The 57,671-nt window shown below is 43.1% G+C and carries 49 protein-coding genes (1 of these 49 running past the window's edge); 43 read left to right on the top strand and 6 right to left on the bottom strand.

Going from position 1 to position 57,671, the window contains the following annotated elements:
- From AC1DOV_RS29005 to AC1DOV_RS28970, 8 genes are all read left to right on the top strand, one after another.
- Positions 1–1,047, top strand: partial view of a 2-isopropylmalate synthase gene (locus tag AC1DOV_RS29005; protein ID WP_441877373.1) — the 3' portion only. It extends 519 nt beyond the left edge of the window; 1,047 of the gene's 1,566 nt are visible here — the last part of the coding sequence; the start codon falls outside the window, past its left edge; its stop codon occupies positions 1,045–1,047.
- A 104-nt stretch (positions 1,048–1,151) separates the two neighbouring features.
- Positions 1,152–1,964, top strand: a complete 813-nt coding sequence (locus AC1DOV_RS29000) for a methyltransferase domain-containing protein (protein WP_477551687.1) — start codon at positions 1,152–1,154, stop codon at positions 1,962–1,964.
- Positions 1,965–2,499: 535 nt separating this feature from the next.
- Positions 2,500–3,243 carry an ABC transporter ATP-binding protein gene (locus AC1DOV_RS28995; RefSeq protein WP_076269663.1) on the top strand — a complete coding sequence of 248 codons (744 nt, stop codon included), beginning with the start codon at positions 2,500–2,502 and terminating at the stop codon, positions 3,241–3,243.
- A gap of 63 nt (positions 3,244–3,306) precedes the next feature.
- Positions 3,307–3,534, top strand: a complete 228-nt coding sequence (locus AC1DOV_RS28990) for a hypothetical protein (protein WP_441877367.1) — start codon at positions 3,307–3,309, stop codon at positions 3,532–3,534.
- Between the two features lie 48 nt (positions 3,535–3,582).
- On the top strand, positions 3,583–4,512 hold the full coding sequence (locus tag AC1DOV_RS28985; protein WP_477510322.1) for a polyprenyl synthetase family protein: 930 nt from the start codon (positions 3,583–3,585) through the stop codon (positions 4,510–4,512).
- Between the two features lie 129 nt (positions 4,513–4,641).
- Positions 4,642–4,812: a competence pheromone ComX gene (locus AC1DOV_RS28980; RefSeq protein ID WP_339207229.1), complete on the top strand. Its 171-nt coding sequence runs from the start codon at positions 4,642–4,644 to the stop codon at positions 4,810–4,812.
- 32 nt (positions 4,813–4,844) lie between these two features.
- On the top strand, positions 4,845–7,241 hold the full coding sequence (locus tag AC1DOV_RS28975; RefSeq protein WP_477510321.1) for an ATP-binding protein: 2,397 nt from the start codon (positions 4,845–4,847) through the stop codon (positions 7,239–7,241).
- The gene (locus tag AC1DOV_RS28970) at positions 7,219–7,869 is read left to right on the top strand and encodes a response regulator transcription factor (RefSeq protein ID WP_076269667.1); all 651 of its coding nucleotides are present in this window, start codon (positions 7,219–7,221) and stop codon (positions 7,867–7,869) included. The genes AC1DOV_RS28975 and AC1DOV_RS28970 overlap by 23 nt, the downstream gene beginning before the upstream one ends.
- Before the next feature lie 124 nt (positions 7,870–7,993).
- Here the strand turns inward: AC1DOV_RS28970 and AC1DOV_RS28965 are convergent, their stop codons facing one another.
- The gene (locus AC1DOV_RS28965; RefSeq protein ID WP_339207234.1) at positions 7,994–9,928 is read right to left on the bottom strand and encodes an ABC-F family ATP-binding cassette domain-containing protein; all 1,935 of its coding nucleotides are present in this window, start codon (positions 9,926–9,928) and stop codon (positions 7,994–7,996) included.
- Positions 9,929–10,082: 154 nt separating this feature from the next.
- Between AC1DOV_RS28965 and AC1DOV_RS28960 the strand changes: the two genes are divergently transcribed.
- The 14 genes from AC1DOV_RS28960 (at position 10,083) to AC1DOV_RS28895 (ending at position 23,697) form a co-directional block, all read left to right on the top strand.
- Positions 10,083–10,682 (top strand): 5-formyltetrahydrofolate cyclo-ligase, encoded by a 600-nt coding sequence (locus tag AC1DOV_RS28960; protein ID WP_477551686.1) that lies wholly within the window; start codon positions 10,083–10,085, stop codon positions 10,680–10,682.
- Between the two features lie 82 nt (positions 10,683–10,764).
- Positions 10,765–11,244 (top strand): cyclic pyranopterin monophosphate synthase MoaC, encoded by a 480-nt coding sequence (gene moaC, locus AC1DOV_RS28955; protein ID WP_339207238.1) that lies wholly within the window; start codon positions 10,765–10,767, stop codon positions 11,242–11,244.
- Positions 11,245–11,271: 27 nt separating this feature from the next.
- Positions 11,272–11,766: a MogA/MoaB family molybdenum cofactor biosynthesis protein gene (locus tag AC1DOV_RS28950; protein WP_054026672.1), complete on the top strand. Its 495-nt coding sequence runs from the start codon at positions 11,272–11,274 to the stop codon at positions 11,764–11,766.
- The gene (locus AC1DOV_RS28945; RefSeq protein WP_477551685.1) at positions 11,763–12,818 is read left to right on the top strand and encodes a molybdopterin-binding protein; all 1,056 of its coding nucleotides are present in this window, start codon (positions 11,763–11,765) and stop codon (positions 12,816–12,818) included. Before AC1DOV_RS28950 ends, AC1DOV_RS28945 begins: the two co-directional genes overlap by 4 nt.
- A 54-nt stretch (positions 12,819–12,872) precedes the next feature.
- Positions 12,873–13,118 carry a twin-arginine translocase TatA/TatE family subunit gene (gene tatA / locus AC1DOV_RS28940; RefSeq protein WP_076269672.1) on the top strand — a complete coding sequence of 82 codons (246 nt, stop codon included), beginning with the start codon at positions 12,873–12,875 and terminating at the stop codon, positions 13,116–13,118.
- A 129-nt stretch (positions 13,119–13,247) separates the two neighbouring features.
- Positions 13,248–14,000: a twin-arginine translocase subunit TatC gene (gene tatC / locus AC1DOV_RS28935; RefSeq protein ID WP_076269790.1), complete on the top strand. Its 753-nt coding sequence runs from the start codon at positions 13,248–13,250 to the stop codon at positions 13,998–14,000.
- Between the two features lie 203 nt (positions 14,001–14,203).
- Positions 14,204–15,370 (top strand): YhgE/Pip domain-containing protein, encoded by a 1,167-nt coding sequence (locus AC1DOV_RS28930; RefSeq protein ID WP_477551684.1) that lies wholly within the window; start codon positions 14,204–14,206, stop codon positions 15,368–15,370.
- Positions 15,371–15,440: 70 nt separating this feature from the next.
- Positions 15,441–16,034 (top strand): TetR/AcrR family transcriptional regulator, encoded by a 594-nt coding sequence (locus AC1DOV_RS28925; RefSeq protein WP_441877343.1) that lies wholly within the window; start codon positions 15,441–15,443, stop codon positions 16,032–16,034.
- Between the two features lie 186 nt (positions 16,035–16,220).
- Positions 16,221–18,059, top strand: a complete 1,839-nt coding sequence (locus tag AC1DOV_RS28920; protein ID WP_477551683.1) for a hypothetical protein — start codon at positions 16,221–16,223, stop codon at positions 18,057–18,059.
- A gap of 33 nt (positions 18,060–18,092) precedes the next feature.
- Positions 18,093–19,223: a glycoside hydrolase family 88 protein gene (locus tag AC1DOV_RS28915; protein WP_477551682.1), complete on the top strand. Its 1,131-nt coding sequence runs from the start codon at positions 18,093–18,095 to the stop codon at positions 19,221–19,223.
- 16 nt (positions 19,224–19,239) lie between these two features.
- Complete coding sequence (locus tag AC1DOV_RS28910; RefSeq protein WP_477551681.1) at positions 19,240–20,457, top strand: DUF2264 domain-containing protein; 1,218 nt, start codon at positions 19,240–19,242, stop codon at positions 20,455–20,457.
- Positions 20,458–20,770: 313 nt separating this feature from the next.
- Positions 20,771–21,052 carry a co-chaperone GroES gene (gene groES / locus AC1DOV_RS28905; protein ID WP_054026679.1) on the top strand — a complete coding sequence of 94 codons (282 nt, stop codon included), beginning with the start codon at positions 20,771–20,773 and terminating at the stop codon, positions 21,050–21,052.
- A gap of 78 nt (positions 21,053–21,130) precedes the next feature.
- Positions 21,131–22,765 carry a chaperonin GroEL gene (gene groL / locus AC1DOV_RS28900; RefSeq protein ID WP_076269676.1) on the top strand — a complete coding sequence of 545 codons (1,635 nt, stop codon included), beginning with the start codon at positions 21,131–21,133 and terminating at the stop codon, positions 22,763–22,765.
- Positions 22,766–23,082: 317 nt separating this feature from the next.
- On the top strand, positions 23,083–23,697 hold the full coding sequence (locus tag AC1DOV_RS28895) for an undecaprenyl-diphosphatase (protein WP_477510294.1): 615 nt from the start codon (positions 23,083–23,085) through the stop codon (positions 23,695–23,697).
- A 124-nt stretch (positions 23,698–23,821) separates the two neighbouring features.
- Here the strand turns inward: AC1DOV_RS28895 and AC1DOV_RS28890 are convergent, their stop codons facing one another.
- Positions 23,822–24,538, bottom strand: coding sequence for a FadR/GntR family transcriptional regulator (locus AC1DOV_RS28890; RefSeq protein WP_477510293.1), 717 nt, complete (start codon positions 24,536–24,538; stop codon positions 23,822–23,824).
- A gap of 116 nt (positions 24,539–24,654) precedes the next feature.
- Here AC1DOV_RS28890 and AC1DOV_RS28885 point away from each other — a divergent pair, with 116 nt between their 5' ends.
- From AC1DOV_RS28885 to AC1DOV_RS28825, 13 genes are all read left to right on the top strand, one after another.
- Positions 24,655–26,070, top strand: coding sequence for an FAD-binding oxidoreductase (locus AC1DOV_RS28885; RefSeq protein WP_477510292.1), 1,416 nt, complete (start codon positions 24,655–24,657; stop codon positions 26,068–26,070).
- A complete protein-coding gene (locus tag AC1DOV_RS28880; protein ID WP_477551680.1) occupies positions 26,063–27,424 on the top strand; it encodes a (Fe-S)-binding protein in 1,362 nt (453 codons plus the stop codon). Before AC1DOV_RS28885 ends, AC1DOV_RS28880 begins: the two co-directional genes overlap by 8 nt.
- A gap of 108 nt (positions 27,425–27,532) precedes the next feature.
- On the top strand, positions 27,533–28,396 hold the full coding sequence (locus AC1DOV_RS28875; protein ID WP_441877315.1) for a MurR/RpiR family transcriptional regulator: 864 nt from the start codon (positions 27,533–27,535) through the stop codon (positions 28,394–28,396).
- 570 nt (positions 28,397–28,966) lie between these two features.
- Positions 28,967–29,872, top strand: coding sequence for an N-acetylmuramic acid 6-phosphate etherase (gene murQ, locus AC1DOV_RS28870; RefSeq protein WP_477551679.1), 906 nt, complete (start codon positions 28,967–28,969; stop codon positions 29,870–29,872).
- Between the two features lie 59 nt (positions 29,873–29,931).
- A complete protein-coding gene (locus AC1DOV_RS28865) occupies positions 29,932–31,386 on the top strand; it encodes an ABC transporter substrate-binding protein (protein ID WP_477551678.1) in 1,455 nt (484 codons plus the stop codon).
- A gap of 105 nt (positions 31,387–31,491) precedes the next feature.
- Positions 31,492–32,394, top strand: coding sequence for a carbohydrate ABC transporter permease (locus AC1DOV_RS28860; RefSeq protein WP_441877306.1), 903 nt, complete (start codon positions 31,492–31,494; stop codon positions 32,392–32,394).
- A 17-nt stretch (positions 32,395–32,411) separates the two neighbouring features.
- Positions 32,412–33,272: a carbohydrate ABC transporter permease gene (locus AC1DOV_RS28855; RefSeq protein WP_441910654.1), complete on the top strand. Its 861-nt coding sequence runs from the start codon at positions 32,412–32,414 to the stop codon at positions 33,270–33,272.
- The gene (locus AC1DOV_RS28850; protein ID WP_477551677.1) at positions 33,272–34,492 is read left to right on the top strand and encodes an anhydro-N-acetylmuramic acid kinase; all 1,221 of its coding nucleotides are present in this window, start codon (positions 33,272–33,274) and stop codon (positions 34,490–34,492) included. Before AC1DOV_RS28855 ends, AC1DOV_RS28850 begins: the two co-directional genes overlap by 1 nt.
- Complete coding sequence (locus tag AC1DOV_RS28845; RefSeq protein WP_477551676.1) at positions 34,493–35,464, top strand: GNAT family N-acetyltransferase; 972 nt, start codon at positions 34,493–34,495, stop codon at positions 35,462–35,464.
- Positions 35,465–35,466: 2 nt separating this feature from the next.
- Complete coding sequence (locus tag AC1DOV_RS28840; protein ID WP_477551675.1) at positions 35,467–36,171, top strand: PIG-L deacetylase family protein; 705 nt, start codon at positions 35,467–35,469, stop codon at positions 36,169–36,171.
- A gap of 25 nt (positions 36,172–36,196) precedes the next feature.
- Complete coding sequence (locus AC1DOV_RS28835; protein WP_441877291.1) at positions 36,197–37,339, top strand: exo-beta-N-acetylmuramidase NamZ family protein; 1,143 nt, start codon at positions 36,197–36,199, stop codon at positions 37,337–37,339.
- A 17-nt stretch (positions 37,340–37,356) separates the two neighbouring features.
- A complete protein-coding gene (locus AC1DOV_RS28830; RefSeq protein ID WP_477551674.1) occupies positions 37,357–38,919 on the top strand; it encodes a glycoside hydrolase family 3 protein in 1,563 nt (520 codons plus the stop codon).
- A 12-nt stretch (positions 38,920–38,931) separates the two neighbouring features.
- Positions 38,932–39,849 carry an N-acetylglucosamine kinase gene (locus AC1DOV_RS28825; protein ID WP_477551673.1) on the top strand — a complete coding sequence of 306 codons (918 nt, stop codon included), beginning with the start codon at positions 38,932–38,934 and terminating at the stop codon, positions 39,847–39,849.
- Positions 39,850–39,958: 109 nt separating this feature from the next.
- Here the strand turns inward: AC1DOV_RS28825 and AC1DOV_RS28820 are convergent, their stop codons facing one another.
- Both AC1DOV_RS28820 and AC1DOV_RS28815 read right to left on the bottom strand, forming a co-directional pair.
- Positions 39,959–41,167 carry a GNAT family N-acetyltransferase gene (locus AC1DOV_RS28820; RefSeq protein ID WP_477551672.1) on the bottom strand — a complete coding sequence of 403 codons (1,209 nt, stop codon included), beginning with the start codon at positions 41,165–41,167 and terminating at the stop codon, positions 39,959–39,961.
- Between the two features lie 262 nt (positions 41,168–41,429).
- Positions 41,430–42,407: a tRNA dihydrouridine synthase gene (locus AC1DOV_RS28815; protein WP_477551671.1), complete on the bottom strand. Its 978-nt coding sequence runs from the start codon at positions 42,405–42,407 to the stop codon at positions 41,430–41,432.
- A gap of 532 nt (positions 42,408–42,939) precedes the next feature.
- Here AC1DOV_RS28815 and AC1DOV_RS28810 point away from each other — a divergent pair.
- From AC1DOV_RS28810 to AC1DOV_RS28785, 6 genes are all read left to right on the top strand, one after another.
- Complete coding sequence (locus tag AC1DOV_RS28810) at positions 42,940–43,260, top strand: ArsR/SmtB family transcription factor (RefSeq protein ID WP_076269793.1); 321 nt, start codon at positions 42,940–42,942, stop codon at positions 43,258–43,260.
- A complete protein-coding gene (locus tag AC1DOV_RS28805; RefSeq protein WP_076269679.1) occupies positions 43,253–43,696 on the top strand; it encodes an SRPBCC family protein in 444 nt (147 codons plus the stop codon). Before AC1DOV_RS28810 ends, AC1DOV_RS28805 begins: the two co-directional genes overlap by 8 nt.
- 49 nt (positions 43,697–43,745) lie before the next feature.
- Positions 43,746–44,192 (top strand): cupin domain-containing protein, encoded by a 447-nt coding sequence (locus tag AC1DOV_RS28800; RefSeq protein ID WP_144376824.1) that lies wholly within the window; start codon positions 43,746–43,748, stop codon positions 44,190–44,192.
- A 491-nt stretch (positions 44,193–44,683) separates the two neighbouring features.
- Positions 44,684–44,881: a hypothetical protein gene (locus tag AC1DOV_RS28795; RefSeq protein ID WP_076269681.1), complete on the top strand. Its 198-nt coding sequence runs from the start codon at positions 44,684–44,686 to the stop codon at positions 44,879–44,881.
- A complete protein-coding gene (locus AC1DOV_RS28790) occupies positions 44,878–46,071 on the top strand; it encodes a winged helix-turn-helix domain-containing protein (protein WP_477551670.1) in 1,194 nt (397 codons plus the stop codon). The genes AC1DOV_RS28795 and AC1DOV_RS28790 overlap by 4 nt, the downstream gene beginning before the upstream one ends.
- 1,271 nt (positions 46,072–47,342) lie before the next feature.
- Entirely contained in the window at positions 47,343–53,864 is a 6,522-nt protein-coding gene (locus tag AC1DOV_RS28785; protein ID WP_477551669.1) for an endo-1,4-beta-xylanase, read from the top strand.
- Between the two features lie 481 nt (positions 53,865–54,345).
- On the opposite strand, the gene AC1DOV_RS28780 is transcribed toward AC1DOV_RS28785, so the two are convergent.
- The gene (locus AC1DOV_RS28780; protein WP_477510277.1) at positions 54,346–54,864 is read right to left on the bottom strand and encodes a hypothetical protein; all 519 of its coding nucleotides are present in this window, start codon (positions 54,862–54,864) and stop codon (positions 54,346–54,348) included.
- A gap of 234 nt (positions 54,865–55,098) precedes the next feature.
- Between AC1DOV_RS28780 and AC1DOV_RS28775 the strand changes: the two genes are divergently transcribed.
- On the top strand, positions 55,099–56,097 hold the full coding sequence (locus AC1DOV_RS28775) for a glycoside hydrolase family 53 protein (protein WP_477551731.1): 999 nt from the start codon (positions 55,099–55,101) through the stop codon (positions 56,095–56,097).
- A 329-nt stretch (positions 56,098–56,426) separates the two neighbouring features.
- The gene (gene rsgA, locus AC1DOV_RS28770) at positions 56,427–57,512 is read left to right on the top strand and encodes a ribosome small subunit-dependent GTPase A (RefSeq protein WP_477551668.1); all 1,086 of its coding nucleotides are present in this window, start codon (positions 56,427–56,429) and stop codon (positions 57,510–57,512) included.
- A gap of 50 nt (positions 57,513–57,562) precedes the next feature.
- On the opposite strand, the gene AC1DOV_RS28765 is transcribed toward rsgA, so the two are convergent.
- Complete coding sequence (locus AC1DOV_RS28765; RefSeq protein WP_441878496.1) at positions 57,563–57,658, bottom strand: IS3 family transposase; 96 nt, start codon at positions 57,656–57,658, stop codon at positions 57,563–57,565.
- Positions 57,659–57,671 lie beyond the last annotated feature (13 nt).

Here is a 57,671-nt window from a genome sequence, read left to right as displayed (position 1 = left end):
ACGCTTGGTTATGCTATGCCAGAGGAAATGAGCGAGCTGTTCCGCGCGGTGCGCAAGCAAGCCAGAGGCGGAGAAACGGTGAGATATAGTGCCCATTGTCATAATGACCTAGGCCTTGCTGTAGCTAACAGTATTTCTGCTATTAATGCAGGTGCCACACAAATTGAAGTGACTGTAAACGGGATTGGCGAACGCGCGGGCAACTGCTCTCTAGAAGAGCTGGTTATGGCAATAGAAACGCGCAAGGATGCTATTCAAGCAGAAACAAACATTAAAATTAGCGAAATTTATGAAACCTCTCGTTTGGTTAGTCGCGCTATGCATTTCCCGATTGCTTACAATAAGCCAATCGTTGGCCGCAATGCATTCCAGCATGAATCGGGCATCCATCAAGACGGTTTGCTGAAAAACCGTAACACGTATGAAATTATGGATCCGGAAGCGATGGGCATTTCGCGGAACATGATTATATTAGGCAAACATTCCGGCCGCCATGCGATTAAACATCGCCTTGCTGAGTATGGCATCGATATGACAGAAGTGCAGCTGCAGGATGTGTACGATAAATTCAAGGAAGTCGCTGATGCTCAAAAAATCGTGACAGATGATGAATTGATTCGTATCGCAGGTGAGCTGACACAGACGCAGCCAGATCCATATGTACTGGTTGATCTGCATGTTCACGCGGGTACGCAGCCTTCACGTACAGCGACGGTTACCATCCGTGAGAATGAGTTTGGTGTAGAACAATCTTATATCGCAATGGGAGGCGGCCCTATTGAGGCAGTGATCCATGCCATTCAACAAGCGATTCCAGTAGCAGCGGAGTTCGAGGATTTGGAGCTTCATTCGCTATCAACTGGCGAGGATGCTCACGGTGAAGCGGTCGTCAGCATTATTCATCAACAGAAACGATTCCGCGGTACATCCATTCATAGTGATATTGTGCTTGCAGCCGCTCAAGCCTATGTTTCAGCGTGCAATCAAGCAGTTATGACGACAGGCAGCAGAGTAGTAGAAGTAATCCAAACTAAAGCTGCCAACTAATTTCTCATAAGGCCAACGGATTGCTTTTCCCATAGTAGAGTGAGTTCTTTCTATTATGGGAATAAGCGCTGCTGTGGGCATAAAACCTCAAGGAGGTATATGTGATGAGTAAAATTATTCAATATTATAATCAGTTTGATGAATGGGGGCGTCTCGATAGAGCGCCCCTTGAGTTTATCGTCAACTGGCATTTTATTCGAAATTACTTGCCTGCGAGTGGACATATTTTGGATAATGGCGCCGGTCCTGGAAAATATGCGATGGAACTAGCTGATAGCGGCTATGATGTCACGTTAACAGATTTGACCCCAAGGCTGGTACAATTAGCCGCTGAGAAGGCAGAGGAGTTTGGGTTGGCAGATCGTTTTAAAGGTTTCCACGTTGCAGATGCTAGAAGCTTGAGCTCGTTTGCAGACGAGACTTTTGATGCTTCATTGATGATGGGGCCGCTCTATCATTTACAGAAGGAAGAGGATCGTGAACAGGCGGTTAAGGAGCTATATCGTGTAACACGGAGTGGGGGGTATGTGTTTATCGCCTTTATGACACGTATTAGGCATTTGCTAAATGCTCTTGCTTATCCGCAAAGCTGGAAGCCTCTCGATTCAATGGATGAGATTCAGCAGTTTATGGATTCGGGCGTTTTTAATCATAAAGATGAAGGCAGATTCACGGGAGCCTATTACTATGATATCGATACGATTACGCCGTTTATGGAAGTGCAAGGATTTGAAACGGTCAAGTTGATTGGTTCCTCCAGCGTTGCAGGAGCCCTTACATCGGAGCAGTTCGATTATTGGAGGTCTCAGGGAAACAAACAATTCTCCGATTTCATGCAAATGATTTATGATTCTGCTGAAAATATTCATTTATTAGGTTCAGCTTCACATTTACTTTATATCGGTATTAGAAAATAGCCATAAAAATTACCAAAATTAGTGTTGTGCACAAAGTTATCCACAAAGAGGCTTCATTTTGTGGATAAAAGAGTGAAATGCCCGAAAACACTGGATTTACGAAAGATCAATATTGTGAACGGAAAGGGGATATTATTTGCGGTGTTTAACTGTGGATAATGTGTATAACGTGGATAAAATAAATAAATGTAAGAAATTGTACCTATAAAACGACGGATTCCGCTAAAATGCTACTCTTATACGTAGGTACTATCGACAGAATTAACTAACAATTTATACAGAACTGTTGATATCTCTGTGGATAATGGTGATTGGTTGTTTATAGCAACTTTTGGAATCATTAGTAAGCTTCCTTTTGTTTTGCGCTAGCATTGCGGTCACGCAAAAAAATTGCGTGAATTACTAGACAGGTTTTCGGTGAAAAAGTTAACGGTATGCGTTATCTTGAAACTATGACGCATACCAAAACATAAATCTCACCTTATAGCTTTTAGTGATAGGCAATGCTTAAGTGTGAATGGAGGTTAACCAAGGAATGGATAAGCAAACGATCATTCAGGTAAGCTCGGTCAGCAAGTACTATGGTGCGAATAAGGCAGTAGATCAGGTTTCCTTCAAAGTAAACGAAGGTGAAATATTCGGTATTATCGGTACGCACGGCGCGGGAAAAACGACGTTGCTAGAGATGCTAATGGGGATTCGTATGCCCGACCAAGGCAGTATACGGATCTATGGACATGATGTGGTGCTGGATGCAGAAAAATTGAAGGAAGACATCGGAATTCATCTGCAAAGCACAACTTTAGTAGATAAAATGAATGTTCGAGAGGCAATGGAGCTTTTCCAAGGTTTTTATAAACGGAAAAATAATTTGGATCACATCATTGAACAGTTTGGGCTTAGTCCATATTCGGATAAACTAGTTAAACGTTTATCAGGCGGTTGGAGACAACGTACGGCACTAGCTATCGCATTGGTGAACGATCCAAAAATCATATTTTTGGATGAACCCACAACAGGACTGGATCCGCAAGCCAAACGTGATTATTGGTCACTGCTGCAGATTCTTAGACAACAAGGGAAAACAATTATTGTCGCTTCTCATGATATGGAGGAAATTCAGCGCAATTGCGATCGCGTATGCGTGATGCGCAAGGGAGAATTCATTACTTGCGATAACCCGTCTACACTTATTGCACAGCTGCCTGGTGGCGGCATGACAATGGAAGCCGTTTATATGCATCACGCAGTTGAGATGAATGGGAGTGTCAGCATATAAGAAAAACAAAAACTAAGAGTATGTTTATTGCACATGTATTCCTCAAGGAGGGCTTTTTAGTAAATGGATCATCGAGATCGCATCGAAAGTCCGTCAGTCGAGCGCAGAAAACTATTGGAGAAGAGAATGGAGATGATTACAAACTTAATCAGTCAAATGAATGAGGGGGAGAGTCAGAAGCAAGAAGATCAAAAGCAAAAAAAACAAAAGCGCAGAGGCGACTGCAACGGCATAAGGACACTACATCGGATAGGACGATTCGTAACTGTATTTCAGCGTATGTTTATGTAACGATTTAGTAGTATAATATAATGATCTTGATTTGGCGGAGGATCGATTGTGAACGATTGTATTCCACTCATTGGTCAACACATGCGATTATTGGTTCAGCGTTTCTTTACAGCTGAGCCTCTTGCACGTTATGCAGAGCAGTTTATTGCGGACAAGCTTGAAGAGACGATTCGATTTGGTCAACTAACGGTTATTCATTACCGCATGTTTGGCGGAAAAGGCGAAGACCCCATAAAAGCAGCTGCTGCAGTCGAATTATTTATTTTGGCGTCGGATATATTGGATGATTTGCAGGATCAGGATGTTCCAAGCAAGCCTTGGATGAAAGTCCCAATGCCTATAGCCATTCATGTAGCCTCCTCTCTACTAACTTTGTCGCAGCAAGCAATGTTAAGCAGCACATCTAATCATGAGATTCGATTGGCACTCACAGAAATGATGAATGCGCAGCTTTTGAAGGCCGCAAATGGTCAAATGCTTGATATTATGAATGAAATGAACGACGAGGAATCCTATTTGGATGTCGTAAAACAAAAGTCTGCTACGCTTCTTCAACTAGCGTGTATGGCCGGCGTAATGTTGGCTGGTCGCCATTGGAATGATACCGTTGCAGAATATGCGCTAGAAATAGGTGTTTCAGCTCAAATTCAGAATGACCTCCGAGATTTGCTGCGATGGGATGAAAAAAGTGATTTTCTTCAACGTAAATGCACCTTGCTTACTCTATATTTAATAGAAGGAGAAGCAGAAGAGGATCGCTGGATTAAAGAGTATTTTGAGGGTCGGTTAACTTCCGAAGAAATTGCGATGAAAAGAGAGCTTTTTCTTGAAACCTGTGAAAGAACAGGAACTATATTATATGGCTCTGTCATGAGTCGGATGCACTATAATCGCTTTGAGGAATTAGTAGACTCCATACAGGAAATAAGTCCTTGGAAAGCGGAATTTTTGCACATAATAAACTCTAAAAATGCATAACAACAAACCACGCAAAACGTCTTTCGGTAAATACGAATCACTTTTGCGTTTCCTGTCGTATCTATTCCTGTTATAGTAGAGAAGAAGAAAAGATTACTAATATAGTAGTAGAGAAGCGGAGGAGTTAATATGTTAAAAGAAGCTATTCGTCAGTTGGTAAGCAACACTGAAAAAATGTCTATGGCTATGGGTGGACAAATGCAAGTAGCAGGTGTTTCAGTTGCTGAACAACGCGCTCTTCTTGGCGAACTAAAGAACAAAAACGAAAAAAATAGCGGCTACGCATACATGTGGAATTAGCATACTGATTTGTAGGGAAGGAAGAGGAGTGCATGAGACCTAACTTATTTAACCGAATTGTTGCAATCCTCTTCCTGTTTGTCTTGTTAGGTTCTGTTTTATATTTAACCTCGGTAATCGTAAGAATTCCTTCAATCGGTGCTGTACTAGTGGAGGAGCCAGGTAATCGTTATTTTGTTAAGTCGATAGAACCAGCCGGACAAGCGGATGTAAAAGGTATTGAAATAGGCGATCAGATTTTAGAAATAAACGGTGATTCAGTACAGGATTTTGAGTATGTAAAGAAATATAATTCAATTGAATCCGCAGATTACGTTCTTGTTTTACATAAGGATAAAGTTACACAGAAAATTGAGTTTCCCAAGGGGTGGACAGGCGACCATTCGTTATGGGAGCTGCTGATTCAGTTGTATATCCCTGGTGTTTCACTCATTATTTTTTGTGCGTTTTCAGGATTTTTGTATGCAAAACGAAGGAATGATAAGGCTGTAATCATTCTTATTTTGTTTTTTATTTCGATTGGCTTAAGTTACTATAGTTCTGCAGCATCAAGTCGAAGCGATTCTGTTGGGCTTACTATTATTTATTTGGTTCTACCCAACATACCATTGCTGTTTATGAGCTTCATGAACATTTATTTAAAGCGATTCGATGTTCATTTTATTAGTAAATCAATATTGAACACTCTATATGGGATTGTGGGTTTTGTAGGGATCATAAGCTTAATTTATATCTGGACAGATTTAGCGTCAAATAACATCTATACCTATATTCAAATAGCCTATAGCAGTTCTGTGCTGATAGGTAATTTTGTATGCGTTTATATGCTTGTGCGAAAGTTTATAAAGCATCGGCGTACAAAGCTGCATTCTCTGTTCACCATTACGTTGATCTCGCATCTAGTTGCTTTTACTCCGTTTGCATTAATGAACTTGCTGCCTCAAATTATTGGCAAGGACCAAGTTTTTCCAGCCGCTTTTACTGCGCTATTCCTATTCTTATTACCTATCGTTTATTTCTATCTGTCTACCTCAAATCAATTATTTGATATTGACTTTATTCTAACTAGATTTAAATATTATACGGCGCTAGCCTTTATTCCAGCTGTCATTGTGGCGGCACTTGTAGCGTTCGTATTACTAGGAGAGAACAATCCGTCATGGTCCGCGTGGTTTGGCGTATTTTTTGTCATTTACATCGGAATGACGTTGTTTTTATATGGGAAGGAACAAATTGATCAAAGGTTCAGACCTAAGCTCTTTAAGGCGATGTATAGTTATCAGGATAGTCTGGATCGTTTCTCGCGAAAAATCGCTAGAGTAATGAAGCAAAGCGATTTGGAAGCTGTGCTCAAACAAGAGATTAGTGATCTGCTGCCAGTTAGTCGGATTACTTTTTTACTTATTGAGCAATCGGAGAATACCGTATACCCGATGGGCGATCATCCTGAGGAACTTATTACTGCTGAGTTTTTGCTCGGAACTGTAAATTCCTTACAGGTGGGCGAGTTAATCGAGCTGCCTTATGGACTCGGTCTTGTAATCGGCAGACAACGGTCTAGGTATCATATTTTGTGGATCGGCATGAAAACCAATCATACGCGCTTTAATTCGGACGAGCTTCGTTGGCTTAAGACGATGTCCAATTATTCCAGCATCGTATTTGAGAATCTATATTTAATTGAAGGTTTAATTGAGGATTTAGAGTCGGAGGTTCGCAAAGAGCATTCAACTTCACCATGGGTGCTGCGCCTTCTATTCTGTTTGTCTGAGAACGAGAGAAGAAAACTTGCTGCTGACTTGCATGACTCAGCGCTGCAAGATCAGCTGCTTTGGTACCGGAAGCTTGAAGCCATTATGATGGACTATCCGATTTCGAATAGTTTGGGACGCGAGCTGGAGGATATTAAAGAAGGATTACTCGATGTTATCCATCAAATTCGTGAAACTTGTAATGAACTGCGTCCACCGCTTTTGAAGGAGATGGGAGTAGTCGAGGCTGTTGAATCGATTATCGAGCATACTCAAATGCGTGTTAACTTTGCAGTGGATTTTCGTGCAAAATCATTTAATCGTCCGCTTAACGAGGAACAAATTACGGCGATTTACCGGATCGTACAGGAATTGCTGCGTAATGCGGACAAACATTCTCAAGCTAAATTAGTTGTTCTTGAGCTTGAGCTGCGCAAAGGAACGATATATTTCCGATATCAAGATGATGGTGTCGGTATGGATGTAAATCAAATGAGTGTTTCTTTTGAACATATGGGCTTGTCAGGCATTAAAGAGCGGGTGACTGGTCTGGAAGGTGACATATCATTTTATTCGGAAAGCGGTAACGGCTTAGAGGTTGTCATCTTGCTGCCAGAGATCATGACAGCCGGTAGATCGGAGAGGGGTATATCGCGTGATTCGTATCTTATTAGTTGATGACCATCCTTCTGTCGGAGAAGGAACCAAAACAATGATTGAGCAAGACAGCGAGATGTCGGTATCGGTCGTTTTGTCCGCCATTGAAGCGCTCGATATTGTACAAATCCAGCAATTTGATCTCATTTTATGTGATTTGAATATGCCAGGCATTAGTGGATTGGAATTAACGAAACGTCTTATTCAACAGGATCCGGAGCGCAAGGTTATTATTTACTCGGGCTATGAGATTGGCTCACATTTTAACTTGCTGATTGAATCAGGCGTCTCTGGTTTTATTTCCAAGACAGTATCAAGAGAACAGCTTCATAATGCGATTCGATGTGCCATGAGAGGGGACACGGTTATTCCGATCACCTTGTTAAAGCAGCTTAGAAGGCATGAAGTAACGATCGGACGGACAGAAGTAGCTGTTGAAGATGTGTCGATTAATGAGAAAGAACAGACCATATTACATGAAGTAGCCACTGGAATTAGCAATAAAGAATTGGCAGCTATGCTTCATGTTAGCCAGCGGAATGTCGAATATCAGCTGTCGCGTATATTTGATAAACTCAACGTGCGGTCCCGTTCGGAAGCAATTAAGGAAGCACAGCGTTTAGGCTTGATCAGCTTAGAACAATACTAGAATTAGGTTAGATAACTCTAGTTTGTTTAGGTGGTTAAGTAGGATAGGAATGAATAAAACCGGCAGCTAAAGGATTATCCTTAAGCTGCCGGTTTTAATTGATTTACGAATTGATTTACGAAACTTACATGTATTGTTCCCATTCCTCATATGCGGTCGATAGTGAGGTTTTAACAGCTTCAATGGCAGCTTGAATTTCTTGTATACGGATGTAATCATTAAAAATCGCAGGATCAGTAAGCTGTAATTCCAAATCGGTTATTTGCTGCTCCAGCGTAGCGATTTCCAGTTCTAATTGTTCAACTTTACGCTGACGTGTACGTTCTTCACGTTTTGCTTGCTTGTCCGCCTCATAAGAGTTGGCAGGTGAAATGTCGGATACGGCTGTTGTTTTTGAGTTTGAAGCCTGTTTTGACAGTGCTTCGAGCCGTGCTTCTTCGATTTCACTTTTTTTCTCTATCATTTCGTCATAATTTCCTAGGAAATGATCAGTACCTGACGACTTTAGTTCGACAATTCGTTCAGCCATCTTGTTTAGGAAGTAACGATCATGCGAAATGAAGAGCAAGGTTCCTTCATAGTCAAGCAATGCAGCTTCAAGAACTTCTTTGCTAAATAGATCGAGATGGTTGGTAGGCTCATCCAAAATAAGGACATTGGCCTCTGCAAGCATAAGCTTCGCTAGAGATACACGTGCCTTCTCACCGCCGCTAAGGGAAGAAATTCGCTTGAGTACGTCTTCGCCACTAAATAAGAAGTTGCCGAGCACCGTACGAATACGTGCCTCCTCCATATGGGAGTAGCTGCCCCAGACCTCTTCAAGAACAGTATTTTGGCCGTTCAGCCTCGTTTGTTCTTGGTCATAGTAGCCGAGTTTGACGTGAGTTCCAAACTTAATTGTACCTGTTGTTGGTTCATTTTGACCGACAATAACCTTTAGCAGTGTTGATTTCCCAATCCCGTTCGGACCAATTAATGCAACGGTTTCACCACGAGTGAGCTGGAAGGATACATTTTTAAAGATAGGTGTGTCCTTACCCGGGAAAACAACGGAAACCTCATTAACAGCAAGTACGTCTTTGCCTGTCGAACGCTCAATTTCAAAAGTGAAATGAGCTTTTTTCAAATCACCTTGCGGCTTGTCCAGGCGATCCATTTTGTCCAAAGCTTTCCGTCTGCTTTGTGCACGTTTGGTCGTTGAAGCTCGAACAATATTTCGTTGAACAAATTGCTCCATACGCGAAATTTCGTCCTGCTGTTTTTCGAATTGACGCATATTGATTTCGTATTCGGCAGCTTTCAGCTCCATATAGCGGCTGTAATTTCCAGTATACCGCTTGGAGGTATGACGCTCGATTTCGATAATGGTTTGAGCAAGAGCATCTAGGAAGTAACGGTCATGGGATACAACTAAGATGGCACCCGAATATCCGCGCAAATAGGACTCTAGCCACGTTAAAGTCTCAATGTCGAGATAGTTGGTAGGCTCATCAAGCATGAGCAGATCTGGTGCTTGAAGCAATATGCGAGCGAGTGCGAGCCGTGTTTTCTGGCCGCCACTTAATGTTGATATTAAAGTGTCAGCTGGAAATGTTCCGAAACCCATACCGTGAAGAACACTGTTAATGCGCGTGTTGACCTCGAAACCGCCTTGCTCGCGGTACCAATCTGAACGCTTGGCATAACGATCGAGTATGGCTGTATAACGTTTCTCATCCTGATGAAGTTCGGGATCTGCAATTTTCACTTCAAGATCACGAAGCTCTTGCTCTGCTTCAATTAAATGTGAGAAAACGGCAAGCATTTCTTCACCGATCGTTCGATTGGATTGCAATCCGCTATTCTGAGCGAGATAACCAATTTTAGTTTCTTTGGCTTTATGAATAGCGCCAGAATCTGCGGACATTTCGCCTGCAATGATTTTGAGCAGTGTAGACTTGCCTGCACCGTTCACACCTACGAGACCAATACGTTCTCGTTCCAGCACTTGCATCGAAATATTGGATAATACGACATTTACGCCGTAGCTTTTTGTTACGTTAGAAACCTGCAGCAGCATTTTGAAACCTCCAACAAATAAATGGTAAAGAACGAATGCTCATACTACATATTAGTGTACCATAAACGAGCGCTAGCATTGGCGAAAGTTGCACAACAATGTTAAACTACAATTAATGAAAGAAAATGATGGGAACTAGAATAGGTGAATGCTTTTGGTTGAACCAAATCAACGGGGCGATAAGGCTTACATACGAAGTCAGATAACGATAAAACGAAATAAATTACCAGTCGAGCAGCGGCGATTATGGTCAGAAGCAGCTTGCACGAAAGCGATGGCTTTTATTGAAAGCCATTCGGTTGCCGCGTTTATGGTGTACGTTTCTTTTCGGAGCGAGCTTGATTTGTCGGGTCTCATTGAATGGGGCTGGCGAACAGGGCGAGAAGTCATTGCGCCAAGATGCATCGCAGCAGATCGTTCCATGGAGCTCTATACTTTGCGGAGCTGGGATGATCTGATACCTGGTGCATATGGGATTATGGAGCCGAATCCGAATACGGCGCAGCCATTTAAGGACAATTGCGAACTGGGTGTTGTGTTTGTGCCGGGACTAGCCTTTGACCTTCAAGGGGGCCGCCTTGGTTATGGAGGCGGTTATTATGACCGATTTGCTGAATCAGTTCAAAACAATGCTTCTAAGCCGTACTGGCTTGGAATAGCGTTCGAGGCGCAGCTCATCGATGAGGTGCCTCTCGAGGGGCATGATTTGAAAATGGATGGCTTGATTACTGAAAAAAACATGTATTTAGTTTAGAGGAAATACAGCTGAATGATTGCCAAGCGAGCTATGAACGTTAAAGGCGAACCGTTCATTATCGCTAGAAGGAGCGTTTGAGGTGGAGTTGACACATTTTAACGAGCAGGGCCGGGCGCGAATGGTAGACATCTCTGACAAGGAAGTCACTTCCCGCACGGCAGTCGCTCAAACTAGGATAACGATGAACCGAGATACATTAGAACAAATTAAGGCTGGCAAGATTGGGAAGGGCGATGTACTGGCTGTGGCTCAGGTTGCTGCAGTTATGGCTGCCAAAAAAACGTCAGATTGGATTCCAATGTGCCATCCGCTACCGCTCACAGGCATCAATGTGGTTTTCAGCGATAACGGAACGGATGAGCTTTACATAGAAGGTACAGTAAAGACAACAGGAAAAACCGGCGTGGAAATGGAAGCACTGACAGCCGTGTCTGCCGCAGCTCTAACGGTCTACGACATGTGCAAAGCGCTGCAAAAGGATATGGTTATCGGTCCTACGCAGCTGGTTTCAAAAACGGGCGGAAAAAGCGGCGATTATCGAATTTCGTCAAACCCATGAGCGAAATAGGAATGGGAGGAATGGTAAATGCGGTGGAAAGTAGCAATTTTAACAGCAAGCGATAAAGGATCACGTGGAGAACGTGAGGATACGAGTGCCCAGGTTATCCGTGAATTGGTTGAGGAAGAGCTGGGTGGAGAAATTATTGATTATCGGATTGTACCGGATGAGCAGGATGAGATAATGGCAGCCATTATTGAAATGACAGAGTACTTCCATGCGGATCTTGTGCTTACGACGGGCGGTACAGGTCTTGCAGAGCGCGATGTTACGCCCGAGGCAACGCTCAAGGTTATTGACCGTGCTGTTCCGGGTATTGCGGAAGCGATGCGTATGGGCGCTCTCCAAAAAACAAGAAGAGCAATGCTCTCAAGAGGCGTCTGCGGCATTAGAGGCAGCTCATTAATCGTTAACCTGCCTGGGAGCCCAAAGGGCGTACACGAGAGCTTAATGGCGATCATGGATCAATTGCCGCATGCTCTGGGCATTTTATCCGGAGAACTGGGGGAACATAGCGTATGAGTCAGCAGCAGCATCATGCTAAGAACGGAACAGAACAACATGGATCGACTACGCTAAGAGAAGTTTCCGTATATGATGCGATCGGGCTGCGACTGGCTCATGATTTAACGCGAATTATTCCAGGTCAGTTTAAGGGTCGATTGTTCAAAAAAGGTCATGTTGTGGTAGAAGCAGACATTCCTAATCTGCTTGATATTGGCAAGGAGCATATCTATATTATGGAGCTTGGAGAAAACGAGCTTCATGAGGATGATGCAGCCATTCGAATGGCTGAAGCGTTATATGACGAGAAACTCATTCTTTCAGAGCCGCATGAGGGCAAGGTAAGCATTAAAGCAAACCAGCTAGGCCTTGCGGAGATTGATAAGGCATTAGTTGATGCCATTAATGAGCTGGGTGAAATTGCATTAGCGACGATTAAGGCAAAAACAGTCGTTAAGCCGGGTCAAGCGCTGGCTGCAACAAGAGCCATTCCGCTTGTTGTACCCAAATCGAAGGTGGAGACGGTGGAGAGGCTTGCAGCCGAATACCGTGAAGCGAATGGCGGAGCTTCACCGCTGCGGGTTCGCCCTTTCCGTAAATTTCGCGTCGGTTTGTTGACGACGGGAGGCGAAGTTTTTAACGGAAGAATTGAAGATAAATTTGGTCCGGCAGTAAGAAGCAAGCTCGAGGAGCTTGGATCAGAAGTTGCAGAGCAGCGATTTGCACCCGATGATCGACAAACAATTGTCAAGGAAATACACTATTTGCTTGCACAACGTTATGATATGATACTAGTGACTGGCGGAATGTCGGTAGATCCCGACGATCGCACTCCTGGAGCCATTAAGGAAACAGGTGCGGATATCGTAAGTTATGGAACTCCGATGCTGCCAGGCTCAATGCTGCTTATTGGTTATTTAAACGGAGTGCCGATAATGGGGCTTCCAGGATGCGTCATGCATGATCCATATACATCATTCGATGTGCTGCTGCCGCGGATTTTAGCGGGAGATACGATTGTTCGTGAAGATATTGTCAGCATGGGATATGGCGGCTTAAACAGCTGTTAAGTATGAGCTGCTTAATAATGATGCTGCTACATAAAATTACGAGGAGGTTGGCAAATGTCAGGAATTGGTGCAACAGGTGTTATACTGCTCGTGTTGGTTGCTTTGCTACTATTTGGACCAAACAAGCTTCCAGAACTTGGACGTGCATTCGGACGGACATTGCGTGAGTTTAAATCCGGAGCAAGAGAGATCATGGATGATGATGATCGTGACCGTGATCGCAAGGACAAAGATTCGAGCCGTGTTGAAGTGAGTCGCTCGGAAAATAGTGATAAAGACAATAAGCGGCTGCCGGATTAATCAGGCCCGCTTTTTTCTTGAAAAAAAGGTTTACCGCTAGGCGAAGGAGGTATCGTGCAGGTGGGATCGGAAGGAAACAGCAAATCGGAGCATAAATCACGTAAAGCGCTTCTTCGAGAAGAAGGGTTGATGCCGCTTTTGGAGCATCTTGGCGAGCTACGCAAGCGTATCATTTACGTGCTTATTATTTTAACGTTAGGCTTAGTCGTCGGACTTATATTTGCACAGCCTACCTATAACTTTCTAATGAGCCAGAAGCCTGCTAATACAATTTCGTTACATACGTTTTCCCTTTGGGATGGCATTGGCATGTATATGAAATTTGCATTTGTCATCGCTTTAATTATTTCTTTGCCTGTTATTGCATATCAGCTTTGGGCATTCGTAAAGCCGGCTTTGCGCAAGAACGAGCAGCGTTCCACGCTTAAATATGTTCCATTTGCACTAATCATGTTTTTAATTGGATTGGCGTTTTCTTATTTTGTCGTCTTTCCACTCGCTTTTAATTTCACAAGAACAGTATCACAACATTTAAACCTTGAGGAAACATATGGTATCGCGCAGTATTTTACGTTTATGTTTAATCTGCTCATTCCGATATCGCTGTTATTCGAACTGCCGCTAGTCATCATGTTTTTGACAGCTATTCGTTTAGTGAATCCACAGCGGCTTCGCAAAATGCGCCGTCTAGCGTATTTCATCATGGTGCTTATTGGAGTTATGATTACGCCGCCGGATTTCATATCGGATATATTAGTGGCAATCCCATTACTCGTTCTATATGAGATTAGTGTGTTTTTATCAGGTTCGGTACACAAAAAGCAGCTAGCTGCAGATGCAAAATGGGAAGCGGAATATGGAGAGTCAATGTCTGAAGCATAGGAAGAAGAAGGGGAATGTCCTCTTCTTCTTTTTTTTTATTTAAGAAGCTTATAAAAGGCTAATATTTCTCCGTCAAAGCTTCATCAGCATCTAGAGGACGCCGAAGGCGAGTTTGCGTGGTTGACAAAAACATCATTTCCGCATAATATTTAAACAGTTGTTTAAAACAATTGTTTAAATAGAGAAAACGGGAGTGGATCATATTGAAAAATGCACTAATTGCTTTTATGAAACGTCCAACGACTATCGTTGGTATATTTACGGCAATCATGTTCCAAGTTATTTTTTCGGTCATTTGGATGACAGGTTATAACGGTGTTACGGACCGCGTACAAAATTTGCATATTGCTATTGTGAATGAAGATGCACAGATGGGACAGAAGATTGCTGGCAACCTTGTTCAGAACTTGCCTTTTAACATGAGTGAAATCAGCAGCATTGACGAGGCGAAGCAGCAGCTGAATGAGCGTGAACTGCAGATGGTCGTATGGATACCGGCGGATTTCTCTCAGAAGGCTTCAGCAGCCGATGGTACAGCCTCCATTCAATATGTAATTAACGAATCAAATCCAGCTCTGATTAAAAGTATTATGAGTGGTGCAGCCGGACAAATAACAGCAGAAGTAAATAAACAAGCCGTAACGGGCGGCATTCAAACGGTACTTGGCAACATGCAGCTGCCAGCAGAGCAAGCTGGAGCAGCGGCACAAGGATTGTCAGAGCGTGTTAAATCTGAAATTCAGACAACGAACGTGATACAAGGAATGAACAATCAAATGGTTCCGATGATGCTGGTGCTTGCTTCTTATGTCGGCGCGATGATCATGGGTATGAACTTTGAGCAATCTTCCCTTTCACTAGGAGCAACAACAAGCAGATGGAAACGTTTTGGCGCAAGAAGCGTAATTAATGTAGGAGCAGGTGTCATTGTTTCGTTAGTAGGTTCTTCCTTGCTTGCTGCATTTGGCGGTCAGATGGAACAAGGATTCCTTCATATTTGGCTGTTCCAGCTGATGTTCGTATTAACATTTATATTCGTCTCGCAAATGTTTATTTACCTGTTTGGTTTAAGCGGCATGCTGTTCAATATTATTTTATTGTCGGCACAGCTTGTTACCTCTGGTGCGATCGTACCGCGTGAATTGTTATCCGACTTTTACGTCAAGCTTGGTGATATTCTTCCAGCGACGTATGCAGTTGAAGGTACGATGAATATTTTGTTCGGCGGCCCAGCGGCTACAGCTGACTCTTTGTCACTGAGCGTTATTGCGGTCGTTGCCTTTGCGGTTAGCGTCGTTGCGGTGGCGCTGAAGCGCCAAGCCGCTCCTGTAGTGCAGCCTACAGCAATAATTGCAGGGCAAAAAAGATAATTCAACTGCAGTTTGCTGTTGGTTTAGAAGTGGTTCAAAATAAAAGATATTGTTTTTATGGGGGCCCGTCATGACAACAGGAGATGCGGATATTAAAATTAGAATATTGTCAGCTGCCAAAAAGCTGTTTGCGGAAAACGGCTTCGATAAAACGACCGTTAGGCAAATATGCGAAGAGGCTGGAGCTAATGTTGCGCTCGTCTCGTATCATTTTGGCGGGAAAGAAAATATGTTCTATGCTTTATTTGATTATTATTTTCCAAACAATCAAATTGCCGAGCTAGACCCAATGCAGATAGATCCGGTAGAGGGTGTTAGACTTATTGTTCGTGAGGTAACTAATTTCCGCTACAGCGACTATCAATTAATTAACATTATTCAGCAAGAAGTTATCATGAACACGGATCGAATTGAGAAGATACGCAAGCATGTGATGCCGATGTGGGGGAAGCTCCGCTACTGGCTCAAAGAGGGTCAGGAGCAAGGTTTATTTCAATTCAACTCCTTAGATAACACCTTGTTTTCCATTATCGGTACGTTGCTCTTTCATCGGAATAGCCAATATTGGGCTATCTTGCATGAAGAAGAACGTTCATCACAGGAAGCGATCGTCGAGGATTTAACCCTATTTATTTTGGGTGGATTGTACTATAGAGGCGAATAGCTGAAAACCATGAAATACCGTGCGCGAGAAATCGCCGTACGGTATTTTTTTGTTACAGCCTTCTGCTATTCATAAACTACTGGTACAATTTAGGTGCAATGATTATGAAAGTATGGAGTTTCGCATAATGCCCGTTTAGTATAAAGCCAGCAGCTGCGCAGGCAGAATAGGAGCGAGATTATACAAATGAAACGTGACCGGATACAGGAGATTTTGGAGCAGCATAGGAAAAAAGGGCTGACGCTTCTAGCCTCAGGCGGTGAAATCCAGAAGCCCAGTTCGCAACTGTGGAATCAGTCCATTAATGAACAGCTCCTTGAAGAGATTAAAAGGGATGCCGATCGCTTCATGCTTACCCCTGATCCCGAGCTCACTTACTCTCTATTTCGTGTTTATGGAGATACGGGAGAGCGCTTAGCTTATGAAAGAGTATATTTTGAGAGGCGAAAAAGATTGAATTCGTATGTCATTATGGCGCTGCAGGAGCCGGAAAATGTAGATTACGAAGTTGCCGCTCTTAATATGATCTGGTCGGTTTGCAATGAGTTTATATGGTGTTTGCCTGCTCATTTTAATGAAGGATCAGACAGGCTGGACATCGATTTATTTTCGGCGGAGACGGGGTTTGCACTGAGTGAGGTAAAGTTGTTATTAGGTGACCGCTTGCCGGACTTGCTGCGAAGGCGTATAGAGGCTGAGGTAGAGAATCGCCTATTCCGTCCTTTTTTGGAGCAAGGCCCATATGGGTGGGAGACAGCGGATCACAATTGGGCGGCTGTATGCGCGGGTTCGGTTGGGGCAGCAGCGTTGTATCTTATTGAGGATTCGCATAGGCTGTCGCAAGTGCTGGAACGTGTGCTTCATTCGCTTGATTGTTATTTGAGTGGATTTGGCGATGACGGTGCGTGTGCGGAAGGTTATTTATATTGGCAGTATGGTTTCGGATATTATGTATATTTTGCTCAGATGTTAAAAGCGGCAACAGATGGGGAAATCAACTTATTTGCATCGAATAAGGTGAAGGAGATTGCACTTTTTCAGCAGAAATGTTTTACAGGAAGCAGCACGGTCGTTAACTTTAGTGATTCGCGTCCTGAAAGCGGTATATTTATGGGGCTCAGCTGCTGTCTGCATCAGGAGTTTGCAGAGGTCATTGTACCGGATGCGAGCCTTAGAGCGGAGTATTCTGCTGATCATTGCGGACGCTGGGCGCCGGCGATTCGTAATTTGCTGTGGGTGAAAGAAGAATGGATGGTGGCGACTGAAAGTAAAACGATCTGGCCTGCCGAGTCCTATTATTTATCTGATGTGCAGTGGCTTCTGTCTAGACATGCAAGTGAGAACGGTGGCAACTACAGCTTTGCGGCAAAAGGGGGCCATAATGAGGAGCCTCATAACCACAATGATGTGGGCCATTTCATCATACATGCGGATGGACAAGCTTATTTAGCGGATTTGGGCAGCGGAAAATATACGGCGAAATATTTTGGCCCGGAACGGTATTCGATTTGGTGCAATGGCTCTCAGGGTCATTCGGTTCCTATTATAGACGGCTCTCATCAGCAAAATGGGGCTGCTTTTCGAGCAGCAGTTATGGAAGCGTCAACAAATGCGAATATGGATAAGTTTGCGCTGGAAATCAGCTCGGCGTATGGCCATTCCAAGCTGGAGCGAATGGAGCGCCGATTCCTATGGGAAAAGGAAAAGCTGCCGCGCCTGACGCTGTCGAATACGATTTGGATGATACCAAATGGAGAAGAAGCTGATGCTGAACGGCAAGTTACAGAGCGGTTCATTACGTTTCTTGTTCCTGAGCTGGCAGAGGAAGGTCGAGTAGTTTTAACAGGACAACGCCAATTGTTCATTAATTATGATCATCAGGTTTGGAAGCCGGTCGTTACCGCAAGGAGCGATATCGATCATTATGGCGTTGAGCGATTCTGGTATACGCTTGATTTTGAATGGAAAGCAGCAGTAGTTGAAGTGCCGTTGATTGCAAATTTTATTTTTCAATTTGAATCATAACTACAATATTCGATGCGAGGAGCGAGTAAGGATATGGAGCAGATCAATTGGGCAAATGAAGCTTGGGCAAATGTACATGAGAAGGTTACGAGAACGAGCAATCGGATTGGTGCAAGATTTCCGCATGCAAGCGTCGATGGAACGTATGTGCTGGAGGCGCCTCAGTGGTGGACAGCCGGTTTCTGGCCGGGCTTGTTATGGCTGCTGTACCGTGATTCAGAGTCGAAGGATGATCGATATAAAGATATTGCCGAAGCATGCGAGCAGCAATTGGATGAAGTATTGTTCGGATATGATCGCTTGGATCACGACATCGGCTTCATGTGGTCGCTAACGAGTGTAGCCCGCTATAAGCTGCTTGGTGAAGAGCAATCCCGTAGACGAGCGTTGTTAGCGGCTAGTGTACTCAGCGGAAGATTTAATGTAAAAGGAAACTATATTAGAGCTTGGAACCCATGGGGTGAGGGGGATCGCAATGAGGGCTGGGCGATTATCGACTGCATGATGAACCTGCCTTTGCTCTACTGGGCGAGCGAGACAACGGGCGACCCAAGATTTAAGCATTTGGCGATGGAGCATGCAGATACGGTGCTGGAGCATTTTATACGGACGGACGGTTCGGTTAATCATATTGTAGTCTTTGACCCGCATACGGGTGAATTTGTAAGTGTGAACGGCGGACAAGGCTTTGCACCAAACTCAGCGTGGTCGCGCGGAGCATCGTGGGCAATTTACGGGATGGCGCTCAGCTATCGTTATACGGGCGAGGCTCGGTATTTGGAGGCGGCGAAGCGGGTTGCCCATTTCTTCCTTGCGAACTTGCCTGAGGATTCGGTGCCGCATTGGGATTTCCGTCTGCCTTCAGGTGTAGAACGTTATCTCGACACGTCAGCTGGCGCTTGTGCTGCCTGCGGTCTGCTCGAAATCGCAAGCTCAGTTCCTGGGGAAGAATCGGAGCTATATCAAGCGGCTGGCGAGCGAATATTGCGTTCACTGTACGAGAATTACGGCGCTTGGGATGATGAGGCGGAGGAAGGCTTGATTTTGCATGGGACAAGCCACTACCCAGAGCGGAGAAACATTGACGTGCCGCTTATTTATGGCGACTATTTCTTCGTAGAAGGTTTAGCACGATTAAGAGGGGATTCCTCGACGTTCTGGTAGAGGAGAGGTAACGAACATGCAAATCGAAAGTGGATCACAGATAAACGAAATGCTACCTGTGCGCAAATACTGGCTGGAGCAGATGCTCGCTATTGGCGAACCTGTGCTTAGCGCCCTTGCGGAGCGCCGTCTTAAAGAGAAGATGCCTATAGAAATCGCAATAACTGCTGGAGATACTGATGATGAGAAAGCTGCCGCTGAACTTAAAGCTGACCGAGCGAAATTCACGCATTTGGAAGCGTTAGGACGCCTTTTATCCGGTATGGCTCCATGGCTTGAGAATAAGCACATTAATGGACACGAAGAGGAGCTGCGAGTTCGTTATGCCGCGCTTGCTCGTGAAGCAGTGGATGCGGGCACTGATCCAGCATCGCCAGACTATATGAACTTCAGCGATGGTTACCAGCCGATTGTCGACGCTGCTTTTTTGGCGCTTGCGGTATTGCGTGCGCCAATAGAGCTTGGTGAAAAGCTGGAGCAGCGTGTGAAAGCAAATGTAATTACGGCGCTGAAGCAAACGAGGTCGAGAAAGCCAGTCTTCTCGAATTGGCTGCTGTTTGCAGCAACGATTGAAGCGGCGCTGCTTAAGCTTGGTGAGCTTGACTGGGACCCGATGCGGATCGATTACGCGTTGAAGCAGCATGAACAGTGGTATTTGGGTGACGGCGCATATAGTGATGGTCCGGATTTCCACTGGGATTACTATAACAGTTTCGTTATTCAGCCGATGCTGGTCGATGTAATTGCCGCAGCAGGTCATGAGCACGAGGAATGGCGAGCCATGCAGGGTGCTGTTGCGAGCCGTTCACGGCGTTATGCAGAAGTGCTTGAGCGGCTAATTGGAACGGATGGAACATACCCGCCAATTGGACGCTCGCTTGCCTATCGTTTCGGAGCCTTTCAAAGCCTAGCTCAGCATGCTTTAAATGATGATTTGCCAACGTCCGTCACAGCATCTCAGGTACGCTGTGCGCTTACCGCAGCGATTCGTAGAACGCTTGAAGTGCCAGGCAATTTTACAGCGGATGGATGGCTTACAATCGGCTTCTGCGGACATCAGCGAGATGTTGGCGAGCGGTACATTTCTACGGGAAGCCTCTATTTATGCGCTGCGGTGTTCTTGCCGCTTGGCCTAGCAAGCGAGCATCCATTTTGGAGTGGAGCAGACGAGGCTTGGACTTCTAAAAAGGCGTGGTCAGGACAAGCTTTTGGCATCGATGCGGCTTTGAAGTAAATCTTTACTGATCCTGAGGTTGTTTTAAAAAGAGCAAACGGTCGTATTTCTGCGGGGAAGCAATTTGAGCATTATCGTATTCTCAAGATATAGTTGGCGCATAATAATAGCTTGAGCGAATCACAATGGACGGGCCAATCCGCACAAAAAAGATTTAGTTCCTTCTGCCTAGTGTAAATAAACGGAAAAATGAAACCAAGCACTTGAAATTAATAACGAAAATGAGTATGATAAAAATAGTTGTTAGCACTTGAAGGTTTCGAGTGCTAACGAGAATATAAGCAGCGACAAATTTTGAAGGAGGCTATTTTCAATGATCAGACCTTTGGGTGAACGCGTATTGATCGAAGCAATCGCGAAAGAAGAAACAACCGCTAGCGGTATCGTATTGCCGGATTCGGCGAAAGAAAAGCCGCAAGAAGGCAAAGTGATTGCAGTTGGAAGCGGCACGCTGAAAGATGGTGTTCGCATTGCTCTTGAAGTTAAAGAAGGCGACCGCGTTCTTTTCTCCAAATATGCAGGCACTGAAATCAAATACGAAGGCAAAGAGTATTTGATTATGAAAGAAAGCGAAATTCACGCGATTTTTGAATAACAACCCGCTTAGGGTCACATAGAAGGCAACACATAAACTAAGCAGTTCTACTTAAACTATTTTGGGAGGTTTCTGTTAATGGCTAAGGAAATTAAATTTAGCGAAGACGCTCGTCGCGCAATGCTGCGCGGTGTTGATGCACTTGCAAATGCAGTTAAAGTAACACTAGGTCCAAAAGGCCGCAACGTGGTACTTGAGAAAAAATTCGGAAGCCCGCTTATCACAAATGATGGTGTTTCCATTGCAAAAGAAATCGAGCTTGAAGATGCTTTTGAAAACATGGGCGCTCAACTTGTTAAAGAAGTAGCTACAAAAACAAATGACGTTGCTGGTGACGGTACAACTACGGCTACTGTTCTTGCACAAGCGATGATTCGCGAAGGCTTGAAAAACGTTACAGCTGGCGCTAACCCTATGGTTATCCGCAAAGGTATCGAGAAAGCTGTTAAAGCTGCTGTTGAAGAGCTTAAAGCAATCTCGAAACCAATCGAAGGCAAACAATCGATCGCACAAGTTGCTTCGATTTCATCTGCTGACGATGAAGTAGGCCAACTTATTGCTGAAGCTATGGAAAAAGTCGGCAACGACGGCGTTATCACTGTAGAAGAGTCGAAAGGCTTTGTTACAGAACTAGAAGTTGTTGAAGGTATGCAATTTGACCGTGGTTATGTATCTCCATACATGATTACTGACACTGATAAAATGGAAGCTGTCCTAGACAACCCTTACATTCTTATCACTGACAAAAAAATTACGAGCATTCAAGAGATCCTTCCGGTTCTTGAGAAAGTCGTACAATCCGGCAAGCAATTGCTAATCATCGCTGAAGACGTAGAAGGCGAAGCTCAAGCTACTCTAGTAGTGAACAAACTTCGTGGAACATTCACTTGCGTAGCTGTTAAAGCTCCAGGCTTCGGTGACCGTCGTAAAGCTATGCTTCAAGATATCGCTGCTCTAACAGGCGGCCAAGTGATTACAGAAGAGCTAGGCCTTGAGCTTAAGTCAACTGGCGTTGAATCACTAGGTTCTGCTCGTCAGATCCGCATCACTAAAGAAACTACAATCATCGTTGACGGCAGCGGCAACTCCGCTGACATCGTTGCTCGCGTGAACCAAATCCGCGCTCAACTGGAAGAAACAACTTCCGACTTTGACCGTGAGAAGCTTCAAGAGCGTCTTGCAAAATTGTCTGGCGGCGTTGCAGTTATCAAAGTTGGCGCAGCTACAGAAACAGAATTGAAAGAGCGCAAACTACGCATCGAAGATGCCCTCAACTCCACTCGTGCAGCGGTTGAAGAAGGTATCGTATCGGGCGGCGGTACTGCCCTCATTAACGTATACAACGCTGTTGCTGCTGTTAAAGCAGAAGGCGACGAGCAAACAGGCGTTAACATCGTTCTTCGTTCCCTTGAAGAGCCGCTTCGCACAATCGCTGCGAACGCTGGTCAAGAAGGTTCGGTTATCGTTGAGCGTCTGAAAAACGAAAAAATCGGCGTAGGCTACAACGCAGCTACTGGAACATGGGTTAACATGTTCGAAGCGGGTATCGTTGACCCTGCTAAAGTAACTCGTTCAGCATTGCAAAACGCAGCTTCCGTTGCAGCTATGTTCTTGACAACTGAAGCGGTTGTTGCTGACAAACCAGAACCTAAGGGTGCTGGCGCTGGCATGCCAGATATGGGCGGCATGGGCGGTATGGGCGGCATGATGTAATAAGGGCGATAAACCCTTATACATCAAGGGTTTTCGTCAGTGAAAATCCTGTTTATCAATATCTTTATAACTTTGAGACCTTCCAGATTATTCTGGGAGGTCTTTTTGCGTTTGGCGAAACTCAACGTGAATAAGGATATTGGAGGAGAGGGAGGTAATCGCTGCCAACGGGGGCAACTGCCAATGTGAATGTTAAAGCCAATTTACAAAATGACAATAATGTAACATAGGAACCCTTAATTGTTAGGGGAATCGATGGTTGTTTGCCTATCTGTCTTTTAAGATATAAGAAATAAAGGCAGAGGAGGTGGTGTGAAATGAATTTTTTAGAAGAAAATATTAATTTATTTAGAATGGTAAATGACCTAGGGAAACAATATCCATACTTAAATCCTGCTATGGTTTTCATTGCTGAGTTTATGGTGTATTTCTTGGTTTTAGGTGTTATCTTCATTTGGTTTACTCGAAATAAACAGAGTAGAATGATGATTGTGTGTGCAACCATTACTTTTGTATTTGCTGAAATTATTGGGAAAATAGCAGGCAAATTTCATTCGAATAATCAACCATTTGCTGAGTTGGCAAATGTTAATAAATTAATTGAAAAAGCAGTTGATAATTCTTTTCCAAGCGATCATACCATATTGTTCTTTTCATTTTGTGTATCCTTTTGGTTATTTAGAAAAGGCTGGTGGTTTTTATGGGTTATACTAGCTTCCCTTGTTGGTATTTCTCGTATTTGGGTCGGTGTCCACTATCCAGCAGATATCCTAGTAGGAGCTATTATAAGCATCATTTCAAGCTCAATTGTTTACCTTGTTGTTCCTAAGTTAAGCTTGACTCAGAAATTGCTAGGGGGTTATGCGAAATGCGAAGAATTGCTTCTATCACCACTAACTAAATCGAAAAGGAATAGATCAAAGGATTATTAAGAGGAATAAAGCACATAGAAAAAAGATAATAGATCCAGTCGGTTATCAGGCTGAGAAGCCTATAGGAAAAAATAAAGCCAAAGATAGAACTGTCGTTCTATCTTTGAATCTTTATTGAACAGAATTATTCTAAAATGTCTCTGCGTTTCAGTACATTCTCGACTTTATGCAAATGAGCTTGAATGAGCTGGCTGGCCAGCTCGCTGTTTTGAGCTAATATTGCATTATATATGGATTGATGCTCTTTTAAGAGAAGTGTGGAAGAGGACTTGTCTTCGAAAAACCACAGCTGGCGAGTTTTTCCCATTGTTTCGGTCAGCTTAGAAGTAAGTGAACTCATTAATGTATTAAGCAGCTTATTGTGTGAGGCAGCTGCTATAGCTAGATGAAATTCGATATCCGCATGTTCACTCATTTGTGTATTATTCATTTCCAACGCTTGCTCCATTTGTTCAATAATCTGCTTTAAGTTCTCGAGATCCCTATCATTTCGACGCTCGGCAGCGAATGCAGCACTGCCGCTTTCAAGCCAAATACGAACTTCCAGTATCTCTTTTACACTTTCCGATTCCTCGAATGGATCTCGCGAGTTGCTCTGCAAGGTAGGCAATACTTTATTGACAAAGGTACCTCCGCCATGCTTTACATCTATCCAGCCTGTTGCCTTTAATGCGCTCAATGCTTCACGAATGGTGGAGCGACCTACTCCAAAGGAGGTACTCAAGTCAACTACGGACGGTAGTTTTTGACCAGGATGTAAGAGACCTTCCTCAATTTGTGAGAGAATGGCTCTTCGCACAAGCTCATGTCCTTTTTCAGTTTCTACCTTTATCGGCTGCATAGAGCTTTAAACCTCCCGAAAATAAAACTATAGACTATACTGTACAACTTTATTACACTATAATCAACACAAAGTCATCAGATGACCTGCTCAATTTAGTTATGGAGGAATCGTTCATGTTGAATGAAGCTGTAGTTAAACAATTACGAGAGATTGTAGGGGAAAAATTTTTTCGGACAGATCAGGAGGCGTTAATCGCACATTCCTATGATGGAACGCCGATGTTGCAGGCTTTGCCAGATGCAGTTATTTATCCAGAATCAACAGAGCAAGTTTCAGAAATTATGAAAATAGCTAACAGCAATCTTATTCCGATTGTAACAAGAGGCTCGGGTTCGAATCTTTGCGGTGGTACAGTACCATTGCAAGGCGGAATTGTGATGGTTATGCATCGCATGAATAAAATTATTGAAGTGGATATGGAAAACTTAACGGCTATTGTCCAGCCTGGTCTAATTACTGGACAATTCATTTCACATGTTGAAGGGCTAGGACTATTCTATCCACCAGATCCAAGCAGTATGAAAATTTCTACAATAGGCGGCAATATCGCTGAATGCTCAGGCGGTCTAAGAGGCTTAAAGTACGGAACCACAAAAGATTATGTACTTGGCTTAACTGCTGTGCTGGCAAATGGCTCAATCATCCGTACTGGCGGGAAATTGACTAAAGATGTCGCTGGGTACGATTTGACGAAACTATTAGTAGGCTCTGAAGGAACTCTTGCCGTTATTACAGAGGCGATTCTTAAGCTTGTGCCACAGCCAAAAACAAAGAAAACGATGGTTGCGATGTATAAGGATATTTATGGTGCAGCACATACGGTATCTAAAATTATTAAAAACCAAATTATTCCAGCTACCTTGGAAATACTGGATAATCCAACCATTCGGGTTGTTGATGATTTCGCGAAAATCGGTTTGCCACTAGATATGGCCGCGATCCTCATTATTGAGCAGGATGGTGAACAAGAAGTGGTTGAACGTGATATTGAAAAAATACAGCTTATTTGCAAGGAAGAGCAGGCGGATCGAATTGAGGTAGCAGCGGATCGTGAAGAAGCAGAAAAGCTTCTGACAGCTAGACGCAGCGCATTTACCGCACTTGCTCGCCTGCGCCCGACGACGATACTTGAGGATGCTACTGTACCTCGTTCTAAAATTGCGGAAATGATATTGCGTACAAATGCAATCGCCCAAAAATATAATGTGAATATAGCGACCTTTGGGCATGCAGGTGATGGAAACCTGCATCCAACCGCAACCACTGACGCACGTGACCACGAAGAAGTGCATCGTGTTGAGGAGGCATTTGCCGAAATTTTTGAAGCTGCAATCGAACTCGGTGGCACGATTACTGGTGAGCATGGGGTCGGAGTTGTGAAAGCCCCTTATTTGGAATGGAAGGTTGGGGAAGCGGGAATTGAAGTAATGAAAGGAATCAAAGGCGCTTTCGATCCATTGAATATTTTGAATCCTAGTAAGATGTTTGCTAAGGAAGCGAAGAAACGGGTGGTGGTGCAGCATGGCTAGTACTACAGGGAAACCGGTTATCGAGCATGCTAATCCTCTTGCTCGTACTTTATTAGAGAAGCTTGACTACGATCAATTAACAAATTGTATGCGATGCGGCTTCTGCTTGCCTGCTTGTCCGACATTCCATGAAACAGGTATGGAGCCTGCCTCTCCACGTGGACGCATTGCGATGATGAAGGCAGCTGTAGATGGACTAATGGTTCCAGACCAGCAGTTCCAAGATCAAATGAACTTATGCTTAGGCTGTCGTGCTTGTGAACCAGCTTGTCCGGCAGATGTAAAGTATGGTCAATTAATTGAACAGACGAAAGAAGCGATCGAGGAGCACGCAACGCATTCATTGCCGGTTAAAGTTATTCGCAAGACGGTTTTCAAACATTTATTTCCGAAACGTAGCAGCTTGAAGCTGCTTGGAGGCTCGCTTGCGGTCTATCAAAAATCTGGCTTGCAAAAAGTAGTGCAATCAACCGGTGTAATGAAGCTGTTGCCTAAGCAATTATCTGAGATGGAATCTATCTTGCCATCCGCCAGTTCAAAGGGTGTAGTTGAGCGTCTGGGCACTTTTTATCCTGCGAAGGGTGAACGAATCGCCAAAGTTGCGATGTTCCGCGGTTGTATCATGGATGTTATGTTCGCAGATACGAATGTGAATACAGTTGAGCTGCTGTCTGCTGCGGGCTTTGACATATATATTCCTGAAAGTCAGGTCTGCTGTGGTGCGCTGCATGCTCATAGTGGAGAAATGAATGACGCTCGCGAACTGGCAGCTGTAAATATCGATATATTCAAACAGCTCGATGTCGACTTCATTGTATCCAATGCAGGCGGTTGTGGTGCGCTGCTCGTTGAATATGACCATCTTATGCAGGAAAATAAAAAGTACAGCGAGTCAGCAAAATGGTTTGCTTCAAGAGTGATTGATGTCAGTACATTAATTGTAGAAAAGGGACGTATTCCAAAATTTATACAAAAAGAAAGTTCTCAAGATGCCCGAAAAATCAAAGTGACGTATCAGGATTCCTGTCATCTGCGCAATGTGATGAAAGGCTCGAGCGCCCCGCGTAAATTAATGAGGGAAGTAGTTAACGCTGAATATGTTGAAATGGGCGAGTCTGATCGCTGCTGCGGCTCTGCTGGCATATACAATGTCGTACAGCCTGAGATGGCAGGTGCCATCCTTGAGCACAAAATGGAACATGCGAACAAAACACAAGCAAGCTATATGCTAACGAGTAATCCAGGCTGTCTGCTTCAAATGAAGCTTGGAATAGAAAAGCATAAGCCTGATCAGACGATGAAGGCGATGCACATCGTTGATTTTTTGCATGAACGGATGATTGTATCAGAGTAACAAATATTAATTTTAAGTTTGCCAAAATGTATTTTGCTATTGTATTAGGTTGTCTAAATTGTTTATGATATTATTTAAGGTGTTAATTAAATCTTGAGTAGGTAGATTATGAGTTTAAATGACAACATATTAATTAAGATTCGTGAAATGAGAGAAAGCTTTACTCCAGTTGAACGATTGGTTGGAGATTACATTTTAGAAAATAAAGAAGAAATCCCTCATTTATCGATTAAGGAATTAGCTCAATCTAGTAAAACAAGCGATGCATCTGTCCTTCGTTTCTGCAAGACGATGGGGTACAGTGGATACCGCAATTTTATTGTGAGTATCTCCGCTTCTTTGGGCTCTCGTGATGAGGATCCAAAGGCTCAATATACAGATATTCAGCCGGGCGATGATCTCTCGACAATTATTTCAAATATTTCTTTGAATAATTGCAAGTCCATTGAGGATACGCTTAGTGTCATCGACCGAAAAGAAATTGCAAGAGCTGTAGAATTATTATGCCATAGCAAGCGAATTGTTTTCTTTGGAATAGGTGCCTCAGGAATCGTTTGTATGGACGGGGAACAGAAGTTCTCACGAATTAATAAGATGTGCCATGCCTATACGGATGGTCATAGTCAGCTCACAGCAGCAACGTTACTTGAGAAAGATGATGTTGCCATTTTCATTTCCAACTCTGGCGCAACTAGTGATATTATTGATGCACTGATCATTGCTCAAAAGAACAAAGCGAAATGTATTGCGATTACGAAGTACAATAAAAGTGAGCTTGCCGTGCGAGCGGATATTGTTCTTAGTATATCTACACCTGAAATTACAATTCGCAGTGGTGCTATGGGCTCGCGTATTGCTATGCTTACGATTATCGACATCTTATTTGCTGGTGTCGCAAGTGCAGAATATGAGGAAGTAAAAACCTACTTGACAAAAACACATAATATAGTGAAGAAAAAACTGAGATATTAGGTTCTTCTTTAATGAATGGGGAAGAAAGCATTGATCATTGATCAATGCTTTCTTTGTGTATTTCATGCATTTATTTTTATACCTAACATAATACTCACTCAATAGATGTTAGATTAGCTACATGACGAATGCGTTTAATCTAACCATATAATGATTAGTTTAATTCGACAATTGAAGCTTCGCGCACGATTTTAATATGGAAAATGAATGAAAATTGTAAACGAAACGTCTACTGGTTGATTAGAGACTATGTCATTTTATGCTTCATTTGAATTGGAAACAAGCGCATATGACAGCGATTTCTTATTTTGCGAATGCTGTAATAATAGCAATGTAAGCGTTTAACAAAAATTAAAAAAGTACCTTGTAAGCGGTTTGTAAATGTGATATAACAGTGTGTATAGATATTGAAATAAAAAAACGAAATATTATTTATTTATGAAATAATATTTCAAAATCTATTGACGAATTGAGGGCAGTGTATTAATATGAAAAAATAATTAATGTTAATTAACCTCACTTATCTAGTAATTTATATGTGAAATATTGTTAACAAGACGGAGGATGACTATGAATGACTACCTTGCGGGATTAACAACAGAGGCTGTGAATCCAGACACATTAATGATTGATGAATGTACGACGGAGCAAATGGTCCAGTTAATGAATCAACAAGATGCTCTGGTCTCGGCAGCTATAGCTGAGGAAATTCCGCAGATTGCAAAGGCGGTTGATGTTCTACATCATAGGTTGTCTAATGGTGGAAGAATGTTTTATATAGGAGCTGGCACTTCAGGAAGACTAGGTGTTTTGGATGCTTCAGAATGTCCTCCTACCTTTGGTACAGATCCTTCCTTAGTACAGGGCTATATCGCTGGTGGTGATATTGCTTTGCGTAGTGCGGTTGAAGGCTGTGAAGACGATGTTGATGAAGGGATCGCATTAATCGAAAGCATCGGTGTAACAAACAAAGATGTGCTAATTGGGATTTCGGCAAGCGGCAGTGCAAACTATGTTATTGCAGCTTTAACGAAAGCAAAGGAGCTTGGAGCAGCCACTATCGGTGTTTGTAACAACAAAGGCTCAAAGTTTGAACCCATTGTAGATGTTTGTATTTCACCTGTTGTAGGGCCGGAGGTCATTAGCGGCTCGACTCGATTAAAGGCGGGAACTGCTCAAAAGCTGGTGCTTAATATGCTGACAACATGCACAATGGTCAAGCTAGGGAAAACGTATAACAACTTAATGGTCGATCTAAAGGCAAGTAACTTTAAGCTGGTAGATCGCTCAGTCCGTATTATTATGAATACGACTGGTGTAGACACATCAACCGCCGCAGAAACACTTGAAAAAGCATCTATGAATTGTAAGCTAGCAATAATGATGATTAAAACGGGGTTGGATGCAAAGGAAGCAGAACAAGCACTTAACGCAAATGGAGGACGGTTGAAACAAGCAATCTCATCATTGGCTTAGGTGGAGAAGAAATGGAGTAGCTGGATTGATGCTTTTAAAAATTGAGGAGGCTGTTATCGATGAAAAAAAGATCAAGTGTATTAACTCTATTTTTGTCAGTAATCATGATGTTATCACTATTATCCGCTTGTGCAGGAAACGGTAAAAACGCTCCAGACGCTACAAATTCCGAAAATAAAGGCAGCAGCAACAGTGGTTCTGAGCTGAAAAAAGATACGATTACTGCATTGTTACCTCCAGTATCGGCTAACTACCAAGCGCGTTTTACTGCTATGGAAAAAGAGTTTAATGAATTGTATCCACACCTAACTTTGAAAATCGAACCAGCGAGCTGGGAAGATATGACACAAAAACTTGATACTCAAGTAAATGCGGGTTCTCCTCCAGATATCGCTTGGGTTGGTTCTACAGGAATATCTAAATATGCAGCGCTAAACGTTCTAATTGACCTTAATGCTGCACTTTCAGATGAAGTTAAAGCAGATTATGATGAAGTTGCAATGAAATACTTCCAATTGGGCGATTCTCAATATGGTTTGCCAGCTTACTTGGCCATTCATTCTATCGGTGGCAACAAACAGTTCTTAGAGAAAGCGGGTATCGATTGGAAAAACGTTCAACAAAACGGTTGGACATATGACCAATTCCGCGATGCAATTAGTAAAGGCGTTGTTAAAAACGCTAAAGGTGAAACAACTCAGTATGGTTTTGTTTTCGCAACATCTGGTGTTACATCTAAGGACTATCTTAGTATTATGGCTAAATCTGCCGGTTTGCCAGACTACTTTGATCAAAACCTTAAGTTCTCTTACACAAGCAAAAACTTCTTAGGTCTGCTTGAAGCTATCCGTCAAATGATCGATGATGGCTCAATGCCTAAAGAACTAAGTTCTATCGATGCAGGCAAGCGCTGGAACATGTTCTTAACTGGTCAAACCATGATCACTGGTAAAGGCCTAGCTAGCTTTGAAAACTCTGCTCGTCTAAACAATGAAAAAATTAAAGCGAATGATGGTTCTGCAGTAGCGGATTCAATCGAAGCTGAATACATTGCGCTTCCTACACCTACATTTAACGGCGCTGATTACATTCCTACAGCTGTTGTTGATGGTTACATTGCGCTTCGCGGCAAAAAGGAACCTTCTGAAGAGCATGTTAAAAATATTGGTTTAGCCATTAATTTCCTATCTTCGGGAACCATTGCAGCTAACTACAGTAATGAGCTGTTCTTATCACCAATTACAAAATCTGCACGCAATGCTGCAGTGCTTGAACAATATCCTCGCAATGAAGAGAACGTTAAAGCAGACCAAATCATGATGTCCAAAGCGGTTCCGGCGCGTACAGATATCCCAACTGATCTAGCCGCAGAAGCACTTAAAATTGAAACGGAAGTCATCGTTCCTAAACTGCAAGCATTACTTGCAAATGAGATCAGTCCACAAAAAATGTATGATGCAGTTAAAGCAGCAGCAATTAAAGCCTTCGGTGAAGATGGTATTGTAGTTGACTAGTCTGTCATAACCTAGCATGTGAAAGCTGTACGTAGTTACAACGTACAGCTTTCCTTCTAAATTAGACTAGAGCTTTTACTTTTTAAAGAAGAGAGGTGCGACCCAATGAATCAAACGTTGACTAAAAGAAAAAAATTGAAACTCGAAAGTGACTTAGGTTGGGGATACGCGTTTATCGCAGTAGCACTTATTGCGTTTTCTTTATTTACCGCATATCCAGTAATCAATGCTTTTATGATCAGCTTACAAGAATATCGTCCATTAGGGTCCACATATGTCGGCCTGGAAAACTTCGTTAACTCATTTTCAGATGAACTTTTCTGGAAAGCATTGAAAAACACATTAGTATATACGTTATTAACGGTTCCATTTAATATTTTTCTATCCTTCTTAATTGCAATTTTGATTATACCTTTCAAGAAAAGAACACAAACAATCTTTAAAGCAGTATATTACTTGCCAGCTGTAGCATCAGGTGTAGCGCTTGCTGTTGTATGGCTGTGGATCTTCGATCCGTTAAAATCAGGTATTGCCAATCAGGTTGTGTCGTTTTTTGGGATTACTAATCAAAACTGGCTTGGTTCCAGTGCAACTGCCATGTTTTCACTTGTATTAATGTCATGGCTATCAAGTCATGGTACAGCGATTATTATCTATTTAGCTGCATTGCTCGGTATTGATAACAGCTATTATGAAGCAGCTGATATTGATGGCGCGACTTTCTTGCAAAAGCTTTGGTTTATCGTCGTTCCTTTCCTTAAGCCAACCACGCTATTCCTACTTGTTACAGGTGTCATTGGTTCCTTCCAAGTATTCCAAAACGCTTATCTTATGACAGGCGGTGGACCAGACCATGCAACAACAATGGTAGGTTTGTTGATTTTTAACAATGCGTTCACATATTTTGAGTTTGGTGAGGCAGCAGCACAATCATTACTTCTAGCAGCGATTATCGCAATTATTTCATACCTTCAATTTAAGTTTTTGGGCAAAGAAATAGAATACTAGGAAAGAGGCAGGATACTATGGGTTTGTTCAACAATAACATAAGAAGCAAAGGGTATCTGTTCGTCCGTAATGGTCTAATTATTACGTTCCTTATCCTATTTGCCGCAGCTACCATTTTCCCGATTTACTTTATGATCATTTCCTCGTTCGGTGATCCGGTAGAAGCTGGTGCAATGAGCTATTCGATCATCCCGTCGAAGATTTCATTTGAATCCTATAAATTCTTCTTTAACTTCAGCCCGCATTCATGGGATTGGCTAATGAACTCTTTTATTGTGGCAGCTTGTATCACGGTATCTAACGTATTTTTTGCTACACTTGCAGGGTATTCTTTTGCAAAAATGAGATTTAAAGGAAGAAACATTTTGTTCGCTATTTTGCTAGGATCGATGATGATTCCTGGCCAAGTCACACAGGTTCCACTATATATATTGATTGTAAATATTTTTGAATTACAAAATACGTATACAGCTTTGATTATGCCAAGTATCGTAACGGTGTATAACATTTTCTTGGTTAAGCAGTTCATGTCTTCCATTCCAGTTGAAATTATTGAAGCTGCTAAAATCGAAGGTTGTTCTCAACCTAAAATCTTCTGGCATATCATTATGCCTCTATCAAAAACAGTTATGGCAGTACTGGCTATCCTAACGTTCATGGCAGCATGGAATGACTTCTTCTGGCCATTCCTAGTAACGAATACGATGGATATGCAAACGATTCAGGTCGGCTTGAAAAACTTCCGCTTTGCGAATACAACTTACTTTGCACCAATGATGGCAGGTGCAACAATTTCAGCAGTTCCAATGTTTATTTTGTTCTTCAGTTTACAAAAATACTTCCTTGAAGGAGTAACAGTTGGAGCGGTGAAGGGCTAATGGACAAACAATCAAAAGTTGAAGCAACATACTTAGTTGGTTTGATGTCTGGTACATCAGTAGATGGTATTGATGCAGCGGTAATTAAGCTTTCTCCAATGCCGGATAAAGAGCAAGGAGTAGAGATTGAGCTGCTGGCTTTTGAGAACACTGCTTTTCCGAAGCAAGTTAGAAACGCAATATTTGAGCTTTTTGATCGGGCTAACGCTACGATTGATAAAGTTGGCGCAATGAATATGTGGCTTGGTGAATTATACGCCCAAGCCACATTGTCCGTTATAGGGAAATGCGGGCTAGAGCCATCACAAATATTTGCCGTTGGATCACATGGTCAAACGATCTATCATGCTCCGGAAGAAAATGTTATGGACGGCTATAACCTGCATTGTACAGTTCAAATTGGCGATGGTGCTGTAATTGCGAATCGCACAGCAATTCCTTGCGTATCAGACTTTCGAGTCGCTGACATGGCAATGGGCGGACAAGGAGCGCCGTTAGTACCATTTACTGAATATTTATTGTTTAACAATCCAGAGAAAACACTTCTTCTGCAAAACATTGGAGGAATAGGTAATGTGACTGTTCTTCCTGCAAATGCCTCGCCGGAACAGGTATTTGCATTTGATACTGGCCCTGGAAATATGATTATCGATGGGCTTGTATCTCAATTATTTGCGCCAATGACGATGGATGTTGGCGGTGGAATTGCTGCGAGCGGTCAAGTGATTGATGAGCTTTTGAAATGGATGCAGCAAGATGAATATTATAGGATGCCTTTACCGAAATCGACAGGCAGAGAACGATTTGGTCAACCATACGTTGCACAAATTATTGAATCGATGGAGGTTAATAACTGGAAAGCTGAAGATGTTATTGCAACAGCTACACACTTAACAGCATGGAGCATCGTCGATAGCTATGAACGGTATATTGCGCCACAGCATCAAGCCCAGCAATTGTTAATTGGTGGCGGTGGCAGCTATAACCTGACGTTAGTGCGTGATTTGCAGCAATTATTTGCACCCTATAAGGTGCAGGTGCTGACGCAGGAGGATATCGGTGGCAATAGTGATGCTAAGGAAGCCATTGCATTTGCTGTGCTAGCGTATTATACGATGAAGCGCTTACCAAACAATATTCCACTAGTAACTGGAGCTTCTCAGCCAGTAGTCATGGGCAAAATTTCTTGGCCTTATCTTGGACGTTCACAGGAGGCTTGAATGATGCAAATTAGACCATTTTCAATTGAAGACCTTTCTGAAGTTGTAGAGCTTTGGAATCGAGAGGCTACAAAATATGATTACAAATCATTTACAGAGCGGGAGTTTCAAGATAATTTCATTGATCATCCTTATTTCGATGCGGAGTGTATATGGGTAGGCTGTAATGAAAAAGGTATTGTTGGTTTTGCAGCCGGTTGCAGCGGTGACGACCTCCCGCTTGGAGATGTAGCCGGCTATATTACGAGTGTTATTATTGATGCCGAAGTCGCTTTTCTAGAGCATTATGATGCTTTTCTATTAGGTATAGAAAAAAGATTCCAAGCACTTGGGAAAAGACAGGCGGAAGTATTGTTTTTCAACCCTATTAAGCTGAAATGGAATATTCCAAGTGCGCCGCAGCATGAGCACAACAATGCCCCAGGCATTAGTAAGGACCAGCCATTATACGACGCTTTAATCGCTAGAGGGTACGTGGATCGGGCGACGCAATGCGGCATGTACTTAAGACTCGGAAACTTTAGTGTTCCTGAAGATATGACAAGCAAAGAAGATAAAGCAAATAGTAAAGGCTATTATGTTACTCTTTATGCCCCTGCTTTGCATAATGGTCTTGAAGCAACGCTTGCTGCCTTGCAAAATCCGCAGTGGGAAAAAGATGTTGTATCGTATGTGAAGGATGGATCACCTCTTGTAGCAGCTGTGCATGGCAACGAAGTTGTTGGCTTTGCAGGTCCTATTATTTCACAACCGAATGGTCGAGCATTTTTTTGCGGTATCGGTGTTCACCCCGAGCATGAGGGTCATGGTCTCGGCAGTATATTGTTTTTCCGAATGGTCGAGGCTTTTCAACATGCGGGATGTCAATATATTTCTTTATTCACTGGCAGTAATAATCCCGCTCTTCGAATCTATCAAAAAGCAGGATTTAGTATTGAAAAACAATTTTCTATCTTGCGGAGGGAACTATAAAGATGAGCGAAAAATTAACAGTATTAGCTATTGGAGCACATGTTGGCGATGTGGAACTAGCATCCGGTGGTGTATTAGCTAGTCATAGCTTAAAGGGAGACCGCATTGTGACACTAGCATTAACTGCAGGTGAAAGAGGTGTGCCAGCAGGAGGGGATATGAAGGAGTACCGTCAGCAAAAAGTGAAAGAGGCGGAAGTATTTGCTGATATGCTCGGCGGTGAAGCCATTGTACTTGATTATTGTGACGGAGAGCTGCCTGACAATCAACAAGTTCGTATGGAGGTTTGTGATGTTATCCGCCTTGTGAAGCCAAACATTATTATAACACATTGGAAAAATAGTATGCATAAGGATCATGCGCTAACGCATCATATCGTTAATGATGCTCGTTTCTTCGCAAGCCTGTCATCCTTTGAACGTGATCTTCCTGCTCACTTTGCAGCAAGACTATATTATTCCGAAAACTGGGAAGATGCTGTTGATTATGTCCCTTACCTATACGTGGATTTCGATCAGGCGGCATATGATCTATGGATTGATGCTTTAAGCAAACATTGGTTTGTGACGAATAGCAAATCTTTCAAATATATGGATTACTATAAAGCATTAGCAGTTGTTCGCGGCTGTGAAGCAAGAAAAACATATGCAGAAGCCTTTATGGTGCCTGCTGAAACGATGAAGGTTAGACAATCTAGTCTTTGGTAACAGTTCAGTAAGGAGGCAACTTTATATGGTGTTAAATGGGATCGATTCGATTACGAAGTATCGTCAATGGTTTGAAGGCAAGCGTGTAGGATTAATTACAGCGCCGACAGGGCTTACAAAAAATTTTGAATCAACGATTGCCATTTTGCATAAAAACTTTAATCTTACTGCGATGTTTTCACCTGAGCATGGTGTTCGCGGAGATTTAGATGCAGGGGCATTAGTAGAGACGTATATGGATCCTTTGACGAATGTTCCGGTCTATAGTTTATACCGTAAAGACTCCAAGCGTTTAACAAAGGAAATGCTGGATGAAGTAGATATCGTTGTGTACGATATTCAAGATGTTGGTGTACGGTATTACACATTTATATATACGATGCTTTATGCAATTGAAGATTGTGCTAAGGCAGGCATAGAATTTGTTGTTCTTGATCGTGTTAATCCGCTTAATGGGGTAAACGTGGAAGGGAATATTTTAAAGCCTAGCTTCAAATCATTTGTTGGAAATTACGAGCTCGCTGTTCGATACGGCCTCACAGCAGGTGAAGTGGCAATGATGGCAAATGATCAAATGAATTGGAAAGCTTCGCTTCATGTCGTTCGTTTGGAAGGCTGGGAACGGAGCATGTCCTTACCGGATACAAAATTAACTTGGGTTCATCCTTCACTTGGGATACCGCGATATGAAACAGCGTTATTATATACAGGTACATGCTTATTTGAAGGTACAAACTGCTCCGAAGGACGCGGTACAACGTTCCCATTTGAAATGATTGGCGCTCCCTTCATTCAAGCGCAGCAATTGGCAGATGAGATGAACGCCAAACGAATGCCAGGTGTGCATTTCCGTCCTGTTCATTTCAAGCCGACGTCATCTAAGCATGTTGGCGAACGATGTGGCGGGGTACAAATATATATTACAGACATCCAAGTGATGAAGCCGTTAGAAGTTGGCGTAACCTTATTATTCGCGATAAGAGATTTGTATGAGCAATTTTCATTCCTGCCTCCTGTGAAGGAGGGCTCACGCCCATTTATCGATTTGCTGGGCGGGGACAGCATGTATCGTACGGAAAATATTCGAGCAAAGCAGCTGCTTGAACAGTTTGCAGAGGAAAGCAAGCAATTTGCAGAAATGAAACAGCAATATCATTTATATCGTTAGTGGATGGTGAGCAATTGATGAAAACAATAAAACAAATGAACTTGCGTGAAAAGATCGGGCAAATGTTCGTCACAGGCTTCCCGTCAACTGAGATATCTCCTGAGCTGAAGGAAGTAATCGAGCAGTATAAAGTCGGCAATATTATATTATTTTCACATAATATCGAAGATAAATATCAATTAGGCGGGCTTGTAGCTGAGTTGCAGCAATGGTTCACGACACATACAGGCTTCCCAGGTTTTATTACGATTGACCAAGAAGGCGGTCGTGTTACTCGAATGCCCAAGGACGCGACAAATGTTGCTGGGGCAATGGCAATTGCTTCATCAGGCCGACCTGAAAATGCGTATGCAGCAGGTAGAATGACTGCCAGAGAATTAAAAGCATTAGGTATTAATTTCAATCTTGCGCCAGTGATGGACATTAACAATAATGCCTTGAACCCCGTTATCAACGTTCGTTCTTATGGGGATTCTGCCCAGAAGGTATCACAATATGGGATTGAAATGATGAAGGGATTGCAGGGTGGAGGCGTAATGTCCTCGCTTAAGCATTTTCCAGGTCATGGTGATACAAATGTCGATTCGCATATTGGCTTGCCTACGATTGAAAAAACGGTAGAGGAATTAGAGCATCTTGAACTGCTGCCGTTTAAGGCTGCAATTGAGCAAGGTGCTCAAGCTATTATGAGCGCACATATTTTATTTCCGCAAATCGATAAGTCCGGGCTGCCGGGAACGATGTCTTATACGATTATTACAGAGCTATTAAAAGAAAAATTAGGATTTAAAGGTTTAGTTGTATCGGATTGTTTGGAAATGGATGCGATTAAACGCTATTATGGTACTGCAAAAGGAGCGTTAGGGGCCGTTAAAGCAGGTATTGATTTGATATTTATTAGTCATACGCCTAAAACGGTTAAAGAAGCGATTCATTTAATAGAAGAAGCTGTTGCAAACGGTGATTTGGATGAAGCGGTTATTGATGCAGCTGTTACAAAAATTTTAGCTTATAAAGCCCAATATGCAGTTATTGAGGAGCTAGATTACGAAATAGTTGGCTGCGATGTACATCGCCGTGCGAATGATCTGATGCGAACGGAAACGATCTGCCGCATTAACGGTGAGATTGATCCTATTCAAACAGGTGATGAGCAAGTATTATTTATGGGCTCCTACTCCTATCGCACCGATCTTGCATCCAGCAGTGTCAATCAAGATCTTAGCTTCCCGCAATATATGGGTGAGCATTTTCATGCAGCGTATGAGATTATCAGCATTGATCCGAGCGAGGAGCAGATTAAAGCTGCGCTGCAAAAGGCTGAAGGCTACAAGCATGTTGTAATCGGCTTGTTCAATGCGCGTGAAAACAAAGGTCAACTTGCGCTTGTACAGAAGCTGTTGGCAGCAGACTATAAAGTAACGGCCATTACATTAGGACGACCATATGATTTAACATTAATCGATGGTGAGTTCTGCGGAATTGCAGCATTTGAGTATTCATTAGATGCATTCAAATCACTTATTCCAATCTTAAATGGTGAGCTTACACCAACTGCCAACATTACGATTCAGCTTTAGGAGGATATGAGTATGGCATATATCGTTGGAGTTGATGGAGGCGGCACCAAGACAGCTGTCACAATTATCCATGACCAGGAAGATGCTTTATTAACCTTTACTGTAGGGCCAATTAATTATAACGGCGGGGATGCTGATGCGATTGCTGCCTCCTTTGAGGAAATTTTTAATCGAACGAAGCTCTACTGCAGCAATTTAGAGGAAGTTACTCATATCTGTATAGGAGCAGCAGGCGTAAGCAATCCGACAGTCGTTCATTTTTTGGAGAAGCATGTGAGAGATAATGGTTACATAGGGCCGTTAACGATTACAGGTGATCAAGAAACCGCATTATACGGAGCACAAAATGCGATGCAAGGCATTATTCTCATTGCCGGTACAGGGTCGATTTGCTTCGGGGTGAATGAAAAGGGAGAGCAGCATCGCACAGGAGGCTTTGGCCATCTAATTGATGACGAGGGAAGTGGCTATTGCATTGGGCGCAATCTCTTGTCCATTTTAGTTCAAGCAGAGGACGGAAGAATGACGGATACAATCATTCCAGCGCTAGTATACGAGCAGCTTGTGCTAAGCACTGTGAAAGAAATTATTGGCTTTGTTTATCATAAAAATACAACAAAAAAAGATATTGCGAAGCTCGCACCGATCATGACGACAGCATGCGAGAAAGGGGATGCGCAAGCGCTTGAGCTAGCGGAGCAATGTGCAGCCAGTCTATTTGAACTTGTGGTGCCTGTTATTGAGCGACTAGAGTTATATGAAAGTCCGATTGCCGTTGCAGGAAGTGTGCTGCAAAAATCTCGTTTTGTAAAAGATGCATTGGAACGAAAGCTTGCACGAACCTACCCGCAAACAAAGCTGATCTTGCCGATTAGGGATGCTGCCTATGGTGCTGTTTTGTTAGGAAGATCAAAAATGAAAAACCATTAGTAGTTAGCGTTATGCGAAATTAGGGTGTGTCATAAGTCCGAGCAGTTCTGGACTTGCGATACACCCTTTTTTATAAGCTATTAAGCAACATCAGTTGAAGGAAAATGACTTAAAATTTGTCGGTCAAATAAAACACGGACTGCTGTTTCGGGAATAGAGCTTGCAAAATGTTTGCCTGTTCAGCACTATCCTTTGCTCTGCCTGCCGCATTATAGCCGAACATCAAATAAGTTATGAGATTACGTTCATCCACTTCTACCTCGACATAGGACTCAGCATGACTAACATCGGAAACGGAAAGCCGCTTCTGCTTGTAATCAAGATATATATGATCCTCTCCGCATTGAAGCGCTATGTACAGTTCTTGATCTGCCATCAAGTTATTAGTGTTAAGTCGATGTTCCAATTCAGGCCGAAGCTTTTGGAATGTAGAATGTAGATTGATCATTTTCCACATCGCCTGATTAATTGGTATGGATTGTGCTTGATGTTGTTGATAAAAGGAATATAGCTTATGGTCCTCTGGCAGCATCGCTAATATTTGTTTTGCACTTGGGCGCAGCTGACATAAGGCATGAAATAAATGTTCAACACCGTCCACTGCCTCGTTCAAATACATGAATTCATTAATAAATACTTGTTCAGTATCCTTCTTTTCAATAATGCCATAAGCTACAATTTTTTTATTTCTGCGGAGCAGCAGACAGTCTGCTTTTTTCCATTCCGGCCAGCTTATTAGATCATCCCAGTATGATTCATTACGAACTACGGTATAGGTGCGATTCTGATTGAACTGTTCATATATGAAACGGATATCATCAAGATAACGAGGTTCAAAAGGAATGATGTCGAAGCTGCTTTGCTGCTCAAAGCTTGCTTGCTTTTCAATTGCATAAGCAGTCTCGGGAATAAGTCTCCAGCCAACCTTTTCATAAAACCCATGCTTACTAGCCAGAAGTAAACTTATATCATAATTGGTTTCTTTCATGTAGTCCGTTTGTGCATGAAGAATTTTGTGCGTAAGGCCCATTCCGCGATAATTCGGAGCTGTACCGACGCTGCCCATTGCACCAATTTTCAAGATCGCTTGACCGACTTTAATAGAAAGAGGGAAAATTTGCACATTAGCAGCAATCTCACCGTCGACCATTGCGAACCATGTTGTCTCTGGATCATATGTGCTATCGAGGTCTAATCTTTCTTGGAAAAAAACTCGGCCTACTGAAAAGCATTCATCTAAAATATCGTAAATCTTTTCAAGCTGCTCTCTCGTTGGCTGGTTCGTTACGATGATGTTTTTGTCAGGTGCCGTCGTCATCTTTTATTTCCTCCTGCTTCGCAATGTTAGGTTAAATTAAATAGATTGAAAAAAGGGACTAATGATATTAGAAATTATTATCTTAATAAAAATATTAATATTGAAAATAATTTTCGTCAATAAAAGAGCGTGAACATCATATGACAACGCTCCATGCGGTAATCTGGCTGAGAAGTCTCTGTGGCCACATCGTATAAAAATGAGAGACCCTTCAAGAGTTCATTGAACTTTTGGGAGGTCTCTCATTTTTTTGATAAATACCTTATTCTAATTCTTGGTCTAAAAAAGGTATTACTAAACGACGTACTTCATCTATTGACGTCGTATCCATCAATTGAGTTCTTAGTTCGCTTGCGCCTCTAAATCCACGAGCATAGATTTTGAAAAAGCGAAGAAGTGGTTTAAATGGACGTGGTTCGTTTTCTTTTGAATATTTATCGTGAAGATCTAGCTGTAAAAGCAGTAAGTTGAGAAAATCCTTCGCGCTATGTTCTTTAGGTTCTTTTTCAAAAGCAAACGGATTGGTGAAAATGCCGCGGCCAATCATGACACCATCAACGCCGTATTGTTCCACTAATTTGAGTCCCGTTGCGCGGTCAGGAATATCTCCATTAATGGTTAACAGCGTATTTGGTGCAATTTCATCGCGTAATTTTTTTATTTCAGGAATGAGCTCCCAGTGCGCCTCTACTTTACTCATCTCTTTTTTTGTACGAAGGTGAATGGAAAGATTCGCAATATTTTGTTTCAATATATGCCCTAACCAATCGCGCCACTCGTCAATTTCAAAGTACCCTAATCTTGTTTTAACACTAACCGGCAATCCACCTGCTTTTGCTGCTTGAATAATTTCGGCTGCAAGTTCAGGATGCTGGATTAGTCCAGAACCCTTTCCATTGGATGCGACGTTTTGGACGGGGCATCCCATGTTTAAATCGATACCACGAAAGCCTAGTTTTTTCATATCAATACTCATCTGTTCAAAAAATGCAGGTTTATTGCCCCAAATATGAGCGACGATCGGTTGCTCATCTTCAGTGAATGTTAACCGGCCACGAGTACTGGCTCTACCTGCAGGGCTGCAATAACTATCTGTACTTGTGAATTCTGTGAAAAATACGTCGGGTTTCGCAGCTGTACTAACGACGTGACGAAATACAACATCTGTGACATCTTCCATTGGAGCTAATATAAAAAACGGCTTTGGTAAATCAAGCCAAAAGTTGTGTTCGTTACTCATAATATCTCCTCTTGTTGCAATATATAAAAATCGATAAAAGCCGTAGTTAAACTCTTTTACCCAACCTACATAATATCATTTTTTTTCGTTTGATGCACAGAATCGATTGTATGAGTGACAGACATATATTTGGTAACGGTCACCTATCACACATCAAAATTGATGTTGTTGAATTTGTATGAAGTACATCTTCGATCTGCACCATTCTCGCTATAATGATTTGACTAATATAAGAGAACAAACGCTAGTCCCGGAAATTGACCATATAGATGAATAAGGCATTGGAATAGTTGTAAGTTGGCGTGAGAGTGATATAGGTTTCTATCCCAGAAAGTTGAAGCTACTTGCTGCCATTCGTATTCGGCTATACGCTTCAAACCGTGCAACCTGTCGACCTGTTCCCGCATACCATGTACGTTGAGTGCTGTGTGTCGGTAGTGATTAAGTATTTGACTGGACATGCAAAAAAGGGAGCTGAGCAATTTTACTGTGAAGCTTGACATGCAATTAAATGGTTGCATATAATAAGGGCATGGACAAAGTATTTAAAGCACTTGCCGATGGAACTCGCAGAGAGTTACTCGACTTCTTGTTCGCTAATAACGGACAATCCTTAGGAGAACTTTGTAAACAAATGACTATGACTCGTCAAGCTGTTACGAAGCACCTTCAGCTGCTGGAAGAAGCAAACCTTGTTACTGTCGTTTGGCAAGGCCGTGAAAAGCTGCATTATCTTAATCCGATACCTATCGGGGAAATTTATCAACGCTGGATCGGCAAGTTTGAGAGTCACCGAATTGAGGCATTAAACACACTAAAGCAAGCCTTAGAGGAGGATTCTAACCATGAATAAGACTTCATTCGTTTATACGACTTACATCGCAACTACGCCCGAGAAGCTTTGGCAAGCCCTAACTAACAGTGAATTCACCAAGCAGTATTTTTTCGGTCGTGAAATCTTTTCAGATTGGCAAGTTGGCTCCAGCTTTAAATTGATGGATAAAGATAAGGTTGATCATCATGGTGAAGTTCTTGTATGTGAGCCGTATCGTCTACTCACAGTTACCTGGAGCATCAGAGACGTTGAAGGAGAGCGATTCTCTAAGGTTAGTTATGAATTATCACCCTTGAACTCTACTGTAAAACTGACGCTACGCCACGAGGATTTATTAGAGAAGGATATTCGCAAAGATGAAGGCAAGATGGAAGGATTTAATAATGGCTGGCCTGTCATTCTCAACAACTTAAAGAGCTTGCTCGAAACAGGCAACATCCTGCCAGCCTTTTAGTTTATCATTCTGTTACTGAAACAATTAGATCTAAAGTGAGGTGAGCAAATTGGAGCCGAATCAAGCGAATTACTCGGTTAACCATGCAGGTACATTTTCGAATTTTGGAAACGTCACGGAAGGAATGCTAAAAGGGAAAATCTTTCTAAAAGAATCCTTACAACTTACGAGCATGGAAGTTTCACTCAATAATCTGCCCCCAAAGGCGGAAGTCCCTTTCTATCACAAACACAAAGAAAATGAGGAACTCTACATCTTTCTTAAAGGACAAGGTCAATTTCAAGTGGACGGAAACGAATTTGATGTGTTCGAAGGAACCTCCGTTCGAATTGCTCCTGACGGAGTGAGGGCGTTGCAGAATACATCCGCTTCGGAAGATATGTATTTTATCGTTATTCAAGCCAAAGAGAATAGCCTTACCCAATGGGTGGAGACAGACGGAGTAATCCTGGAACAACCTGTCGAATGGATCATGCAATCTCTCAAAACAACCTAAGCATCACACTCCAGCGAATTGTGGATCTTCACCATGAAAGCCCCGCCCGCACTAGGACGGGGGCTTTGTTATACCCTAATATTGTAGACGGATTGTAGACGAAAGAATTTTACAAGCTGAATATCCTGAAATGTCGTAGACGAGTTGTCTACAAGAATTCAATAGAATTATATAAACTACATATTTGTGGTTGTGTATCGCATACACGTAAAGAGGTAAATACATATGGTAGATTCAGAAATATAATAATCAAAAGACAGTTGAGAAGTGAGCCACTGACTCCACACATGTGGAGTGTCTAATATTGATAATTCTGAAATAATAAATGAGATGTAACAGATTCGCTCAATTACATTGCTTTAATGATTGCTTACACGTAGGACACGGGCAGCAGTTCATTATCTCTTGTTTTTATGCTCAAGACAATGATAAGATATTACGGGAACGTATGTTTGTTTTTGTTAGTGTTCTAACAGATCGGGGGAACAGACGTGGTTGAAATTGTTGAAAAAGAGCAATTTTCGGTGATTGGAAAATTAGGAAAGGGGATTGCTGATGAAGCTCCCCAATGGATACCAGCATTATGGCAACAAGCAAATAGTAACTTTATTGAGATAAGCAACCTCGCCATCCATCATCAGGTGCAAGCAGCTTCCGTTTGTTTCGATAAGGAGCTGATGCGTACATGATTCAAATGACGAACCGCCAGGCACGGCAGTTTCTGTTATTGAAGCACGGGCTGTTGGGCGAATATCAATTTGCTGGAAAGCAGGGAGTATTGGATTTTGTGCGGCAGGTCGGTTGTATTCAATACGATCCCATCGATGTTTGCGGAAAAAACGCCGAACTGGTGTTGCAGTCGCGTATCAGAGGATTTACCAAGAACATGCTCGACGAGTTACTGTATAAAGATAGATTCTTGGTAGATTATCCCGACAAAAATTTGGCTATTATCCCTGTCGAGAACTGGCCGTACTTTGAGCGGTACAGGCAGGCTGCAAGACAACATGCTAAGCGCTATCCCGAAATGGAAGCGTTGGTACAACAAGTTCTGGCTCACATCCAAAATCACGGTGTGCTAAGTTCGAATGATCTAAAATTGAAAGGAAATTTCACTTGGCAATCGGTCATCCACTGGAGCAGCGGAAACAATTCATCCCGGTCGGTTCTGGAGCAGATGTACTCGACAGGCGATTTGATTATCCATCACAAAAAAGGAACGCGTAAATATTACGATATCGCCGGTAAGTACATACAGCCAAATCTGCTGAATGCGCCGGAGCCGTTGAAGGGCGAGCTTGAGCATCATAAGTGGCGGGTACTGCGTCGAATCGGAGCTGTTGGCCTTTTATGGAATCGCGCATCCGATGCCTGGCTGAACATATGGGGATTGAAAGCGGAGCAGCGCAACGAGGTTTTCCGCCAGCTGTTGCACGAAGCTCGCATTGTTGCTGTTGCCGTGGAACAAATGAAGGATACACTGTACTGCTGTGCGGAGGATTTACCGCTTATTGCAGCCGTCCTGCAAAATCCGACGCCGAAATTGCGCTGCGAGCTGATTGCCCCACTAGATAATTTCATATGGGACAGAAAACTGATCAAAGAATTATTTGGGTTCGATTACACTTGGGAGATTTATACGCCTGCAATCAAACGGAAATTCGGCTATTATGTGCTGCCTCTATTATACGGAGAAAGCCTCATCGGACGAGCCGAGGTAATCGCGGAGCGAAAAGCCGGGACGCTTGTTGTTAAAAATATATGGTACGAGAACGGCATAAAGCCAACAAAGCAATTGCGAACAGCCTTAAATAATTGTTTCCAGAATTTCGCATTATTCAACGGATGCAAGACGATTTCGACAGAGTCTTTGAACTGATATTTTCAGTTCCCTGGTACCATTTGCCGACGAGTTTCCGCGTAATACGAAGTTGAGAAGATTGTGGTGTAAAAGGATAGCACAATTAAGTTATATTATCGTTTTGCAGGTACGTTAGAAATTCTCGAACGGCTCGCTTGATGGTCATTCATGTAAAGTTATGCCGACCGCTTGGCGGTTTTATATCTGGGAAATTGTGCAACGCTCAGCAGTCCTTACATGTTGAGTATGTGGCTTGGTTGGAACTGGAAATGTAGATCTATATGTTCCCGCATGCGGGCATGTAGAAGTTGTTTGTTCCTTAATTTATAAAAATTTCGGGTCAGTGAATAGGGTAGTTGGGGACGTAAATATATTTTTACGTCCTTATTTTGTTATCCAATTGATTGGAGCTTCTCGTAGAATTGGTAATCTCGTCGTTAATCTTTTTTGTTTTACATGCGTTAGTGCTGTGATTGAAAAAGTAGTACCGTTCTTTGTTAGCTTATAGCTTATAGGATTTAATGAATTGAAATATATATTCGATATAAGTGTTTTTAAAGTTAAGTGACCCGAATAACATTCCCGAAAAAAATCATTCTTCAATCCATTCCACTAACATTCTCCGATATTCAACCATTCGCTAATTAGAAAAGTACTTGCTCATTATTTGAGAAATACATTTAAGAGCGGGAGCCCTCCATTCAAGACTCATATAGATGTATCTGTTTTTAACAGATTACCCGAAATAAAGAACTGTTGAAATCATAACATGTGGAGCTACTGTCTTAATCGTTCGAAGTCGTGGACCCTTTAGAAAATGTGCCCTATCCCCCAAAAATGTTAGAGATGACTTTTTGATTTAGAACATAGGAGGATTACATGTCCTAGAGCAAAATGAAGAAACAGCTTGAGTGTTTTTTCTGTCTTGCGTTATATGGAGATCATCATTGTAAGATATTCTGAATCTGAGCTTCATGTTTACAAATTTCTTGACGTTGCTAAATGTTGTGAGATAGTATTAAAACATACTAGTCATACTAGTAATATCATTTTCGCTTTTTTACGTAATATTATCGTTTTGTCTGCGAGGCTGTCACTTTTACCAAATGAAGGTCATGTACCAGTATCCAATCGCTTGAAGTGAAAGGATATGAAGGAGGTGATTGTAACCAAGGAAACCGAACAAAGCCGACCAGTAAAGTAACGGGTCTCGTTAGGCTGAGTGGTCTATCGCAAATGGAGGTAAGATTTATTTCGGATAAAAAGTTGAAATTGAAGGAGACTAAAGCATGAAATCTTGTAAGCGCTTTATCTCAATGTTTTTAGTTGTAATTATGTTACTTACCTTAGTTGATATGAATTTAGTGTTCGCTGACGAGAATATGCCTAATAATAATGAAATCATAAAAATTAACTACACCGCAGCGGCGAATGGCGAGGAGAATCGTACGACATCAAATGTAATTACACTGGTCTTTGAAGAACCAGTACGGGAATTAGTGGAGAGCGACATTACCATCTCAGCTGGTACCGCTAGTGTAACCAAAGGAACGTTGACTGTGGTGGACGAGTCTAACGGCACTCAATATAATCTCGGAATTAGCGGGGTTACTAATGAAGGCACCGTCAATCTTAAGATTACCAAGGACGGTGTGGACGACTTGGAAAAGAGTGTTGATATCCATAGAAACCCGATCACCTTTAACGTGGTAAATGTTGGCGGCACAGCGTTTGTGAGGAACAGCACCGCCATAAGACTGACCTTCAATGCAGCTGTATCAAACCTTTCGGCAGATGATATCATTCTCAGCGCTGGCACCCCCGCCGCAGTATCTAACTACGCTTCCTCATTAGCGGAGAAGGGATCTTTGACGAAAGTAAGCGAAAATGTATACGAACTTGCACTCAGCAGCATTACGAGAACGGGTACGCTCGGTGTCCAGATCGATAAAATTGGGATAGAAGCCAATCAGAAGAATGTGATTATTAACGCAAAGGTCGATAAGACGGCTTTAAAACCTACACCGCCCCGCGATATTTTCCCACAGGATATTACTTCTTTGCCCAAGTCACCGGGACTAAACGATCTATTTAAGTTTCTAGATCCCACTAGCGGCACAACGGGCCGAGTAGAAACCGACGAAGATTGGTTCGAACGCAGGCAAGAACTCAAAGACCTGATTCAGTACTACTATTATGGCAGAAAGTACCCGACGACTAAGAGCGCCATCACAGTGAATGCCCAGACTAACCAAATCAATGTCACTATAAAAGACAACGACAGAACCGTAACTGCGAGTCTTGGCAATGTCACCGTACCTACGGGCACAGCGCCTGAGGGAGGCTGGCCAGTTATCATCGCCTTTGGTTTCGGCCAGTCAGCCATGGCGATCCAAAACGGCTACGCTGTAATCAGTGTCTCCAACTGGGGAGCTAGCAGAAACGGAGACTACTATAAGCTGTACCCATTTAACCCCTACGAGTATGATTTTAATACGGGTTCGATAATGACGGCGGCATGGACTGTCTCCCGAATCATTGACGCAATGGAGATTAGCGCCGAAGCTCATGAAGGTATAAATCAATGGAATATCAACCCATATAAGTCGATTACAACAGGCGTTTCTATAAACGGTAAATATGCTCTGATGTCGGCAGCCATGGACGAACGTGTCGGTGCGGCAGCGCCTGTAGATAGCGGACAGTCTGGTGTATCCAGCTTCCGTTACACCGCTGAAGGCAAATTATTTAACTATAACGCACCGTTCGACCGGATTTATCGCAGGAACCAGAAAGGACTCAATAGCATCCAGTACTCTGGCGAATCATTCTGGATGGGTCTTGGAACAGCGGCTGGATTCCACCAACAGACGGATATGGATTATATGCCGTTCGATTCACATGCCGTTGAGGCACTGATGGCACCGAGACCGCTTATCGCATTTGTCGCAGATAATAACTTTGATTGGACGACTCCACCTTCCTCTGTTATGGCGATGAGTGTGGCTAAAGAAGTCTATGAGTTTCTAGACAGTGACAATATTGCTGTACGTGTGCGTGACGGCGCTCACGCCATCCAGGACAGAGACGTGCCGTTCATGATTGCTATTATGGACAAGGCGTTCAGTAATAAGCCGCTGGAAGTTAAGGATCTCTACCCAAAAAGCGACCCTCCAAGCTATGGAATAGGGACTTACGAAAAAATCTCTGACATGACGATTGCTCCATACGATGTCGACAGCTCCTACATCCGTTGGTCTCGCCCTGGCAAGTACACGCTGTGGACCGAAAATGAGATTGTCACCGAAGGCATTCCTGCGACAATCAAGGTTCACTCTGACGATGCGAAGGTTAAACTAACGATACTTGACGGAAATAACAAGCCGACGAAGGACACGTGGACATCCGATGTTGTCAACGGCACAGCGGTGTTTAATCTAAAGGATGAGCAAGTTAAGATCGGGCGTTACGAAATTACGACCGTTGGTACTGCTAATGACAGCAAGACTGTATACTTCCAAGGCATCGACTTAGCAACAGGACTGCGCCACGGAACCGCTAGAAATGATAATGGTGCGGCTGTAATGTATGGCTTTACCAGCAAAATCAATAAGGATCTGGTAGAAGTCTACGCCGATGGCACCAAGCTGACACAATCTTTGCAGGAGGATACTGAACAGGCTTGGATTATCAATTACGGCGTAACGACGAACCCTAATGAGAATAACCGCATACTGAATAATGCTTTTAATGTCATCACACTGAAAAAGTTGCAGATGGAGGCTATGCCAGGCAGCACGTTTGAGATCTCGATCGACAAATCTAAGCTGGCGAACAATCAGGAAACGGTCAGCTGGAACGCATCAGCAGCAGTTCAGAAGACTGGTCCTCAGCCGAACTGGCCGCCATATCCGAACAGTCTGAAGGACGACGGAAACCGTCCTTTACTCACGGCGACGACGACTGAATTTAATGCTGAAATTGCTTTCAGTTTGAATGACATGGTGGATCTGACTGCCAGTGATACGCTCAAGATTACATTTGATGAGCCTATGAACAAAGGCGATTTTGGCATCGGCTTTGATTTCTCAGACGACTTTACGCTTAAGTGGGCTGAGGATAACAAATCAGTCGAAGTGACATTTAACAGTGTCACAAAAAATAAAGGTGAAGTTTGCAACATATACATCATGCGTCTGAGAGATGCCGCTGGCAATATGATTGCGGCTCCTATACAACATTCATTCACCCTCATGCCAAATTCGGATGTCATTTACTATGAGGGTTTTGAAAACGGCAACACGCTTCAACAAAACGGTGATGCGACAGTTAGTCGGACACAGGAATACGCTGCCGCAGGTACTAGCAGTCTGAGCGTCGCTCCGACTGCTGCGAACAACTACAGCGGGGTTGCCCTTCGCAATACCTTGCCTACGATGCCGATGTTGCCAGGCGGCAAGTATAAGCTGACAGCCAAGGCGCTTTGTGCGAAGGACGCAACATTGGGCGTACGTGTAGAAACCAAAGATAGCGGAAACAACGATACTTACGGCACCGTTGGGAAAACCAAGGTAAATCTGGCAGCTGGCCAGTGGGCGGATGTAGCGTTGGAATTCACTGTACCTGCAGACCATAAGTCTGTTAGCGCTATCGTATTTCACAACGACGCACAAATGACAGATTTCACCTTCTATTTAGATGAGGTAAAGCTGCAACTCATAAGCCCGCCTGCGCCAGTGGAGGAGCCAGAGACCAAGGAGTTGTTGCGTTTCGACTTCGACAATAAAGCGGAGCAAGGAAGCCTCTTTACGTCAGCTGCATCCTCAAAGATTGAGTGGATCAATGAAACTGGTGCTGGGAAGAGCGACGATAGCGCTTTTAAGGTTACACATGTACCTGATACAAGCTATACCAGCGCAGACAACGCTGTTCGGCTGACTCTTGCTGAGCCGCTTCCTGCAGGAGGAGTTTATAATATCTCTGCATGGTTCTATGCCCCAGCTGTCGGTAACGAAGGCAAGGGTATGCTTTCTGGCCCTGGTCTGGTACTTAATCAGGATTACGCCAATAGCGCAAACAAACTTCCAAGTAATCCAGGCAATCTGCCGATCGGTCAATGGAAAGAGGTAAACGTTCAAACGCCATTAATGGAGAGAACGTTGGAATCAATCGATTTCCGTTTAGTTACTAACGATGCAGCTACACATGCTGATGTGTGGTACATTGACCAGATTGTGATCAGCCAAGTTGGCGATCTGAAGGAGATTCCTAAGTGGGATCTGACATTAACTTCAATCGCAGATACTTATAAGGATTATTTCCTAATCGGTAACGTTATGAGTCCTAGTCAGACGACTGATGCTGAGAACACGACCATGTATAAGCATCATTACAACGTCATGACGCCTGAGAATGATATGAAGCCGCAGTATTTAAGCTCTGCTAATGGCGTGTACAACTACGGTAATGCCGACATTCTAGTGAACTGGGCTCAGGCGAACAATATCAAGGTTCATGGTCATACGCTCGTCTGGCATTCCCAGTCGGCTCCATGGCTGACTACGGGCGAAGGCAACAAACCACTTACTCGTGCAGAAGCCAAGGCGAACATGGAACTGTATATCAACAATGTTGCTGGACACTACAAGGACAAAGTTGTATCTTGGGATGTCGTGAACGAGGCCTTTAACGGCGGATCGGGCATTCCTACGGACTGGAAAACGGTGCTACGTAAGGATTCCCCTTGGTACATGGCTTATGAGAACGGCGCTGATAAAAGCAAGGGAGAAAGTGGCGCCGACTATATCTACGATGCGTTTGTGTTCGCGCGTTTGGCTGATCCGGGTGCTACTTTGTATTACAACGACTATAACGAGATTGAGCCTTGGAAACGGGAAGGTATGGCGCTGATGGCCGAAGACCTTAACGAGAAGTGGAAAACGGACGATCGCAATAAAGAGCCTGGACGTTTGCTAGTGGAAGGCATCGGCATGCAGGCGCATTACTGGATCCAGAGCTTGAATACAGACACCGTAGAAGCAAGTATTGCTCGTTTTGTTCAAGCAGGCGTGAAGGTTAGCATCACCGAGCTGGATATCCCGTCAACTGGCACGCTCACGAAGGAAGAGGAGACTTTACAGGCTGAGCTATATGCGAAGCTATTCGTTATTTTCAAGAAGTATGCGAGCAGCATCGAACGCGTTACCTTCTGGGGCAAGGCGGATTCCCAGAGCTGGCGTGCTTCGGGAAGCCCTCTGCTCTTTGATAAGGCGTTGGCAGCCAAGCCGGCATACTATGCGGTTATCAATCCAGAAGGTTATCTGAACCTTGATCCAAGCCCTGCTGCACCGACTGATGTCTCTGCGAATGCGAAGAGCAGCAGCGAGATTGAAGTCATCTGGACAGCTTCGGAGAACGCAACGGGATACAACGTTTATCGTTCCGCTTCTGTTGACGGCAGTTACAGCAAAGTCAACACGCAGCTGATTACTGAAAGCAAGTTCCAAAATAGTGGCTTGTCGGCATCAACTACTTATTACTACAAGGTTGCAGCTATCAATGATGCTGGAGAATCCGTACTATCCGAAGTAACGCAAGCAACGACGAATAGCAATAGCACTAACCCGGATACTACGCCAACATCACCGACGGATCAAACTCCTGTTAAGCCTGGTGAAGTGAAGGCAGAAGTGGATTCGAGCGGTAACGCTAAAGCTCTAGTCAAAGCCGATGATGTGAAGAAGGCGTTGCCTGCAGCGAAGGATGGAACGATGAAGTTAGTCGTTCTTGGTACCGAGAATGCCAAACTGATTACAGTATCCTTACCAGTTGAACAAGTGAATGCAGCCAAAGAAGCAGGCATTAAACGTATTGAGATTTCTTTCGGGCTCGCATCTGTACAATTGCCTGTATCTTTATTCGAAGGTGCCGCAGGCAAAACCAGTATTGAATTGAGTGTTGCCAAGGTGGATAACAGTACGCTGCCAGAAGCAGCACGCACTTTAGTAGGTTCGAATACGGTCTATGACTTCAACCTAAGTGTTGACGGTCAGAAGATTGCTGATTTCGGTCAAGGCAAGCAGGTGAAGGTTGAAATACCTTACACGCTGAAGCCTGGAGAGAGCCCGGATCAAATCGTGATCTATTACTTGTCGGATGATGGCAAACTTGAAATCATCAAGAATGGCCGTTATAACAAGGATACTGGCACGGTGGAATTTAATGCGAAGCATTTTAGCAAATATGCTGCCATCGCTAGTCCAGTTAAATTCAGCGATTCTAAAGCAATCGCATGGGCGAGTGACAGTATTGATGGATTGGCTGCACGCGGAATCGTAAACGGTGTGACAAAGGATTCGTTCGCACCAGGTAATTCAGTTACACGAGCTGAATTCATCCAAATGTTAATGCTAACGCTTGACCTGAAACAACCGAACGCAACAAGTACATTCTCAGATGTTAAGCAAGGTGCGTGGTATTACGACTCGGTTGCTACGGCTCAGCAGCTTGGTATCGTGTCCGGTCTGACTGATGGTTCTTTCGGTATTAACAACAAGATTACTCGTCAAGAGATGGCTGCAATGGCATATCGAGCGATTCAGAAAGCAGGAATCACGATGAATGATGAGAAAGCGGCTGCAGCCTTCAATGACGAACTAGCTATTGCAAGCTATGCTAAAGAAGCGGTGGCAGTTATGCATAAAGCTGGCATCATCAATGGCGTCGGCAATGACAAGTTTGATCCAAAAGGAACGGCTACTCGCGCCCAAGCGGCAGTCATTCTTTATCAATTGTTAATGATGTCTGCGTAATATCTAATTAGTACTGAAACAAGTAGAGCGCCCTGTAGAATATATGGTCTGCAGGGCGCTCTACTTGAATTGAAAAGTAAATATCTTAAGAGTTGAATCGCTCTGAGGACATCATATGGTGCATAAAAAGGTTGAGATGAACTCAGTTTGTGATGAAGTGACTATTACAAATCATATATAAAGCAAAATGGAGCTGTTCCTAAAGTAGATCTATCTACGATTGGAGCAGCTCCTATTTTTTTGATGTTGCTTAGGCAGAAAGATATCCTCCCCTTATCAAACCTATAGCTTACGAACCCAGCAGATCTTATTTGTACCATTTATAATGAATTACAATTGTAACGAACCCCAGAATCGTTATTTCGAGCAAAGTAGCTCATGAAACCCTGTAACTCGTGATATAACGTTAATTAGATTCGTTAAATTAAAAATAAATCAGTTTTCAACATAATAAGCATTATACAGTTCGTTGGAGAAATGATCATGGAAGGTTATGCGCACTATTGATTTTTGAAAGTATAGTTAAACGTAATTTTTCAAAATCAATATTTTGAAAATTGGACATTACGATACTTACTGAATAGTCCCTGCCCAAAATTCGGTTTGTAATTTCCCAAAATGAACGGCTTCCTCGCTCGCTAGCCCAAATTCCAAGTTTATTGACTCCACTTTCGGAAAAGCACTCTACTCTGTATATATCGTTCATTAGGATAACTTTGTGTCCAAATAACCATTTGTATTCGAGAGATTCATTGGTGATTTTTAAATAAGGTTTTTTAAATAAAGCCATAGCAAGCCATATGTATCCGAAAAAAATGGCGAACGCTAGAAACAAAATGTTTACTATGGTTTTTTCTTTACTATCTCCTGGTATCATGATGAAGCTAATAAACACGACTAGTATAAAGCTATATAGAATGTGGAGCGACCACTTCAGTTTAGACTCTTGGTGCAGAGGTAAGGAATATAGGCCGTTTTTCTTCAATAATGAACCCTCCACATTACTTTCCTCCCGCTTCCGTTATTAAGATTAGTCTAATCATTTTTGTGATTGACTTCAATAACATAATGAATGTTGCAATTGTATCCTGTTTGCCAAAGCTTGGCAGCCTCTATAATAAGAACACAACATTGAAAGCGCATACATTAAATTTCTATGCTTCAACATTCAGGTGAAGGAGGAGAATGTATGAAACGAAGGTTTTACAGTTTGACGCTTGTTGTCGCCTTGTTAATGACTATTTTTGGAGTGAATGGGGGATCTGTGCCCCAGGCCAGCGCAGCACCTGCATTTGCGAAAGGTGCGGACATTAGCTGGGTAGCCGGCATGGAGGCGCAAGGGTATGCGTGGAAGGACAAAAACGGCGTAACTAGGGACATTATTCAAATTTTGAAGCAGGATTACCAAATCAACTCCGTACGCATTCGAGTATTCGTCAATCCTTCTTCGAACTATGGCAACGGGTATATGAATAAAGATCGCGCTGCAACCTTGGCGAAGCGGGCGAAGGATGCTGGGATGAGCGTCATGCTTACATTGCACTACAGCGATTCGTGGGCGGACCCCGGAAAACAGACTAAGCCCGCTGCTTGGGCAAGCTATTCGTTCCAGCAGCTGATGGATGCTGTTTGGAATCATACGCGCGAGGTAATGACAGCTATGCAAAGCAAAGGTGTCACGCCCGATTGGGTGCAAATCGGCAACGAAACGAACGATGGCATGCTCTGGAATGACGGTAAAGCATCCTTAAACATGCAAAACTACGCTTGGCTTATTAATACAGGCAACAATGCGGTCAAATCTATTAGTACAGCTACAAAAACGATTGTCCATTTATCCAACGGCTATGACAACAGTTTATTTGTTTGGAACATCGGCGGATTGATCGCTAACGGAGCGACCTTCGATATTATCGGGATGTCTCTTTATCCTACCAGTGCAGATTGGTCGACTAAGGTTACGCAAACGGTCAGCAACTCCAACAATATGATTTCGCGCTATGGCAAGCCGGTTATGATTACCGAAATTGGTATGGATTATAACCAGCCTGCCGCTGCCAAAAGCTTTGTCGCTGATATAAAGACAAAAATACGCAATATTGGAGGTGGAAAAGGGCTTGGCGTGTTTTATTGGGAACCGGAAGCGACCCCTGGTTATAACGGAGGTTATAATAAGGGAGCTTGGCAGGCGGACGGCAAACCGACGATTGCGCTTGACGGCTTCTTGAATTAATGAGTACGACCTATCCCTCGTTCATTAGAACTGGTGATAGGTCGTTTTTTTATAGCTATAGACGGAGAGAAAGAAACATTATGTTTTCGTTATTTCGCAATGTTTCGTTTTCATGCTACAATAATGGAGAAATTTAGTTGCAAGCTAGTTAAGCTGGCTTGAGGGGAGAGATGAAAATGGAGAAATTAACTATTATTGAAGGTGCGGCAGTCGGGGTCACAGGAATCCTCCTTTCAAGCGAACAATAATTTCGTTTCCCAGATGAGGATTCAACTGTGACTGGTTTTGGCGTTAGCCATATGAATAACCAATTACAGGGGGAATCCGCAGTGAATCAACAAACAACGAATACGGTATTACAATCATTAGGTTGGAACGACTATTTTTCTAATCATTTTGCCGCTTATGCCAAACAAGGGTATAGTGCCGGGCGAATTATATTGGAGCATAAAAACATGTACCGTCTATTGAGTGAGCATGGCGAGCTCATGGGCGAAGTAACGGGTAAGCTGCGTTTTGAAGCAACAGGTCGAGAGGATTTTCCAGCAGTCGGTGACTGGGTAGTTATAAAACCGAGGTTGGAGGAACAGAAAGCTTCGATTCATGCGCTGCTGCCACGAAAGAGCAAATTTTCCCGTAAAGTGGCTGGAGACACGGTAGAAGAGCAGATTGTAGCCGCTAACGTTGATACTGTTTTTTTAGTAAATGCCTTAAATAATGACTTTAATATACGCAGGATGGAACGTTACTTGATCCTTGCATGGGAAAGCGGCGCTGCGCCGGTCATCGTGCTGAGCAAAGCAGATTTATGCGACGATTTGGATGCACGCATCGCAGAGGTAGAATCCATTGCGATTGCTGTCCCTATTCACGTAGTCAGTGCCTCGCAGGGAGAAGGGTTAGATCAGCTCGAACCTTATTTGGGTGTAGGCAACACAGTTGCGCTGATAGGTTCTTCGGGTGTAGGTAAGTCTACACTGATTAACAAATTGAGCGGAGTTGATCTGCAACGAGTCAATGATGTGCGTGGCGGGGATGATCGTGGTCGTCATACGACGACGCATCGCGAGCTTGTTCAATTACCGAGTGGAGCACTGATGATTGATACACCTGGTATGAGGGAGCTGCAGCTCTGGGAGGCCGATGAGGGGTTCCGTGGTGCATTTGATGACGTAGATTCAATTGCAAATACTTGCCGATTCAATGACTGCAAGCATGAGCAAGAGCCCGGCTGTTCTGTCCGAAAGGCAATAGCTGATGGGTCTTTGGAGCAGGCTCGTTTTGAAAGCTATCTCAAACTCCAACGTGAGTTGGCGTATCTAGCACGTAAGGAGGATGCGCGATTGGCAGCCTCTGAAAAAGCAAAATGGAAAAAGATTAGCACAGATATGAAACAAAGAAAAGTAAAAAGATAAGTCATGCGACAGTGGTCAAGACCCCTATTTGTAGACATTGCAAAAAACACCTAGGCAGAAAGCTGACGTCTGTAAGCAACAGGCGTCAGTTTTTTTAGTTTTCTCTGCGGTCGCTCGTTATTATAGAAATGCAAATATTCTTCAATTCTCCTTTGTGCC

This window comes from Paenibacillus sp. 01T47, from assembly GCF_056398245.1.
Note: the sequence above shows the minus strand (reverse complement) of the source record. Positions and strands in the feature narration are given on the sequence as shown.

What these genes read in the sequence shown, in the direction of transcription:
- AC1DOV_RS28950 (WP_054026672.1), top strand. Translation starts at nt 11,272, where the DNA reads ATGCGGTGGAAAGTAGCAATTTTAACAGCAAGCGATAAAGGATCACGT.
- AC1DOV_RS28945 (WP_477551685.1), top strand. Translation starts at nt 11,763, where the DNA reads ATGAGTCAGCAGCAGCATCATGCTAAGAACGGAACAGAACAACATGGA.
- AC1DOV_RS28980 (WP_339207229.1), top strand. Translation starts at nt 4,642, where the DNA reads ATGTTAAAAGAAGCTATTCGTCAGTTGGTAAGCAACACTGAAAAAATG.
- groES (WP_054026679.1), top strand. Translation starts at nt 20,771, where the DNA reads ATGATCAGACCTTTGGGTGAACGCGTATTGATCGAAGCAATCGCGAAA.
- AC1DOV_RS28860 (WP_441877306.1), top strand. Translation starts at nt 31,492, where the DNA reads ATGAATCAAACGTTGACTAAAAGAAAAAAATTGAAACTCGAAAGTGAC.
- AC1DOV_RS29000 (WP_477551687.1), top strand. Translation starts at nt 1,152, where the DNA reads ATGAGTAAAATTATTCAATATTATAATCAGTTTGATGAATGGGGGCGT.
- AC1DOV_RS28835 (WP_441877291.1), top strand. Translation starts at nt 36,197, where the DNA reads ATGGTGTTAAATGGGATCGATTCGATTACGAAGTATCGTCAATGGTTT.
- AC1DOV_RS28830 (WP_477551674.1), top strand. Translation starts at nt 37,357, where the DNA reads ATGAAAACAATAAAACAAATGAACTTGCGTGAAAAGATCGGGCAAATG.
- AC1DOV_RS28920 (WP_477551683.1), top strand. Translation starts at nt 16,221, where the DNA reads ATGAAACGTGACCGGATACAGGAGATTTTGGAGCAGCATAGGAAAAAA.
- AC1DOV_RS28825 (WP_477551673.1), top strand. Translation starts at nt 38,932, where the DNA reads ATGGCATATATCGTTGGAGTTGATGGAGGCGGCACCAAGACAGCTGTC.
- AC1DOV_RS28865 (WP_477551678.1), top strand. Translation starts at nt 29,932, where the DNA reads ATGAAAAAAAGATCAAGTGTATTAACTCTATTTTTGTCAGTAATCATG.
- AC1DOV_RS28820 (WP_477551672.1), bottom strand. Translation starts at nt 41,167, where the DNA reads ATGACGACGGCACCTGACAAAAACATCATCGTAACGAACCAGCCAACG.
- AC1DOV_RS28845 (WP_477551676.1), top strand. Translation starts at nt 34,493, where the DNA reads ATGATGCAAATTAGACCATTTTCAATTGAAGACCTTTCTGAAGTTGTA.
- groL (WP_076269676.1), top strand. Translation starts at nt 21,131, where the DNA reads ATGGCTAAGGAAATTAAATTTAGCGAAGACGCTCGTCGCGCAATGCTG.
- AC1DOV_RS28790 (WP_477551670.1), top strand. Translation starts at nt 44,878, where the DNA reads ATGATTCAAATGACGAACCGCCAGGCACGGCAGTTTCTGTTATTGAAG.
- AC1DOV_RS28885 (WP_477510292.1), top strand. Translation starts at nt 24,655, where the DNA reads ATGTTGAATGAAGCTGTAGTTAAACAATTACGAGAGATTGTAGGGGAA.
- AC1DOV_RS28990 (WP_441877367.1), top strand. Translation starts at nt 3,307, where the DNA reads ATGGATCATCGAGATCGCATCGAAAGTCCGTCAGTCGAGCGCAGAAAA.
- AC1DOV_RS28815 (WP_477551671.1), bottom strand. Translation starts at nt 42,407, where the DNA reads ATGAGTAACGAACACAACTTTTGGCTTGATTTACCAAAGCCGTTTTTT.
- AC1DOV_RS28850 (WP_477551677.1), top strand. Translation starts at nt 33,272, where the DNA reads ATGGACAAACAATCAAAAGTTGAAGCAACATACTTAGTTGGTTTGATG.
- AC1DOV_RS28875 (WP_441877315.1), top strand. Translation starts at nt 27,533, where the DNA reads ATGAGTTTAAATGACAACATATTAATTAAGATTCGTGAAATGAGAGAA.
- AC1DOV_RS28880 (WP_477551680.1), top strand. Translation starts at nt 26,063, where the DNA reads ATGGCTAGTACTACAGGGAAACCGGTTATCGAGCATGCTAATCCTCTT.
- tatC (WP_076269790.1), top strand. Translation starts at nt 13,248, where the DNA reads ATGCCGCTTTTGGAGCATCTTGGCGAGCTACGCAAGCGTATCATTTAC.
- tatA (WP_076269672.1), top strand. Translation starts at nt 12,873, where the DNA reads ATGTCAGGAATTGGTGCAACAGGTGTTATACTGCTCGTGTTGGTTGCT.
- AC1DOV_RS28975 (WP_477510321.1), top strand. Translation starts at nt 4,845, where the DNA reads ATGAGACCTAACTTATTTAACCGAATTGTTGCAATCCTCTTCCTGTTT.
- AC1DOV_RS28805 (WP_076269679.1), top strand. Translation starts at nt 43,253, where the DNA reads ATGAATAAGACTTCATTCGTTTATACGACTTACATCGCAACTACGCCC.
- AC1DOV_RS28915 (WP_477551682.1), top strand. Translation starts at nt 18,093, where the DNA reads ATGGAGCAGATCAATTGGGCAAATGAAGCTTGGGCAAATGTACATGAG.
- AC1DOV_RS28995 (WP_076269663.1), top strand. Translation starts at nt 2,500, where the DNA reads ATGGATAAGCAAACGATCATTCAGGTAAGCTCGGTCAGCAAGTACTAT.
- AC1DOV_RS28775 (WP_477551731.1), top strand. Translation starts at nt 55,099, where the DNA reads ATGACTATTTTTGGAGTGAATGGGGGATCTGTGCCCCAGGCCAGCGCA.
- AC1DOV_RS28890 (WP_477510293.1), bottom strand. Translation starts at nt 24,538, where the DNA reads ATGCAGCCGATAAAGGTAGAAACTGAAAAAGGACATGAGCTTGTGCGA.
- murQ (WP_477551679.1), top strand. Translation starts at nt 28,967, where the DNA reads ATGAATGACTACCTTGCGGGATTAACAACAGAGGCTGTGAATCCAGAC.
- AC1DOV_RS28855 (WP_441910654.1), top strand. Translation starts at nt 32,412, where the DNA reads ATGGGTTTGTTCAACAATAACATAAGAAGCAAAGGGTATCTGTTCGTC.
- AC1DOV_RS28925 (WP_441877343.1), top strand. Translation starts at nt 15,441, where the DNA reads ATGACAACAGGAGATGCGGATATTAAAATTAGAATATTGTCAGCTGCC.
- AC1DOV_RS28910 (WP_477551681.1), top strand. Translation starts at nt 19,240, where the DNA reads ATGCAAATCGAAAGTGGATCACAGATAAACGAAATGCTACCTGTGCGC.
- AC1DOV_RS28895 (WP_477510294.1), top strand. Translation starts at nt 23,083, where the DNA reads ATGAATTTTTTAGAAGAAAATATTAATTTATTTAGAATGGTAAATGAC.
- AC1DOV_RS28965 (WP_339207234.1), bottom strand. Translation starts at nt 9,928, where the DNA reads ATGCTGCTGCAGGTTTCTAACGTAACAAAAAGCTACGGCGTAAATGTC.
- AC1DOV_RS28840 (WP_477551675.1), top strand. Translation starts at nt 35,467, where the DNA reads ATGAGCGAAAAATTAACAGTATTAGCTATTGGAGCACATGTTGGCGAT.
- AC1DOV_RS28810 (WP_076269793.1), top strand. Translation starts at nt 42,940, where the DNA reads ATGGACAAAGTATTTAAAGCACTTGCCGATGGAACTCGCAGAGAGTTA.
- AC1DOV_RS28785 (WP_477551669.1), top strand. Translation starts at nt 47,343, where the DNA reads ATGAAATCTTGTAAGCGCTTTATCTCAATGTTTTTAGTTGTAATTATG.